This window comes from Streptomyces sp. NPDC017202 (assembly GCF_044331705.1).
Classification (GTDB): domain Bacteria; phylum Actinomycetota; class Actinomycetes; order Streptomycetales; family Streptomycetaceae; genus Streptomyces.
Genome location: NZ_JBIRNP010000002.1, coordinates 438,586 through 479,807, shown reverse-complemented (window position 1 = coordinate 479,807; position 41,222 = coordinate 438,586). Strand labels below are relative to the sequence as shown.

Genomic DNA, 41,222 nt, shown 5'->3' with positions numbered 1-41,222 from the left:
CGGCCAGGTGCGTGGCCAAAGGCGCCCGCCGACAATGTACCGACAAGCGGAGACAAGAAGGCCACACCAACACCCGCACCTCCCGGCGCCTGGCCAACAGTACGACGCCCGGCCCAGAAGGAAGTACCTCAAAGCCTTAAGGCAGTTAGAGAATTTTGGCCGAATATTCTAGAAGCATTGAAGGAGCGCCGACGGTTCGCCTGGATCATAGTAGACCAAAACGCCAAAGTAGCAGATTTTGACGGTGAACGCCTGTCTCTAGAATTTGCAAGCAAAAGAAGTTTGGACACTTTTCATGCAGCGAATTTGAATGAGGCGCTTGAATATGTAGTGCGGGAAGTGTACAAATTTCCTTGGGTGATTGATACGGTCGAGCGGAAATCAAATAATCCTGCTCCGATGGTCGCGCAGAAAAATCACCGGCCAGGTCAGTGGCCCATCACGACGGAGAATTCCGCGAATTCCGTCATGTCGCTCGGTGTTACTGGAACGGAGTCCGCGCAATCCGGAAAGCTTGACGAAGTGCGCAGGCCCGGCGCCTGGCCGACCGTAGCTAGATTCGACCCTGCTTTGGCGCTATCGAATGCCCACCGCTGGCCGGAAGTGTTGGAGGAAATTAGGGTAAGGAGACGCTTCGCCTGGATCCTCCTAAGCCAGAACGCTAAAGTCGTACACTTTGATGATAGTTCGCTACACCTTGAATTCGTCAGCCAGTCCACCGTGAGTAACTATCACTCATCCGGGGTCCATGAAGTACTTGAGTCGACCCTTCGCGATATGTATAAGCGGCCGTACGTTGTTCACGCTATCGCGCAGTCATCCAACAAATAGATTCCTGACTCCTACTCGGCGACGAGGGACTTGGATCAGGTGATCGACAGATGAGACGGTCTGTCACCGAGGGTGGCCAGCCCTCAGCGCCACCCGACCCAGCACGCGGGCCAGTCGCAACAACCCCCTCAGCAAATCTCATTGGCCTTGCACCGAGAGTTTGGAGTGACGAGTCGTGCCAGACGCGTGCCAGATGGTGCGGGGAACTGCGGGGAACACCGGGGAGTCGAGGGAGCCGCCGTCAGGCGTCGACACCATTCCGACGCAGGTCAGCCAGGCACAGGCTCTAGATCACCTCAGCTTCCCAAGCTGAGAGCGCGAGTTCGATTCTCGTCACCCGCTCCAGCAGAAACCCCCAGGTCATCGGCCCGGGGGTTCTTTGTTGTCCAGACCGGTGGGCGGGACGCGCACCACATCCGCACCACAAGGACGCGATCAGCTGCCCGTGGGCTTCTCGTCGTGGCGTACGCCGAGTACCGGCAACGCGGCCTGGTCCACTTCCACGCGGTCGTCCGCTTCGACGGTCCCGGCGGCCACACCACCTTGTCCCCGGCCTGGGCCTCCTTCGACGCCCTCCGCGTCATCGTCGGCCCGGCGGTCGAGCGTGCCCGGCTCACGCTCGAGTCGGACTCGGTCGGCGAACGCGTCATACGGCGGGGCGACCTCTCCAAGGTGGATCGGATCTCCGCCCCGGGCGACGGCGAACTCACGGACGCCAAGGTCGCCGGATACGTGGCCAAGTACGCCACCAAGAACACCCTCGATGCCCCGGCGCATGGCGCATGGCGAGGAGTATCAACCCCGTCTCGGTGAAATCGAGTTGGTCATGTCACGGGACCGTGACGGCGTCGTCCTGGATCAAGGACCGAGGCAACCGCTCGGGTCCTGGTCCCCTCATACTGATCAAGCACGTGCCGAGGAACGCCCGCACCTCAGCCCCAACAAATCGACCAGCAGAGGGAATTGACCAATGATCCGCAACCGCCGCAAGGCCTTCCTCGTCTCGGCCGCACTCCTGGGCGGCACCCTGCTGATGACGGCGTGCAACCAGAGCGACGACGCCGCCGACAGCTCCTCCGGCAAGGCCGACGCGGCTGCGGCGGCGAGCAAGGCCGGCGCCACAGGTGTCAGCGGTGCCTCCGCCTCCCCCTCCGGTTCCGAGAACACGTCCGACGGCGGCACGTCCGGTTCCGGGAAGACGTCCGGCAGTGGCAGTACGTCCGGTTCCGGGAGCACGTCCGGCGGCGGCACGTCCGGCTCCGGGAGCACGTCCGACTCCGGCGAGACCGTCGTGGAGGGCCTCGACAAGGGCAAGGGCGTCAGCGGCACCTGGTACGGCATCGTGCGGTACATGGCGCCCGGCAAGTACCTGGTCGACGGTCCTGCGGCCCAGGGCTCCGGCGGTGAGCAGCAGGCCTTCTTCCTCGCCGAGGACACCGTGATCCTGGGCGGGGGCCAGATCTGCGGCACCGCCGGCTCGAAGGTGGACGCCCCCTGCGAGGAGGCCGACCTGGAGAAGGCCGCCAAGAAGGGTGTGGAAGCCCAGGTCGTAGTCAAGAACGGCATAGCCACTCAGATCACCGACGGTGCGCTTCTCTGATCCGGCAGCTCGCAACGAGCAGAGGCGGTCTGCCGGAAGGCAGCCTGGCCATGGCCGCCCTGGACAACGCCGTGGCCCGGCGTGGAGACGTCGACGGGTGCATTCTGCACAGTGATCGCGGATCGCATTTCCGCTCCCGGAAGTTCGTCCGGGCGCTCGACCGTCACCGGATGGCCGGATCGACAGGGAGGGTCGCAGCTGCCGGCGGCAACGCGGTCGTGGAGTCCTTCTTCAGCCTGCTGCAGAAGAACGTCCCCGACCGCCGGGTCTGGGCCACCCGCAAAGAACTCCGGATCCGCGGCGGTCCGGAACACGCGTGCACGCGGCCACGCGCGCGTGTGCCCGCTGCCGGGTCCGTACCGCCCGCTGTCGGGTCAGAGCCGGGAACCGCCGGTGGCGTCGATGACCTGCCCGGTCACCCATCGGGCGTCGTCGCAGGCGAGGAAGGCGACGACCTCGGCGACGTCCTCGGGGCGGCCCACCCGGCCGAGAGCGGAGAGTGCGGCCGCGGACCGCTCCGCGGCCTCGTCGCCGCTGCACCGGCATCACCGTCCGGGGCATCCGCGACAGCGACTCCTGGCGCACCGGCGAGAACCCCCTGCTGTTCGACAACAACGGCAACAGCAAGGCGGCGTACACCTCCGTGCTCAACACCCTGAACGCCGCTTCCCCGACGACGCCTCCCACCACACCGCCCCCCACCACACCGCCGACGACCCCGCCCGGAACGGGCACCGGTGAGATCAAGGGGGTCGGTTCCGGGCGGTGCCTGGACGCGGTCGGCGGGGGCACCGCCAACGGCACGAAGATCCAGCTGTACGCGTGCGGGAACGCCGGCAACCAGAAGTGGACGTTCGGCGGCGCCGCCACGACGGCTTCGTCCTGACCCGACGTGATCCGGCCCGGCCCGGCCCGACCACGGCGAGTCGGGCCGGGCCGGGCCGGGCCTCAGCGTTCCTCGCGGGCACCGGTGGCGCGGGGCGATGCCGTGGCGCCGGGTGCCTGAACGGCGGCCGAGGGCGTGGCCGTCGACGTCGGCGCGGTCGTCACCGGCAAGGTGTCGCCCAGGCGGACCCGCGTGTGGAACCACTCGGCGTCCTCCGTGCCGAGGCCGATCCAGCCGTCTTCGGTGTCGTCGTCGCTGAGATCCTCGAGCTGCGGGGAGGAGAGGCCGACGTAGTGCGGCAGGCCCTCCCCGTCGCGCAGTTCGACCACGTACCGGACGCTCACCGTGGTGGGGGCTATGGTCGGGCCTTCACGGGGCACGTTGAGGGGCATCTCCTTCGGGTCCTCCTTCGCGACCACCGTCATCGGGCCCGTGGCCCGGAACAGGGCCTCGGATGCCGAGAGGATCCGCATCGCCCGGCCGCCGAACGTGAGGGTGCGCCCGTACAGGTCGAGCGTGCTCCCGACGGGCGTCGGGACGGCCGTGGACGGCGGGACGGAACGGGACGGGGCCACGGCCGCGGGACCGCGTCGGTCCGGGTCGTCGCGGTCCCCGTCCAGGTGCAGGCCCAGCGCGAGGCCCAGCAGCGCGAGGGCCGCGGTTCCCGCGCCGAGGGTCGCGGCGGCCCGGCGGCGGCGTACGCGGCGCATCGCCCGGGCCCGTGTCGCGGGGCCGCCGACGACCGGAGCGGTCGCGTGCTCCGCGGCCAACTCGCGCAGCGCGGCGGAAAGTTCATCGGCCACGGCCGCTCTCCTTCCTGACCGGGGCGCCGGCCTCGTCGGCCCGCCCGTCGGCCTCGTCCGCCGCGAGACGCTTCGCCAGCTCCGCCCGTCCCCGGGACAGCCTCGCCTTGACCGTCCCCACGGGCGCACGGGTCTCGGAGGCTACCTGCTCCACGCTCAGGTCACACAGATGGTGCAGGACGATCGCCATCCGCTGGGCCTCGGGCAGTTCGCGCAGGGCCGCCACGAGCGCGGCGTTCTCGGGGTTCGGCCCCGGGGTGGAGTCGGGCGGCGGAGTGCGCCGCACCAGCTCCAGCCAGCGCTTCGAGCGCCGCCAGCGGCTCACCGCCAGCCGCATGGCCACCGTGCGGATCCACGCCTCGGGAGCGCTGTCGGCGAGGAACCGCTGCCGCCGGGCCCAGGCCCGTACGAACGCTTCCTGGACGACGTCCTGGGCCTCGCCGTGGTCTCCGGTGAAGGCGTAGAGCTGTCCGGTCAGCCGGGGGAACGCGGTCGCGTAGAAGGCGTCGAACTCGTCCTCGGTCATGCCCTCACCGGAATCTTCGTCCTTTTCTTGCAACCCGGCCGCCTCCGCCGTGCGTACAGGTCCCGTGGTCGCGTAGGTCGCACCGAGCGAGGCGCACCCCACCGGGAAGACGGCGCGCAGCGGTTCCGGGCTCCCTCTCCCCGACGGTGACGGCTCGTCGGCTGCCCAACCTACCCGCACGAAAAAGCAGTTGCCTGACCAGGACGGACGCCCGCACGTCCGGCCACGACCGAGTTCCCGAACCTAAGGACCTCCCCGTGCCACCCACCCGCGATGTGCCCCCCGCCGGCCACGACTTCGCCGCGTACGCCCGGACGCACTGGCCCCGGCTGACCGTGACCGCGCGCCTGCTCACCGACGACCCCGGTGCGGCGGAGGAACTGGTGCGGAGAACCCTGGTGCGGATGTGCGCGCGGTGGCGACGCGTCCCGCGCGACGACAGGGACTTCCACGTGCGGCGCTGTCTGGTGCGGGGCCACCTGCGCCGGCTGCGCGGGCGGCGGGCCGCGCGGCGGCGGGCCGTGATGGTGCTGCGGATCTGGGAAGGGCTGGCGGACGCGGAGATCGCCCAGTTGCTGGGCTGCTCGGCGGGCGCGGTGCGCGCCCGTTTCCGGCACGGTCTGAAAGCGGCCGGCGGCGACCCCGGGCGGCTGCGCGAGACGTACGCCCGTGCCGCCCGGGACGTCGTCCCGTCCGAGGTGCCGCTGGCCGGGCTCCGGGCCGGGGGCCGCGCCCTGCGGCGCCGGCGCCGCGCCGTGGCGTCGGCCGCCTGCGCGGCGCTGCTCGTGCCCGTGGCCCTGCTCGCGGCCGACCGTGTCGGGGCCGGCGGGGCGCGGGGCGGGGCGTCCGGCGTCCGGGCGGGGGACGGTGCCGGTTCGGCGACGAGCCCGGTCCGGGTCGTGGCGCCGGGTGAGCGGGTGACCGTCGGGAGAGGGGTACGGGTGTGGCTGACGGCCGACGGCGGGCACTGGTCGGTGCCCACGGACCTCCCGGGGGACAACAGCGACCGCCCGGGCGACGGAGCGGGCGTCTCCGTGCGGGTGGACAGCGTGCCCGACGGGTTCTTCCTGTCGGGCCTCTTCCACGGTCTGCACGGCGAGCCGGGCCGTGTCGAGGTGAGCGCCGGCGGCGGCAGGACCACCGCGAAGGTCCTGGTCCTGGCGGGAAACCCGGGCTGGGGCATCTGGTACGCGAGCGCGCCGCTGCCCGAGAAGAACGTGCGGATGCTCTTCGACGCGGGAGGGGACGAGCGGATCGTCACGGTGTACGACGCCTCGGGCAAGGTCGCCGCACGGTCGGACAGCACCTGGCGGCGGATATGAACGGCGGCGGCGGGACGACCGGGCCGGGAACGGCACGAGCGGGCGGAAGGAGCGGAACCGGCGGAACCGGCGGAACGGCGGAAACAGCCGGAGCGGCGCGAGCGGCACGGCGGCCGGGGAAGGGGAAGCGGCCGGGGAAGGGGAGGCGGTCGGTGCTGCGGCGCGCGGAGCGCACGCCGCTCCGGATCCGGTACCGGCGCACCCGGGGCCGACGGCTCCGGCGGCTGTGCCACATACTCCTCACGCTGGTCGCGTCGCTGTGTGCGGCGGCCGTCGTGGCGTACCACCTGACGACCGTTCCGGAGCCGCACCCCGAGACCGTCACCCAGAGCACCGTGTTCCTCGACGCGGGCGGCGCCTACCTGGGACGGCGCGGACCGGTCGACCGGCAGGACGTCCCGCTGTCCGCGGTCCCCCGGCACGTGCAGGAAGCGGTGATCGCCGCGGAGAACCGCTCCTTCCGTACGGACAGCGGGATCTCGCCGCGGGCCCTCGCGCGGGCCACGCTGGCGACGCTGACGGGCGGCGACCCGCAGGGCGGCTCCACCATCACCCAGCAGTACGTGAAGAACGCGCTGCTGAGCCCGGAGCGATCGCTGTCCCGCAAGGCCCGCGAAGCACTCATCGCGATCAAACTGGACCGCACCCGCACCAAGGACGAGATCCTCGAGGGCTACCTCAACACCGTGTACTTCGGGCGGGGCGCCGCCGGCATCCAGTCCGCCGCGCGCAACTACTTCGGCGTGGACGCGAAGAACCTGACGGTCGCCCAGGGCGCCGCGCTGGCGTCCATCGTCAACATCCCCTCGTACTACGAGAAGGCGGGCTCCGATCCGGAGGTGACCGCGACGCTGGAGAACCGCTGGGAGTGGGTGCTCGACGCGATGGTGGCGGGCGGAAGCATCACGGACGGGCAGCGGGCCGCGGCGCGTTTCCCGGCGTTCCGGTTCTATCCGCCGGGCGAGACCGAGGGGCAGCGGCAGTATCTGATCGACGTCGCCGCCAGGGAGGCGGCCGACCGGCTCGGCATCGCCGAGGACCAGCTCGCGAGCGGCGGTTACAGCGTGACGACCACCTTCGACCTGGCGGCGCAGGACCGCGCCACGCAACTGGTCGAGGAGCATCCCGGGGGCAAGGGCGTCCGGGTGCACACGGCCGTCGTGGGGATGGTGCCCGGCGACGGTGCGGTACGGCTGCTGTACGGGGGCTCGGACTACGCGCGGCAGCCGTTCAACGACGCGGTGAGCGGGGCGGTCGAGGCGGGGACGGCCTTCGAGCCGTTCAGCGGGCTGAGGCGGGCGGACGAGCCGCTGGGCAAACTGCTGAGGACGGCGGCGCCGACTCCGCTGGCCCTGGCGTCGGCGTACGCGGCGGTGGCGGCGGACGGCAGGTACGCCACCCCGTACACCGTCGCGCGCATCACGCGGGAGGGCCGCACCGTCTACCGGGCGCGTCCCGAGGTGCGGCGCGTGCTGGACGAGAGGGCGGCGCGGGAGGCGGACGCGCGGTCGGGGGCCGGGCCGGTGCCCGTCGCCGTCGGGTCGGCGGGGGCGAAGGCGTTCACCACCGGCGGGGCGGGCGGCGGGATCACCCGGCGGACCGTGTGGACCACCGGGTACGACGGCCGGCTCGCCCTGACGGTCGCGCTGTTCGCCGACCGGGCGGGCGGCAGGAAGGGCACGACGGTGCCCGCGCAGCTGCCGAACGAGCCGTCGCCGACCGCGTTCGCCCAGCGGGTGGCGGCGGGGCTCTGGGCGGCCGCCACGCAGGGCGGGCGGAAGGGTGCCGCGGGGGAGGACGGGGAGGGGGGCGCCGGCAAAGACGGTGCCGGGGGAGCGGCTCGGTCCTCCCCTGTACGCCAGCCGGGGTGACCGGCGGGCTGGATGACCGGCGGCCGGGGTGACCGCCGGCCGGGGTGACCGGCGGGCGGGTGCGCCGGAAGGACCCGCCGCAGGAGCCCGCCGGAAGGGCCCGACGCAGGCACCCGCCGCAAGGGCTCGTCCTGCTCCCCGTGCGCGAGCGCCCCGGGCCGCCGGGGCGCTCGCGGTCGGGGTCGGCCGTCACGCCGCCCGTGGTCGCAGGAAGCGTGCCAGCAGGTCGTCCAGGCTCACCATGCCGGTGAGCCGGCCGGAGGCGTCGCGGACCACGGCGAGCGAGGCGCGGCGTCGGCGCAGGAGGTCGATCGCGTCGGCGACGGTGGCGTCCTCGGTCAGCTCGGGCACCGGTCGGGCCAGGGCACGGGCGCTGGTCGTCCGTCCCCGGGCGCGGGCCACCACGGCGTCACGGGCGTGCACCGAGCCGAGGACGGTGTCGTGCTCGCGGACCAGGAGCCGGGTGCGGCCACGGTCCGCGGCCAGGCGCAGGATCTCGTCGAGCCCGGCGCCGCCGTCGACCGAGGTGATCCCGTCGGCCGGCACCCGCAGTTCCCGCACCGGTGTCTGCGGCTCGGTCAGGGAACGGGTCAGCAGTTCCGAGTCCGTCCCGCTGATCAGGCCGAGCCGCTCGGACTCCGCCACCAGGCGGGTGAGCTGCTCCCGGTCGTGGGCGGAGGCCAGTGCGTCGCGCGGGCCGACCCGGCACAGCCGTACCAGGGCGTTGCTGATCGCGTCGAGCCCCCGGATCAGCGGGCGTACGGCCTTCACCAGGGCCCGGAAGGGCGGCGAGAGCAGCATCGCCGAGCGCTCGGGGTGGGCGATGGCCCAGGACTTGGGGGCCATCTCGCCGACCACCATGTGCAGGAACACCACCACGGTCATCGCGACGGCGAACGCGATCCCGTAGCTCAGCGCGCCGGGCAGGCCCAGCTCGCGCAGCAGCGGGTCGAGTTCGTGGGAGATCGCGGGCTTGGACACCGAGCCCAGGCCCAGCGTGCACACGGTGATGCCGAGCTGGGCGCCGGCGAGCATCAGCGAGAGTTCGCGCATGCCGGCCAGGGCCGCCTTCGCGCCCGTCCTGCCCTCGGCGGCGGCCTTCTCCATGCGGTGGCGCTTGGCGGCGACCAGCGCGAACTCGGCGGCCACGAAGAATCCGCTGCCGATCAGCAGCAGGACGGTGACGAGGAGCGCCGTCGGGAAACTCACGCCTGCTCCTCCGTCTCCCGGACCGGTCGCTCGATCCGCACGCGCCCGGGCACGTGCCGGTCGAGGGTGCGTACGTCGATCACCGCGGTGCCGCCCTGCGACAGCTCGACGGTGAGCCGGTCCCCGACGGCCGGGAAGCGGCCCAGCCGGTCGACGATCAGGCCGGCCACGGTGTCGTAGTCCTCCTCCTCGGGCAGCCGGACGCCGGTGGCCCCGGCCACCTCGTCCAGCCGGCGGCCGGCGTCCACCAGCCAGCCGCCGCCGTCCGCGACGGCGATCTCGGTGACGGTGTCGGACTCGTCGGCGATGTCGCCGACCAGTTCCTCGGCGATGTCCTCGTACGTGACGATGCCCGCCACACCGCCGTGCTCGTCCAGGACGACGGCGAACTCGTCGTCCCGTTCCCGCATCCGGGTCACGGCGTCGGGCAGCGGGAGCGTGTCCGGCAGCAGCAGCGGCCGGCGGGCGAGGGCGCCGGCCGTGGTGTCCGCGAGGCGGCCGGCCGGCAGGCGCATCAGCTCGGCCACGCCGAGGACGCCGCCGACGTCGTCGGGGTGGTCGCCGAGCACCGGGTAGTTGGAGTGGCCGTGCTCGGCGATCAGGTCGACGGCTTCGCGGGCGGTGGCGTCCTCGCGGACGAAGACGGCGCCGGACCTGGGCACCATCACCTCGTCCAGCGTGCGTGCGGAGAACTCCAGGGCGTGGTCGAGCAGGGTGGCGGTGTCCTCGGGCAGGGCGCCCTGCTCGTGGGACTCGCCGATCAGGTGGCCCAGCTCCTCCAGGGTGGCGCCGTGGTGCAGTTCCTCCACCGGTTCGATGCCGGCCTTGCGCAGCAGCCTGTTCGCCGCCCCGTCGAAGACGTGCACGACCGGGCCGACGACCCTGAGGTACGCCAGCGTGGAGGCGGCCAGCGACTTCGCGAGCCGCTCCGGCACGGCGATGGCGAGGTTCTTCGGGGCCAGCTCGCCGAGCACCATCTGCACGACCGTGGCCAGCACGAAGGCCAGGACGACCGAGATGCCGCCCACGGCCGCGTCGGGGAGGCCCGCACCCGACAGCGCGGGCCTGAGCAGCGCGGACACCGACGGCTCGGCGACGAAGCCGACGACCAGTCCGGTCACGGTGATGCCGAGCTGCGCGCCGGACAGCATGAACGACAGGCGCTCCAGCACCTTCAGGGCGCGGGCGGCCCTGCGGTCCCCGGACTCGGCCTCACGGGCCAGGGCGAGGCGGTCGGCGGAGACGTAGGCGAATTCCTGGGCGACGAAGTAGCCCGTGCCGGCGGTCAGGACGAAGACGGCCAGCAGGCCCGGGAGGGCGCTCGCGGCACTCATGAAACACCGTCCCACCGCGTGCCGTGCTCAGGGGATGCCTGGCGGGACGGTCGGGGACTGTGCCCCGGGGGGTCCGTCGATCTGGCGGACAACTGACGACTCCTTCGTCTGGGCGTACGTCCGGACAACGATCCTGGCCGAAACCGTGTTCCCGGAGCGCGTCCGGACACCGCGCCGGGCGGGCCTTCCGGCACCGGCGTCCGGGCGTCCCGTGCCGCCTCCGGGCGGCCCGCGGCCACCGGCGGAAACCGTCGGCGGCGGAGCGGTGCGAGCACCGGTTTTCGGCCTTTCCCGGTGGCCCGGCACCGACCGCGCCTTTCCTCACCTGCGGCAGCCCTATGATTCTACGCGTCTGTAGAAGGTCCGCGACAGGGCCGGACCTCACGCACGCGGAAGAGGACACTCATGGCTTCGATCGACCTGGACAAGGTGCTCGACAAGGCGTGGGCGGACAAGAGCCTGCCCGAGATCCTGGCCGCTCCGGTGGGGGCGCTCAAGGGCGTCTCCGACCGTGACGGCGAGCTGCTCCAGGAGGCGTTCGGGGTCGAGACCGTGGCCGACCTGGCCGAGCTGAAGTACGTCCGCTGGGCGCAGGCCCTCGCCGCGCTGGCCGCGGCCGAGTAACCCGCCCCGCGCACAGCCGCGGTGCCGTGCGCCCACCCCCGGCGCGCGGCACCGCACCCGCACGAAACACACGCACACACGCACGCACGCACGCACGCACAAGGAGTGGACGCCACCATGGTGTTCAAACGACTGCTCGGCTCACTCGGTGTGGGCGGACCCACCGTCGACACGGTCCTCGACCCGGGAGCCGCCCGCCCCGGCGGCACGCTGACCGGCCAGGTCCATCTCGATGGCGGGGACGCCGACTTCGACATCGAGCACATCACCCTGGAGCTCGTGGCCCGGGTCGAGGCCGAGCACGACGAGGGCGAGAGCGAGGGCGTCGTCGCCTTCGACCGGTTCACCGTCGGCGGCGGTTTCCGGCTCGGCGCGGGCCGGCGGCACAGTGTCCCGTTCACGGTGACGCTGCCGTGGGAGACACCCGTCACCGAGCTGTACGGGCAGGGCCTGGGCATCGTCCTCGGTGTGCGCACCGAGCTGGCGGTGGCCGGCGCGAAAGACAAGGGCGACCTGGACCGGCTGGACGTCGCCCCGCTGCCCGTGCAGGAGGCGATCCTGGAAGCGCTCGGCCAGTTGGGCTTCGGCTTCAGGTCCGCGGACCTCGAGTACGGGCGCATCGGCGGCACCGGTCAGCAACTGCCCTTCTACCAGGAGATCGAGCTGACCCCGGCGCCGCAGTACGCGCACCGGGTCAACGAGATCGAGGTGACCTTCCTGGCCCACCCGGGCGGTGTCGAGGTCGTCCTGGAGGCCGACAGGCGCGGCGGCCTCCTCTCCGGCGGCGGCGACGCGCTGACCCGTTTCACCGTCGGCCATCACGACTCCCGCGACTGGAACACGGAAGTCGACGGCTGGATCCGCCGGTTGGTCGAGCACCGGGCGCCGCACGGGTCCCAGGGCGCGTACGACGCACACGGTCACGGTGACCCGTACGCGGGGCACGGGCACGACGGACACCACGGGCACGGCGACCACCACGCCGGCCACCACCGTTCCGGCCCCGGCATGGGCACCGTCGTCGCGGCGGGCGCCGCCGGGCTCGCGGTCGGCGTCGTCGGCGGCATGGTCGCGGCCGAGGTCGTCGACGAGGTGGGGGACTTCTTCGAGGGCGACGGGGACGACGAGGGGGACGAAGGGGACGAGGGCTGACAGCGGCCCGGCAGGGGGGCGGACGGACGCGGCTCGCCGCCCCTCGCCAGTAACTTCTACAGTAATGTAGAAGAAACGCTGTCCGGCATCCGGTCCGGGCATCCTCCCGACCCGTACGGAGTTCTCATGGCCCTGTGGGACCGCCTCAAGGAATCCGCGTCGACGATGCAGACCCAGCTCGTGGCGAAGAAGAACGACCTGAGGAGCGGCGCCTTCCGCGACGCGAGCATGGCGGTCTGCGCGCTCGTCGCCGCCGCCGACGGCACCGTCGACCCGTCCGAGCGGCGGCGGGTGGCCCAGCTCGTCGCCACCGACGAGGTGTTGCAGAACTTCGACGCCGACGACCTGCGCCGCCGCTTCGAGGCGAACCTCGACCGGCTCACCGCCGACTTCGACTTCGGCAAGGTGAGCGTCCTGCAGGAGGTCGCCAAGGCCAGGAAGAAGCCCGTCGAAGCACGGGCCGTCATCCAGATCGGCATCGTCATCGGCGGCGCCGACGGCGACTTCGACAAGGACGAGCAGGCCGTGGTCCGCGAGGCGTGCTACGCCCTCGGCCTGCCGCCCCACGAGTTCGACCTCTGATCCGGTCTCCGACCCACCCGGCCGGGCCCGCGGGGCGGGGTCTCCCGCGGCGGCCGCGTCCGGCTCACAGGGGCGTGGCCGCGTGCAGGATGAGGACCATCGTCACGGCGGAGTTCGCCGACGACATCGCCGACACGGCCGCTCCCACCGCGGCACCCCACATCGCCGCACCCACCGACGTGAACAGCGACGGCCAGCTGCGCACCGCCGGGGCGGGTCCGAGCAGGGCCGCCACCCGCCGCGGCACCGGACCGGCCGCGGCGAGGCCCGCCAGGGTCGCCGCCGGAGCGCTGCGGGAGACCAGGGCCGCCTTGCCGATCGCGCACGCCACCGCCCGGCGGCTGCCGACGGCCTGGGCCGCGTCCTCGTCCGCCCACCGCTCCGCCGTGTACACCACCGCCGTCCGCAGGGGCCGCAGGAACGGGTTGGCCCACGCGGCCAGCTGGACCGTGAGGAGGAAACGGTGGTGGCGGGCGGCCAGATGGGCCCGCTCGTGGGCGAACAGCGCCCGGCGCTCGGCCGGTTCGAGGCACTCCAGCAGGGCCGTGGTCACGACCACGCGGTCCCGCCGGCCGCCCGGCAGCGCGTACGCGTAGGGGACGTCGTCCACCAGGACGGCCACCTCCGTCTCCCGCAGGCCGGCCAGCGCCCGGTGGGCACGGCGGCGCACCCGCCCGTGGCGCCACAGCGCCCTGCCGCATGCCACCAGCACCGCGCCGAGGGCGGGAATCGCCGCCTTGCCGACGACCTCGTCGTAGGGGACCGCCGCGCGCACCTCGGGGTCCGACCAGCCGTCCGGCAGCGGGTTGCCGGGCAGCTGGGCGGTGCCGACCACCATCACCAGGCCGAGGCACAGCGTGCTGCACGCGGCCATCAGGGCCGCCACCCCGGTCAGCAACCGGGTCGCGGCCCGCGGATGCAGATGCTGCTCGGCGAGGCGCGCGACCGGCCACGCCGTCAGGGGCAGCACCAGCGGCAGAAAGACGAACACCCCCATGAGGCCTCAGTCTTCCCCTTCGTCCCCCGACCGACCCAGCAGCTCCCGCAGCAGCCGCTCGTCGTCCGGACCCAGGCCGGTCACGAAACTGGCCAGCACCGCCTCCCGGTCGCTCTCGGAGTCCAGCACCTTGCGCATCCGGTGGGCGGCCAGCCCCGCCTGGTCCGACGCGGACGTCCAGGCGAAGGACCGGCCCGTGCGTTCCCGGGTGACCGCCCCCTTGGCCAGCAGCCGGGTCAGGATGGTGATGACGGTCGTGTAGGCGAGGCCGCCGCCGAGGCGCTCCTGCACCCACCCGGCCGTCGCCGGCCCGTCCGCCTCCCTGAGCGCCGACAGGACCAGCGCCTCCAGCTCGCCCTGCCCCCGCCGGGGACCCCGCCGCCGCTCCGTCACGCCCCGTCTCCCTTCCACCGCCGCCCGTTTCCCGCGCGGACATCGTATAGACGCCCCGAGGTCCGGTGGACGGCCCGAGGTCCGGCCCGGCGCCCGACGAACCCCGCGCCTCAGGACGCGTTCTTCCCACACCGACCGCCACGGTGCGCCGTGTGCGGTCCGAGCGCTTCCGGTCCGGGTCCGCCGTCCGGCGGCCCCCTGGCGGGCGGGTCAGAGGGGTTTCGCCGGCCAGTCGAGCAGCCGTGCGCCGATCACCGCGGTCTGGAGGCTGTAGCGGTGCACCGGGTCGGACGGGTCGGCGCCGGTGAGCTTGTGGATGCGCTCCAGGCGGTAGGTGAAGGCGCGCACGCTCAGGGACAGCCGCCGGGCCGCCTCCGCGCGGACGCAGCCGGAGTCGAAGTAGGCGGTGAGGGTGTCCAGGAGCGGCTGGGCGCCGCCGCGGGCCCGGCGCAGGGGGCCGAGGGTGTTCTCCACCAGGTCGGCCATGGCCTGCCGGTCACGGGTGAGGACGGGATAGACGAGGAGATCGGCGGCGCGCAGCACGGGCTCGTCGAGTTCCAGGCGTTCGGCCAGGTCCAGGGCGTTCAGGGCCTCCTCGTACGACTGGACGACGCCCGCCGGGCCGGCGTGCGGGCGGCCGATCGCCACCTGGCCGCCGCCGGTCGCGGCGAACGCCTGCTTGGCGAAGTGCGCGAGGACGTCGCCCTGGTCGCCGGGGGCGACGCACACGAGCCGGCCGTCCTTGGTGGTGAGGAGGACGCTGCGGTCGCCGAACCGGCCTATCAGCGCGCGCTCCACCTCCCGCAGCACCGGGTCGCCCTCGTCGTGGGCGGCCGTGCCACGGGCCACGGCGACCGCGTGCTCGTAGGAGAGCCGCAGGCCGTAGCGTTCCGCGCGCTGGGCCAGCCGTCCCAGGTCGCTGCGGCCGTACAGCAGGTCGTCGATGAACTCCCGCCGGGCGGCCTCCTCCTGCCGTACGGCGTGCCGCTGGGCCCGTTCGTAGCCCTCGGCGAACGCGTCGACGGCCTGCGCGGCGGCGGACAGCACGTCGTCCACGGACGCGCCACTCCCGGTGGGCCAGTGCGCCCGGGTGGCCGCCAGGTGGGCTCCGACCAGGGCGCGCAGTCCGATCCCGGTCTCCGCGGCCTGTTCGCCCAGGGCGCGGCGCGAGGCCAGTTCCTCCCGGGAGAGCCGGCGGCCGGTCGCCGAGGCGTCGGCGAGGACACGGGCGTACCCCTCCAGGTAGGCCTCGCATTCCTCGCGCCCGTCCGACACGTCCCGTCCCGCCATGCCGGTCCCCCAGAATCGAATGCGTCGTCGGTCTGCCGTGCACGCCGGATCCCTCCGGCGACCGCGGCGGAAACGTACCGTACGCGCCGGGTGGCACCTCAGTGCCCCTCGGCGCGGTACACCGGGTGGGCCGCGTGCCGGCCGTTGGGGTGCGTGAGCGGGGTGCGCGGGTCGGCGGCGCGGGAGATGGCCGACTCCACGGCGGCGATCCGGTCGGCCAGCAGGCCCAGGGCGGCGACCGCACGGACGAGAGGGTCGTCCTCCGGGCCGCCGAGGGCCAGGGTGCGGACGTGGGCGGCTTTCACCTCCGCCCAGCGGGCCGCCTGTCCGGGCGTGAGCGTGCCCCGCAGTTCGGCCAGTTTGAGCAGGCCGGCCTCGGCGCCGGTGGTGAGGGTCTGGGCCTCCGCCCGGTAGTGGTCGTCGATCAGGGCCGCCACTTCGGCGGCGTTCATGACGGGCCGGACGCGCTGGGCGATCTTGTTCATGTTGCGGTACGAGCCCTGGAGCCGGAAGGGCGGCTCGGTGCGGGTGGCCTCGGACTGCGCGGCGGAGGCGAGGTACGCGGCGTTCACGGCCAGGACCGTCTCGCGGATCGTGAGCAGGTGGCCCAGGACCGCGAGGACGCGTTCCAGCTCCGCGGGGGCGTACGGGTGGGTGAGCCGGTCGGCGCGGGCCGTGGGGTCGTGCCCGGCGAGCCGGACGAGCAGGTCGAGGTCGTCGCGGCGGCGCCCGGCGAGCGGGGCGAGGACCGGGTCGGCGGTGAGGGCGTTCTCGACGAAGCTGGCGGCGAAGGCGTCCTCCTTGCCGGTCAGGACATCGCCGAGGTTCCACACGTCGGCGCGGTTGGCGAGCATGTCGGGTACCTGGAAGCGGCCGCCGGACTCGGTGTACGGGTTGCCGGCCATGCACACCGCGAAGCGCTTGCCGCGCAGGTCGTACGTGTGCGGCTCGCCGTCCCGCACTCCGTCGACGCGACGGGTGGCGTCGCACAGCGGGATGAACCTCTGCAGCAGTTCGGGCGAGGTGTGCTGGATGTCGTCGAGGTACAGGAGGGTGTTGGTGCCCGCCTCCAGCGCGAAGTTGATCTTCTCGACCTCCCGGCGGGCGGTGGCGTTCGGGGCCTCGGCGGGGTCGAACGAGGTCACCGCGTGGCCGAGGGCGGGGCCGCTGACCTTCACCAGCATCAGGCCGAGGCGGTCGGCGACGTACTCCACGAGGGTCGTCTTGCCGTAGCCGGGCGGGGAGACGAGCAGCAGCAGGCCGCCGGTGCCGGTGCGCCCCGACTCGCCCGTGGTGCCGAGCTGCTTGGCGAGGCTGTCGCCGACGAGCGGCAGGTACACCTCGTCGACGAGCCGGTTGCGGACGAACGCGGACATCACCCGCGGGCGGTGTTCGTCCAGGCGCAGCCGCGCGCGCTCCTCGGCCGCCAGGGCCGTGCGGCGACGCTGGTGGGCCCGGTGGGCGGGCACCTCGTGCGTCCGGAACGCCCTCGTGCGGGCGAGGAGTTCGTCGACCCGGACCGTGAGGGTGCCGCCGGTGAGGCGGGGGTGGGAGCCGCGCAGGCCCTCGACCGTCTCGGTCAGGGGCGCGTCGGACCCGTACCGGGTCAGGTCCGGGCACAGCTCGGCGGCCACCGCCTCCGCCAGGTCACCGGGTGCGACGTCCGTGCCGGTGGCGGTGGCGTACGCCGACAGCCACGCCTCTACCAGCTGCCGGCGCGCGCCCAGGTCCTCCAGGGCGGTGAGGTCCTCGCGGTAGGCCGGTGTGCCCACCGTGCGGTGGAACGCGTCGAGCAGGGCGCGGGCGCCGGCGCCGACGACGAAGCCGTCGGGACCGCCGGTCAGTTCCTCGAGGAGGTAGGCGGAGGCGGCGTCCGCGGTCGCCCCGCCGATCGCCTCCGCCAGCTCCTCCCGCAGGCCGGAGATCGCGGGCGCGGGCCCGAACGCCTCCCGGGCGCGGGCGAGGGACACGGCCCGGCGGGTCCACGCCTCCCGCTCACCGGCCGTCGTGCGGTGCGCCCAGAACAGCTGCGCGGCCGCGCGGGCCACCGGCTCGTGGCGGAGCGGGCCCGCGCCCTCGTACAGGCGGAGCAGCGCGGTGAGGATGAGGACGGTGTCGTGGTCGTGGACTCCGCGCTCGTACCCCTCGTCGTACGCCTCCTGGGCCGCCCGGCGCACGAGGGCGGGCAGGTCGGCCCCGGCGAGCCCGGTCGGGCCGTGCTCGTCGAGCAGCCGGGCGGCGAGGTGTTCGGCGCGGTAGACGCCGGGCGACTCCGACGGCAGCGGGCGGTCCGCGTACGGGCCGGTCGCGTCGAAGCCGGGGTCGGTGACCGGGGAGCGGTAGTCGGTGCCGGTGATCGCGAAGGCCAGTCCGTCGCCGTGCGGGACGAGGGTCAGGTCGAGCGGCTGGGTGTTCACCGCGAAGCGGTGGGTGCCCAGGCGGACGGTGCGGCCGTCGTCGGCGTACAGGTCGGTGCGGTCGCGCAGGGCGCGCCCGGCCTCCTGGCGGGCGGCCTCGAGGCGGCCGTCCAGCTCCTGCGCCCGGATCCGGTCGCCGAGTGCGCGCAGGTCGTCGGCGGTGCGGCGGACCTTGGCGGGCATCGGGTCGGAGCCGAAGTACGTGGCGACGGCGTCCTCGTCGGGGAGCGCGCGGGCCCGGCGGGCGACCGTCCGCAGGACCCGGTCCGCCGAGTCGGCGAGGCGTTCGGCGCGGCGGGCCCGGGTGTCGGCGAGGTTCTGCTTGCGGACGGAGAACGCCTCGTGGATCTCGTCGCGCCGGCCGGCGAGTTCGCCGAGGAGGTCGTCGGACCCGTCGGACCCGTCGAACTCGGCGCACCGCGCCTCCAGGTCCTCCACCTGGAGGAGCAGGCGGGCGAGGTGGTCGTCGCACGCCTCGGGGCTGTCGGCGGACACGAGGGCGCCGGTGACGGCCTGGCCGAGCAGGGCGAACTCGGCGGCGAACCCGGCGCGTCCCTCGCGGCCGCGCAGCTCGCCGCGGCGGCCGTCGAGGACGGCGCGGGCCCGGTTGACGCCGGCCAGGACCTCGGAGATCCGCTCCAGGACGGCCGTGCGGACGGTCGCGTCGTCGATGGCGAGGCCCGCGACGACCTCGGTCACCGTGCCCAGCGCGCCGGCGAGTTCGTCGATGCGGGCGGCGACGGGCGCGGCCCCGGCGACGGTGGTGACGGCGGCGGCGTCCGCGAGGAGCCGTTCGACGTCCGCGTGCTGGTCGGCGAACGCGTCGTCGCGGGCCAGGTGCGCGACCGCCCGCCGCCCGAACGAGGCGAGGTCGGCCTCGACGTCCGCGGCCAGTTCGTCGACGCGGGCCGGGTCGGCGTACCGCAGGTCCTTGAGCGTGAGCAGGTGTCCGTGCGCCTGCCGCAGTTCGGTCAGGCCGGACACCCAGGCGGCGGCGCCCCGCGGGACCTCCCCCCGCAGCCGACGCACCACCCGGGCGGCCCGGTCCGCCGCCTCGTCGAGCGCGTCGGCGGCCTGCCGGGTCAGTGCCCGGACGGTCCCGAACTCGGTCAGCACCTGCTCGGCCGTCGTCCGCACCTTTGTGAGCGGCTCCCGCAGATCGCCGAGTTCGGGGTCCCCCAGCCAGTGGCGTGTGTCGGCCGTCCGGTCGCAGGCCGCGACCAGCGCCTCGTACATCTCGCTCGTCGGGGTGGTCCCGGCGACCGTCCCGGCGATGGACAGGCAGTCGGAGATGCCCCGCACGAGATCGGCGTTGCCGACGCGGGCGAGCGGGCCGTCGCCGACGGGCCGGGCGGCGGCACGGGTGTCGGAGAGGTAGGGGGACCGCCACAGCTGGACGGGGTGGACGCGTTGCGGCTCGTCGCCCTCGCCGCGCAGCAGGACCAGCGTGCCGTCGTCGAGGAGGGCCCAGCCCCGGCAGGTCAGGGGGGCCGCGACCGCCTTGCGGATCACGTTGTACGACAGCAGGAGGCTGCGGCCCGCCACGGGTGCGCGGAACGCGAAGAGGACGTCCTCGCCGTCGGGCGAGCGGACCACCCGCTCGAACTCCGGCGCCGCCGGGTGCGAGGGGCCGGCGATGCCGTCGAAGGTCCTGTGCGTGCCGGTGGCCAGGCAGTAGCCGCCAGGAAAGACGATGCCCTGGTCGTCGGGCAGGCGCCGGCACGCCTGCCCGACGCCGTCGAGGCGGACGACGCTCCTGGTGAGCGTGTTGAACACCAGGTACCGGTGGGCGTCCTCCTTGTAGGGGCGGACCCGCAGCAGGATCAGGGCGCCCACCCGCGCGTACGCGATGTCGGCGTCGGCGAGCGCCTGCAACGGCTCGTCGACGGGTTCGGAGTGGATGCCCTCGCCCGTCTCCGGGTCGTCCTCGGTCCTGACGGTGAGGGCGCCGCCGACGGTGGTGACGAGGAGTTCGCCCGCGACGGACACGTGCGGGTGGCGGCCGAGGACGTGGTCCTCGCGGGTCGTCTCCGTCCAGGTGAAGTCGTGGGCGGGCGGCGGGACGTGGTCACGGTCGCCGCGCGCGTCCAGGAAGGACACCTGCCCGTCGTCGGTGAGCGCCCAGCGCAGGACGCGGAGATCGCCCGCCGCGGCGCCGGTCCGGAACACGGCCAGGAGCCTGCCGTCGACGTGGCTCAGACGCAGCAGACGGGCCTGGCTGTAGTAGCGGTGCAGGGCCGCGAACTCCCGTACGAAGCCGGGGTCGTCGAGCAGGCCGGGCACGGCGTCGTCGGGCAGCCGGTTCAGGTCGCGGTCGTGCAGCGCGAAGACGTCGCCCACGGCCGTGTCGGGCCCCCGGCCGGTGAGCGCGTGGTGGCCGAGGAGCAGCACGTCACCGAGGGCGACGAGGTCGCGGGGCACGCAGGTGTGCTCGGTGCGCAGGTGCTCGGTGCCTGCGAGTTCGAGGCGCGTCGCGCCGAACTCCTCGGCCCGGCGGCTGTCGAGCGCCTCGGCGCGGCGGGCGAGTTCGGCGGCCTGCGCGGTGAGCCGGTCGCGCAGCACCTCGTACGTACCGGTGTCCGGGCCGGTGGTCATGGGGTCCCTCTCGGAGGTTCTCAGAAGTTCTCAGAAGCCGGGAGAGCGGTCCGGAGCTGCCGTCCCCTGTGCGGCAGCTCCGGACCGCGGCCTGTCAGACCTCGGCGCCGCCGTTCAGGGCGGCGAGCGAGGCGTCCGCGACACCCAGCTCACCGGCCCTGTCGAGCAGTTGCCGCAGGGCGCCGGAGTCGGCCCCGCCCGTCTTCATCAGCTTCATCAGCAGCGCGGAGACGGTCAGGTTCCGCACGTCGGCCGTGGAGACCGGGCCGAGGATCCGGCCGAGGTCGTCGGCGAGGTTCGCGGAGCCGTCCAGCCAGGGCCCAGCGAGGGCCTGTGCCGTCTCGGAGTGCTGGACGAACCCGTCGACGCTCCTGCCGAGCGCGATGGAGGAGACCAGGCGGTCGAAGAAGACGGACTCGCCTCCCACAATGTTGATGTCGGCGTTCTCCAGCCCGGTGGCGAGGACGGTGGCCTGCGCCTCGGCGACGTGCTTCTGCGTCTCGAGTCCGGCCAGCCGGATGTCCTTCTCCGCCTGGAGCCGCAGCCGGTACTCCTCGTGGCCGCGGGACGCCTCGTCGAGCGCGGCCATCGCCGCCGCCTTCTCCGTCAGGCCGGCCGCCTCCGCCTTCAGCTTCTCGCCGATGCCCTCGGCCTCGGCGAGCGCCTTCACCCGTACGCCCTCCGCCTCGGCCCGCAGCCGCGCCTCGGCCGCCCCGGCCTCGGCCCGGCCGGTCTTCTCGACGACCTCGGCCTCCTTGTCCCGGACCCGGACGGCCGCCAGGCCCTCCGCGGCGGCCTCCGCCTGGACGCCCTCCGCCAGCCGCAGCCTGGCCCGCGCGTCGAGGTCGGCGCTCTTCAACCGGGCCTCGGCGAGGGTGAGTTCCTCGGCGGCACGGTGCACGGCGGCCTGCTCGGCGGCCTCCGCGGCCTTGATGTCCTTGACCAGCCTCTCCTGCGCCTGCGCCTCGGCGGCGATGACGACGGCCTGCCGCTGCCGCTCCGCCTCCTCCACGGCACGCAGCTTCTTGATCGACTCCTCCTGCTCGGCGACCGTGCGGTCCACGGCGACCCGCTCCCGGATCACCTCGGCGATCTCCCGCTTCTCCGCCTCGACCTCCTTCTCGGCGGCGATCCGCGTCAGCCCCGTCTCCCGCTCGCGGGCGATGACCTCGAGGAGGCGGTCCTTCTCGATCCGCTCGCTCTCGACGGCGATGACCCGCTCGCGGTTCTTCGCGGCGACGGCGACCTCACGGGCCTGGTTCTCGCGCTGCACCCCGAGCTGCTCCTCGGTCCTCAGGAACGCGCTCTGCGCCCGCAGCCGCTCCTCCTCCACCACCCGCGCCGTCTCGGCCTCCTCCCTGGCCCGCACCGTCTCGATCTCCCGCCGCTGCTTGATCTCGGCGTCGGCCTGGCGGCGCTCCAGCTCCAGGACGGCCTCGCGGGCGTCGACGTTCTGCCGGGTGATCTCCTTCTCCTCGTGGCGCCGGAACTCGTTGGTGCGCACGTGCTCGATCGCCGTCAACTCGGTGATCTTGCGGATGCCCTGGGCGTCGAGGACGTTGGCCGGGTCGAGCTGGGTGACCGGCGTCTGCTCCAGGTAGTCGATCGCCGCGTCCTCCAGGTGGTAGCCGTTGAGGTCGACGCCGATGACCTCGATGATCCGGTACCGCAGTTCCTCGCGCTTGGTGTACAGGTCGGTGAAGTCCAGTTGCTTGCCGACGGTCTTCAGGGCCTCGGAGAACTTCGCGTGGAACAGCTCCTGCAGCGTGTTCCGGTCGCTCGCCCGTGCCGTGCCGACGGCCTGGGCGACCTTGACGACGTCCTCGACGGTCTTGTTGACCTTCACGAAGAACGAGATGCGGATGTCGGCGCGGATGTTGTCCCGGCAGATCAGCCCCTCCTTGCCGGCCCGGGTGATCTCGATGGTCTTCACCGAGATGTCCATCACCTCGGCCTTGTGGAGCACGGGCAGCACGACCTGCCCCGTGAAGGTCACGTCGACCTTGCGCAGCTTGGAGACGATCAGGGCCTTGCCCTGCTCGACCTTGCGGAACAGGAGGGAGACGGCGAGGAAGAGGAGGAGCGCGGTGAGCAGGCAGACGCCGACGCCCACGGTGATGGCGGTCATGAGAAGCATCCTTGGCAGGTGAGGTACCCGGGACCGGGAGGGCCCGGACGTCCTCGGGAGTCGGAAGGAGCGGGAGGGAGCGCATGCCGGGGTCCGGAAGCGGACCCGCGCTCCCGTGCTCCCCTGGAGGCCGCTCCCGCAGGCCGGAGCGGTGTGCGGTGATGGCTGTGCCGCGGTGGTGACTGTGCCGGGGTGATGACTGTGCTGCGGTGGTGGCTGTGCTGCGGCCGCGGTGGTGGCCGCGGCTCAGGCGGCCCGACCGGGTGCCCGGTGTGCCGCGTCGGGGCGGTCGCTGCGGAAGAGGCCGTCGTCCGCCCGCTCCGGACGGACCGCGCGGAGCGGCCCGGCGGAGTCCGGCGTGGACGGCCCGGGTTCATCGGGGCGCAGGCGTCGCGGCAGCCGTACCAGCGCCCGGGTCGCGCACCACGAGAGCGCGGGGGCGGCGGCGAGGACGGCGAGCCCCGTCAGCGCACGCGCCGGCCCCGGGGAAGCGAGCGGCTCCAGCAGGACGGCCGCGCCGAGACTCCCGGCCCAGGCGAGGGCCGTCCACAGGGAGACCGCGACCGCGACCGGTACGCCGCCCAGCCCCAGCGCGCCGAGGTCCGCGTCCTCGTCGAACGTGCGGGGGTCGGCGGCCCCCACCGCGACCAGCAGCCAGAAGCCCGCGGCCACCAGCAGGGGGACGGTGAACAGGAAGGTCGGAAACCCGGTGGCGACCATGAAGAACGTCCGCATTCCCAACCCCCCGATCGGACCCGTCCACGACGGCCTCGGCACGCCCGGGCGGCCTGATGCCGGGCACCTGCCGGTGCTCGGCATCGAGACCTTCCCCGTGTGCTCCCCTTGCCCCCATCCTGCCCGCGCCGGCACCTCACCGCATTGCCGGATCCCGGCAGTCTTGGCCGGACCGTCCATGCCGGTGCCCCGCCAAGAAGGCGCCAAGAAGGCGTCAGGAGGGCGTCAGGAGGGCGCCGGGGCCGCCCTCCGGAACCCGGACCACGCGTCCGGCGGGTCACCGGGTTCCGGGACCGGCCGTCAGGCGCGGGGGTCCTTCCCTTCCCGGGCGGGCACGGTGATCATCAGCAGGGTCACGTCGTCGTCGTGGACGGCCGTGTCGGGGATGAGGGTTCCGATCAGGCGGGACGCCGCCCGGTCGAGGCTCTCCGGGTCCGCGAGGGCGTCCTTCGGGACGCCGTCCAGGGCGCGGGTGAGCAGGCCGATCCGGGCCTCGATGTCGGTGCCGGGCCGTTCGACCAGTCCGTCGGTGTAGAGCACCAGGGTGCTGCCCGGCGGCAGCGGCCGGGTCGCCTCCTCGAACGGCATCCCGCCGCCGCAGGCGTCGTTGACGCCCAGCGGCACACCGACCGGTGCCGGCAGCCGGCGGGCGGGCCCGTCGGGGGGCAGGACGATGACGGGCAGGTGCCCGGCCGAGCACAGGGTGACCTCGCACGCGTCCTGGTCGATCACCAGGTAGACGCAGGTGACGAGCTGGTCCGCCAGGTCGCCGACGAACGCGTCCAGCCCGGTCATGAGCCGGCCGGGCGTCGTGCCGGTGCGGGCCAGCGCGTGCGAGGCGGCACGCAGCTGTCCCATGACGGCCGCCGCCTCCAGGCCCCGGCCCATCACGTCGCCGACGACGACGCCGGTACGGCGCCCGTCGAGGGGGATGACGTCGAACCAGTCGCCGCCGACGCCGGGGTCCTGGACGGACGCCAGGTAGCGGTGGGCGCTGGGCAGGTACGGGAGGCGGGGCGGCTCACCCATGAGGCTGTGCTGCAGGGTGTAGGCGATGTGCCGTTGCTGCTCGTAGCGCTCGGCGCGCTCGGCCTCGGCCCGTCTGCGTTCGGTGATGTCCCGCACGGTCAGGAACACCAGGGTCTCCTGCTCGGTGCGCAGGCTGCTGATGCTCACCTCGACGGGGAACTCGCCGCCGTCGCCGCGCAGCCCGTACAGGCCCCGGTCCGTGACCGTCGGCCTCGGGTCGCGCAGGCGCAGGTAGGCGGCGAGGAGGGCGCCGTGCCGCCGGCGGCGCGGACCGGGCGCCAGGTCGACGACCCCGGTCCCGACGAGGTCGCCCGGCGCCCGCCCGAACAGGGGTTCCACCTGTGCGTTGGCCATGACGACGACGCCCCGGCCGTCCGCGATCAGGGTGGCGTCGGGCGCGGACTCCAGCAGCGCGCGGAAGCGCCGGTGGGAGCGCTGGACCTCGCGCTGCGCCGCGGCGCGCTCGGTGACGTCGGTGACCACGCCGCACAGCGCGTAGGGCGTGCCGCTCGGGTCGTTGAGGGGGAACAGGGAGATGAGGAGGTCCCGGGGGCCGCCCGGAAGGGTCATCGACTCCTCGCTCTGCACCGGGACGCCCGCGGCCAGCACGACGCGGTCGGCGGCCCGCACCTGACGCGCCAGCACGGGGGGCAGGACGTCCCGGTCCCGGTGGCCCAGCGCCCGGTCCCGGGGCAGGCCCGTGGTCTCCTCGAACCTCGTGTTGACCGCCAGGTAGCGGCCTTCGAGGTCCTTGATGAACACCGCGGCCGGGGTGTGGTCCATGAAGGCCTGCAGCAGCGCGTTCTGCCGCACCTGCCATTCGGCGCGCGCGTGCGCCACCTCGACCCGGCGGCCCACGGCCAGGGCGGTGAGGACGACCGCGGTGAACACCGCGACGTGGCCGCACACCAGGAGCGCGGTGCCCAGCCGCGCCCCGAACAGCCCCGCGTCCTCGCCCGTCAGGACGGTCCAGCCCAGCAGCGGCGGCACGACCACGACGGTGGCGAACAGCCACCGGCCCAGCGCGCCCGTGGTGCCCGCGTTCGTCAGCAGTCCCGCGGGACCCTCGTCCGGCCGGGCCAGGAAGGCGGCCGTGCCCAGCAGCACCAGGGCGAGCGCGGTGTGCAGGGCCATCCCCGTGTAGGCGCCGAACCGCTCCAGCTCGGGCACCGCGTAGGCGGCCCCGTACAGCCGCAGCATGCCGAGGGCGCCCACGGCCAGGCCCGGGATCTGACTGACCCGGGCGGGGACCCGGGGCGTACTGGCGCACAGTGACGCCAGGGCCCCGAGGGCCAGCGCCGCGGCCGTGTTGGGGGCCATCCGGCCGGGCGTTCCCGTGGCCGTCGCCGCGGTGTCGTCGGTGAAGAGGAGTTCGTCGATGCCGAGGTCCGCCCCGGTCGTGTACTCCAGGACGGTGAGTACGCCGATCAGGGCGGCCAGGGCCGCGGCGGCCCGGGCCACGACGACCCGCGCGCGGACGGGACCGGTGGCCACCAGGTACAGGGAGAGCCCCAGGGCCAGCACGGCCACGGCGGTGTTCGCCTTCATGGCCACCGGGTCGCCGGGCAGCACGCTCTTGAGCGCGTCGACGTCGACGACCCATCCGGCCAGGCTCACCGCGCCGAGCAGGGCGGCCGTCAGGGCGGCGGCACGGGCCACCGCGCGAGCGGCGGCCAGGACCGACGGCCGGAACGGCAGACCGTCCGCCTGCGCCGCTCCCCGTGGGCCGGGCGGCTCGGGCGGCTCGGGCGCCTGCTGCTCTGTCGTCACCGCGTTCCTTGTGAGGAAGGACCGATTAACGGTCGGCATTCTTCAGGTTAGAAGCGACAAAGGAGAAATGTGCGGTGATGCACCGCTCTGGCACCGCTCCTGCTCCCGCCCCCGCCGTCGGCGTCGCCCGTCCGGACCCGACGCGCGGTCCCGGGCGGAGAACGGTGGAGCCCGCCCCGCCGCCCGTCGGGAGGACGGACGGCGGGGCGGGCTCGGTGGGGGTGCCGGTTCGGGCCGGGTGCCGGTTCGGGCCGGGTGTCAGTTCGGGGCGGGCGCCGGCGGGCGGGTCCCCGGGACCGCTCCGTAGCCCATCTGTTCGGGGACGTCGCCGTCCTGGCCGTAGACCTGCACCCGGTAGTGGGACGTGGCCCCGGCCGGTGCGGCCGTGTCCAGGTAGGACACGGCGGTGCCGGGCAGGGTCGAGGTCAGCTCGTCCCACACCTGGGTGGCGGGGTTCCAGCGCTGGACCGCGACCGAGGAGGGTGCCGGGCACCACTCGTTCTGGCAGGACCACTTCCAGGTGAGCAGCACGCCGTCCGCCGAGCCGCTCGCGGCCAGGCTCATGGAGGCGCCGTAGCCGTCGCCCGTCCACGGCAGCACCGCGGCCTCGGAGCGCACGCCGTCGGCGGCCACGGCGACCACCGCGTAGTAGGCGTTGGAGGACGGGGAGGGGGCCGCGGTGTCGGTCACGGTGGCGGCGGTCACCGGCTGGTCCTGGACCGGGGTGCCGGGGTGGGCGGCGTCGCCCCAGTACCGGTACACGAGGTAGCCGGTGGCGCCGGGCACCGGCTGCCAGGACAGCACCGCCCGGTCGCCGTCCGGCCGGGCGGCGAGCCCCGCGGGCCGGTCGGGGCGCGCGGTGCCCTCGGGGTACGGGCGCAGCGCGCAGGTGTCCTCGGACAGGCCCGAGCGGCCGCCCGTCGCGTTCACGGCGACGGTCCGGTAGCAGGAGGGCACGCCGGCGGGTGCGCCGGTGTCGGTCCACTCCGGGGAGGCCGTCGCGGGGATGCCGGCCTGCTGGAGGTACTCGGGGGCGGTCTCGGTGCGGCGCCAGATCTCGTAGCGGGCCGCGGCGGGGTCGTTGACGGGCCAGGTCAGCCGGATGCCGTCGGCGGCGCCCGTCGCGGTCGGCATCTCGGGCGCCTGCGGGGCGGGGGCGGGCTCGTCGCTGACGTCGATCCAGACCGGGTCGCTGTAGTTGCCCTGGAAGCCGCGCACCGTCAGGCAGTACCGGGCCATGCGCCAGGGGCTGGTGTCGACGTAGGACGAGTCGGCCGTGTGGAAGGTGTCGGCGCTCGCGCAGGGGCTGCCGTAGGTCGTGCGGTACAGGTAGTAGAGGTAGACCTCCGACGCGGGCGAGTCGTCCCAGTCGAGGAGGATGCCGGCGTCGACGCGGGTGGCGGTCAGGCCGGTGGGCGTGGGCGGCTTGGGCGCCGGCGGGAGCGGCCGCTTGAGCCGGACCACGGTGCCGGAGGAGCGGTTGCCCGCCCGGTCGACCGCGACGACCCGGTAGTACGGGGTGGCGTCGGCGGCGATCGGGCCGTCGGTGAGGGTGCAGCGGACCCGTTCCTCGGTGTCCGGCACGGCGGCGCACTGCGGGGTGCGGAGGGCGCCGACGTCGGTGAACGGGCCGTCGGGGGACGTGCCGCGGGTGACCTGGTAGCCGGCGAAGTCCTCGTCGTAGCCCGGCCAGCCGTTGGTGGTCCAGGCCAGGGTGACGGTGGTGCCCCCCTCGGGAGCGGTGACCTCGGGCGTGCCGGGCGCGGCCGGCGCGGTGGTGTCCGGCGGCAGCGGGCGGCTGACCGCGACCGGCTCGGTCCAGGCCGAGTACGCGGGCGGGGTGTCGGCGTCGACGGCCTTGCCGACGGCGCGCACCCGGTAGTGGCGGGTGCCGCCCTCGGGCAGGGTGGTGTCGGTGAACCGCGAGGCGGTCAGCGGTGCGTCGCCGCCGCGCGGGGTCCAGGGGCCGGAGGCGGAGGCGGCGGACTGCACCTGGTAGCCGGCGGTCGGGCCGTGCACGGGGCTGCCGACCGGGTTGTCGGCCCAGTCCAGCACGGCGTCGCCGCCGTTCGGCCCGCCGGTGAGACCGGTGGGCCGCTGCGGCGGGTAGAGCCCGGTGTCGGGGCGGAGCGCGGAGGCGACGGCCGGGGCGTACTCACCGGGCTCGGTGGTGGCCGGGGCGGACTCGTTGCCCGCGGTGTCGACGGCCGTCACCCGGTAGTACGCGGTGATGCCGATCGGGGCGTCCTTGTCGGCGTAGGCGTTGTCCTGGACGACCCGGGCGTCGGCGCTGCGGATCCTCGTCCACGGGCCGCCGGGGGCGGTGGCGCGGTAGACGTGGTAGCCGGCGAACGCGTCCCGCGTGCTGTAGTCGTCGTCCCAACTGGGGCCCCAGCTCAGGTGGTTCTCGCCGAGGTCGTCGTCGGGGTCGGGCAGGCCGTTGCCGTTGAGGTCGATGTCGCCGTAGCCGTCGGCCCCCAGGATGTCGGGAGCCCTCGGCGGGGTGGTGTCGGCCGGGACGGCCGAGACGCCGGCCGAGGCGCGGGACTGGTTGCCGGAGCGGTCGACGGCGGTGACGGCGAACCAGTACGCGGTGCCGTTGCGCAGCCCGGTCGAGGTGAACGAACTGCCGGTGAGCAGGCCGGAACCGCTGATCCGGTGGGCGCTGTCGATCGCCACGGGGGTGCTGGTGGAACGGTAGACCCGGTAACCGGCCAGATCCGCCTCGGCGTTGCGGGCCCAGCCGATGGTGGCGCGGCCGTCACCGCGCGCCGCCTTCACGGAGGCGGGGGCCAGCGGGGCGGTCCGGTCCGGCGTGGTCGGGGTGAGGCCGACGGAGACGTCGGCCGGGCCCGTGAGCGCCACGTAGTCGACGCGCACGGTGTGCGGGCCGGCGGGCACGGTCACCTTGACGCTCGTGCGCTGGGTGGAGGTGTAGTCGCGCCACAGGTTGACGTGGCGCTTGCCGTCGATCCAGACCCGGACGCCGTCCTGGGCCGCGGTCTTCAGCAGGAAGGGGCCGCCTCCGCCGAAGTTGCGGCGCATCGTCCAGCGGACGCCGAAACGGTCGTCGGGCAGCGCTGTGCCGGCGGGGTGGCCCCGGCCCCAGCTCTCGTTGACGGAGGTGTCGCACAGGGACTTGCGGGGCGTTCCGGTGAGAGTGGTGTTGGCGTAGTAGTCGGCCTTCCACACCCCGGCGGAGCAGGTCACGGACGCGACCGGCGTCGCGTCCGGCGGTGCCTGGGGCGGGAGTTGCACGGTGGCGGCGACGAGCGCGGCTCCGGCGGCGGCCGTGACGGGCCACAGCAGCCGGTGCGGCGCGCGGACACGGGATTGCGGGGGAACGGGTCTGCCCATCCGGGGCGTCATCCTTCCTCGGGCCCGGCGCACCGCCTCGGACGTGACGGCTCGGGTGGTCCACCGGGTGATCAATCGCTGTCTCGCGATGATGGCATGCGAACAACAGTTCGCGTGCGACATCGTGCGGAACACCCGCACAAATCGCCTCTTATCGACAGGAGTTCACCGCATGAGGCAAAAGGAGCCGTTAAATCCGTTTGTGGGAAGGAAAACTGACGACACGTCACCCGCTCCGGTACGACGTCGGCCGGAGCGGGTTCGGTGCCACGGTCAGTTGGTGAAGGCGAAGTACTTCCAGGCGCCGTGGGTGGTGGAGTTGACGGAGTCGCCGGAGGATCCGTTGACGTACGACGAGCGCATCCGGGCCCGGATGCCGGAGTCGCCGGGCGCCTCCAGGCGTACGGCGGACTTGCCGTTGGTGGCCAGGGCGAAGTACTGGGACCCGGAGTCGTACCAGGAGCCCTGGTAGTAGACCTGGAGCTGGAACCGCTGCTGGCGGCCCGCGTAGTAGTTCATCGTCGTGGTGAACACCGGGTCGGTGTTCTTGCGGAAGTAGTAGTACGTCGTGGAGCCGATCTTGCCCGTCTTGTAGTGCCGGGAGACGGCGGTGGAGATCTTCACCTGGGCGTACGCCGTCGACTTCACGGTCTTGGAGGCGTACCGTGCGTCGCCGTCGAAGACGGCGGTGACGGTGGTGTCACGGGTCATGTCGACGACCGCCGACAGGTTGCCGCCGGAGTTGACCCTGGCCTTCTTCAGCAGCCTCTTCGGCTTGTCGGAGCCGAAGGGGTCCGCGTAGATCGCGACGGTGCGGTTCTTGTACGTCGTGCCGAGGTGCGCGGTGAACGTGACGTCCTTGCCGTACGCGTACAGCTTGCCGTTGTTGTTCAGGGTCAGCGCGGTCGCCTTGCGCGAGACCTGCACCGCGTCGTGGCCGGCGGCGGGGGCGTGCGTGGCGTCGCCCGCGTAGGACACCTTGTAGGTGACCTTGCCGCCGGCGGGCGGGGTGTCCGTGAAGGAGAAACCGCCGTCGGCCCTCGTCCTGACGGCGGCCAGGGCCTTGCCGCTCGGGGACTCCACGTCGGTGCGGATCACCCTCAGGGCGGTGCCCGCGGGAAGGGGCGTCCTCGAGGTCAGCCGGCCGGTGACGGTGAGCTTCCTGGCCCGCTCCGCCGTCGTGGGGGCCGACACCGTGAGGGCGGGCAGCTCCTTGGTCGGGTCGGTCAGGGCGCGCAGGGTGTACGTGCCGTAGGTGTTCACGGAGACGGCGAAGACGCGGCTCGCGTCCGGCGCCCAGGCCAGCGCCCCGTCCACGAGGGTGTCGGCGCCGCTGCTGTTGCCGGTGTTGGGGAAGTCGTACTCCCGCGTCGGCTCCGGGTCACCGGGCCGGTGGATGTGCACGTCGGGTTCGTACCAGGAGAAGCTGCCGCCCGCGACGCTGCCGTCGGGCGCGACCCGTACGGCGTTCGGGTACGCGTCGATGGGGTAACCCGCCGCCTTCGTGAGGTCGGTGGTCGAGTAGGCGCCGATGCCGTAGCCGTACTCGGGGCTGCCCCACGAGGTGAGCACCTGGCTGCCGTCCGGCGTCAGGTCCAGCTGCTTCACGGCGGTGTCCATGTCGCCCTTGCTCCGCAGCGTGGCTCCGTCGGCCGTGACGTCGTACACGGCGAGCGTGCCGCCGTTGCCCGCCACCAGGACGCCCGGGACGGCCGGGTCGGCCGCCAGGAACATCCCGAACGCGCCGTGGAAGCCGACGTCGCCCCGCTCGGCGAGGTGGACGACGGGTTCGGCGCCGGAGACGTCCAGCGAACCGAAGTCGGTGTCGTGGGCGAACCAGATCCGGCCGTCCACCACCTCCAGGTCGCCCGGAGCGGCGCCGACCGGATAGCTCGCGGTCTGCGCGTACGTCGCCGTGTCCACCGAGACGATCCGGTCGCCGTTCGTCACGGCGGCGTACACCTGTCCGGAGTCGGCGGACAGGGCGAGGCCGGACACGCCGGAGAGCCCGGTCAGCGTGGCCTTCACGGCGCCCGTGTAGTCGGTGACGACGATCTTGCCGCCGGTCGGGTCGGAGACGTAGACGCGCTGGTGGGCGCCGTCCACGACGAGGTCGCCGACCGACTTCACCGGAAGCGTCCTGGCGGAGTCGGCCACGGCCGTCCCCGCGGTGCCCACGGCGAGGACCGCGGAGCTGAAGACGACCGCGAGGGCGGTCGCGGTCGAAAGGGTGCGCATGCGCACGATGATGTGAACCCCCACAGAAGCAGCCCGGTCGGTCGCCCGGGCGAAGACGAAAAGGCCGCGCGTCCCCCCTCACACCGACGAACGGGTGTGTGGACGCCGCCGAGGAGAGCAGCGTATGGCATGCCAGTGACAATCAAGGACGGAAATATCGCCGGCCGGCGGACGGCCGGGACGGTCGACGGCCGGTACGGCGGACGGCCGGTACGGTCGACGGCCGGTACGGTCGACGGCCGGTACGGCGGACGGCCGGGCCCGGTGCCCGCCGCGGGCGGCCGGACGGAGTCCGTTCAGACGCGGTCGCTCCCCGCCGCGGGCGAACGTGACGGGACGGTGGGCGTGGTCAGGGGGACGGGTCCGCTCCCCGCACCACCGCGACCGGGCAGTGGGCGTGGTGCAGCAGGGCCTGGCTGACGGAGCCGAGTAGCAGCCCGGTGAAACCGCCGCGGCCCCGCGCGGCGGCCACGACCAGTTGCGCGGACCGGCTCGCCTCGATCAGCGCCTCCCGTGCGCCGCCGTGCACCACCTCGTGGTCCACCACCACACCGGGATACCGCTCGCGGAAGCCGGCGAGCGCCTCGGACAGCAGGCGCTCCTCCTCGGCGGCGAGGGCGCCCGGCGGGTTCGCGTACGGCTCCGAGGCGTCCTGCGGGGCGGGCAGCGGCGCGTTCCACGTGGTCCAGGCGTGCAGCGCCACCAGCGGCACCTTCCGCAGCTCCGCCTCGGCGAACGCGAAGTCCACCGCCCGGCGGCCCGCCGCCGAGCCGTCGACGCCCACGACGACCGGGCCGTCGGCACGGGCCGGCTCGCGCACCACCAGCACCGGACACCGGCCGTGCGCCGCCAGGTGCACGGCGGTCGACCCGACCAGGAGGCCGACGAACCCGCCCATCCCCCGCGACCCGACGACCACCAGCTCCGCCTCGCGCGACTGCGCCTCAAGGACCGTCAGCGGTTCACCGGTCACCACCGCGTGCCGGACGTCGACGTCCGGCGCCGCCGCCCGCGCGCGCTCGACCGCCTCGGCCGTCAGACGGTCGACCATGGCGCGGATCCCGCCCTCGGGCGGCCCCAGCGGCGAGGGACCCGTGGGCACGTGCATCGCGGGCCAGACGAACGCGTGCACGATCCGCAGGCCCGCGCCACGGGCCCGTGCCTCCCGCGCGGCCTCCTCCACCGCGGCGAGACTCGACTCCGCCCCGTCCACACCGACGACCACCAGACCGCTCATCGCGCCTCCCGTCACATGCCCGGCTCCTGGGGAACGCGTTCGCTCCCCCTCCAGGGTGGCCCCGTCGCCGCCCTTCGGCACGGGGCCGGACGGTGCCGTCGCCCCGGGCCGGCCGGCACCTCCCCGCGGCGGCGACGCGTCGCACGCCGGACCCGGGCCCGCGCCCGTGCCCGTCCGGCCCTGGGCGGGGGACCGTACGGCCCTTCTGCGCGCGGTGACGCCCGTGGTGTCCTGTGGGTGACGGGGAGGGCCCGTACAGGGACGCGGAGGAGCAGCCGGGAGCTGCGCACCGCGTGATCAGGATCCGCGAGAAGCGGGTGGACCCTCCCCGTCGAACCCGTGCCCGCGGGGCCGCGCCCCACCCATCGGCGCCGTCAGCGGGTCCGCAGCCATACCGCCACGAGACCGGCCACGGCCGTGCCGGCGCCGTAGCAGGCGCCCCGCAGGAACTGGTCGGCCGCTGCGCGGCGGCGCCGGGAGAGCCACCGGGTGAGGTCGCACGCCGTACGGCGGCAGCGCGCGGCCGTGGTGGACAGCCGGCGTCGGACGGCTTCCCGCCGGGGCGGCTCCGTGGGGCGCCCCGAGCGGGCGCGCCGTACGTTCATGGCTGCTGCACCTGCCTTTCTGCGGAGAACCGGTCATCGCTCCGCGAGGACCGCGACGGCGGGAACGGCGTGGTCGGCGGTCGGGGCGGGGCGGAGCGGGCGGAAGGTGACGCGGCCGTCGGCGTCGACCCGGGCGCCGTGGACGGCGGGCTCGGGCAGGCTGTTGTAGTGGAACGGCGTGGAGAAGTAGTAGGCGCCGGTGTCCGGTACGACGACGAGGTCGCCGGCGTCGAGGAGGGGCAGCTCGCGGTCGCGGGCCAGCAGGTCGCCGGCGAAGCAGCACGGGCCCGCGACGTCCTGGGCGACGGGCCGGCCGTGCTTGGCGGTGCCGTCGGGGTCGTGGGCCTCGATCCGCAGGGGCCAGGCGTCGGGGGCGAACACGGTGCGGGTGGCGACCTGGGCGCCGGCGTGGGTGATGGCGATGGGGCGGCCGCCGACGGTCTTGGTGTACTCGACGTACGCGGCCATGAACCCGTTCTTGGCCAGGACGGAGCGGCCGAACTCGGTGACGATCTCGTAGGCGCCGGAGAACAGGGCCGGGGCGTGTTCGCGCAGGCGGTCCACGTAGGTGTCGAAGCCGGGCGTCGTCTCGTCGTCGGCGAAGTTGACGGGCAGTCCTCCCCCGATGTCGATGCCGGTGACCTGCCGGCGGCCGAGGTGGGCGTTGATCTCCTCGGCGAACGCCACCGCCTGCGCGATGCCCTCGGCGATCAGGTCCAGGGGGCAGCCCTGCGAGCCGACGTGCGTGTGCACCCAGGTGAGCCAGGGGCGGTCGCGGTACGCCCGCAGCAGACGCCGCCGGTTGCCCTCGTCCGTCAGCGGGATGCCGAACTTGGAGGTCGCGGTGGCCGTGCTCATGGCGCTGATCGAGCCGCCGCCGACCTGGGGGTTGACCCGCACGCCGATCCGGGAGCCGGTGTCGCGGGTGGCGAGGATGTCGTCGATGCGCGCCAGTTCCTGGAAGCTGTCCGCGTTCACGGCGACGCCGAGGCTCAGGGCACGGGCCAGTTCCGCCCGGGTCTTGGCCGGGGAGTCGAACACGATGTGCGCGGGGTCGAAGCCGGCTTCGAGCGCCCGGGCCAGTTCGCCGGCGCTGGCCACCTCGCAGCCCATGCCGCCCCGGCGCAGTTCCTCCAGGACGGGGACCAGGCAGTTCGCCTTGGCCGCGAACGCGTGCAGGACCTGGAGGGAGTCGGGGAACGCGTTCCGCAGGGAGGTGACGGTCCCCTCGACGCCGTCGAGGTCGACGAACCCGGCCAGCAGCGCGGTGTCGGGGTCCAGGAGTCCCTGCCCGACGGCCGCCCGCAGGATGCGCTCGCGCCGGGCCGCCCCGGTCTCGCCCTCGTACCCGCTGTTCCTGGCAGAAACGCTCATTCCGCACCTTCCCGGAGCCTTGGAGTCCCGACCGCCGCACGCCTGCCGTGCGGCGGGACCATCAGGTTCCCCGCGCGGCGGTGCGGGTGTCCTCGTCGGGAGTTCCGGTGTCGCGCACCGCGGTTCTCGCCGTGGAGCGAAACCGCGGGCGGGGGACGGTCGTCCTGGTGCGCGGGCACGAAGGAACCGCTCCTTCCTCGTGGCGGCGCCCGACGCGACCCTCCGCCTCAGTCCTGCCCGCCCTCGCGCTCCAGCAGCCGCAGTTGCAGCTGCGCGAGGAGCCGGGCGTCCGGGCTGCCGAGGTCGAGCCCGGACACCTCGGTGAGCCGGCCGATCCGGTGCCGCAGGCTGTTGGCGTGCACGCCCAACGCCCGCGCGGTGTCCGGCACGTGACCGAAGTGGTCGAGGTAGGCGCGCAGGGTCCGCACCATCGTGCCGCCGCCGTGCCCGGCGTCGTACGCCAGCAGTCGCGCCACCGGCGTGTCCGGGGCCGGCTCCGTCCCCGTCTCTGTCCCCGTCCCCGTCAGCGTGTCCAGCATCTGGTTCAGGGCGATGGTCTCGGCCACCTCGCTCGCGAAGGCGACGGTGCGGTGTTCTCCCGGCGAGAGCAGGGCCCGCAGCGCCAGGTCCGCCGACCGGCGGGACCCGGGCAGGTCCGCCAGGGTCTCGACCACGGTGCCCAGGCCGATCCTCGCGTCGGGTCCGAACGTGTCGGCCACCTGCCGCACCAGGGCCGCCCCCGTCCGCGCCACCTGCTCGCCGGCCCGGCGCACGTCCTGGTGCAGCGCGCCGAGCAGGACCAGGGCGCCCCGGTCGACCGGCAGCACCACCGGGGTGACGTCGTACGCGCCGCACCGCACCGCCAGCAGCGCGCACAGCTTCGCGGTCTCCTCGGCCCTGCCGGACGCGCCGGTGCGCACCGCCAGCACGGCGCAGTGCCCCCGCGCCGGTATCCCGGTGCGTTCGGTCAGGACGGCGGCGGATCCGCGTCCGTCGAGCAGCGCGCGGGCCGCGTCCTCGGCCAGGCGGGCGTGCGACCGGTGGGACCGGTGGTGCAGCAGGTGCGTGGCGGCCACCCGTGCCGCCGACCGCAGGGTGTCGAAGGCGTGCGGCGGGAGGTCGCCGCCCGCGGCCGCCACCCAGATCGAGCCGAGGACCTCGCCGCCCGCCCGGACGGCCACCACCAGGCGTTCGGGGTTGTCCCCGTGCGCCGGCCGGTGGATGACGTCCCCCGAACCCCACAGGGCCCGGAAGAACCCGGCCTCCCGCATGGCGGAGACCCGCCACTCGGGCACCCGGCGGCCGAGGATCGTCAGCCGGCGCAGCTCGTCCACCTCCTCCTTCGTGGACGAGTACGCCAGGACGCGGGACTCCAGGTCCTCGATCGTCACCGCGCCGCCGACCAGGACCGCGACCGCGTCGGCCAGCCCGTTCAGGTCGCCCGGCGGCACGGCGGACACCGCCGGATCGGCGGGCGACCCGGACAGGACCAGACCGGCCCGCAGCGCCCCGACCAGCTCGGTCCAGCCGCACCACGCCGTCCGCAACAGCAGCGCCGTCCCGCCGTCCTCGGCCGCCGCCCGCAGCGCCCCGGGGAGCGGCCCCGACCCGCCCTGCCCGAAGACGACCGCGACGGCGCCCGATCCGGCGGCTTCGCGCACGGCGTCGACGGCGGCGGCCGACCGCGGGTCGACGCCCACCGCCAGCAGCACCTGCCCCCGCGCAGGCCCCCGGTCCAGCGGGTCCAGCACCGTGACCCCCTCGACCACGACCTCGAGGCCGCGCGGAGCCACGCACAGCTCCAGCGCACCGGCCCCCATGACCGACAGCAGCCGGTTCAGTGTCGGGCCCGGCACCGCGTCGCCCCCCGGCCCGGCCATCGCGTCCGGCACCATCCGGCCCCCTTCCGTCGGCACGGTGTGTGACGGCGAGTGTAGGAGGAGTCACCCGAACAGGTCACCGGAACCGAGCGGGGCACCGTGACCGGGCGCGTCACGGGGCCGAACGCGTCGCGGGGTCGAACGCGTCGCGGGGTCGAACGCGTCGCGGGGTCGAACGCGTCGCGGGGTCGAACGGGTCACCGGAACCGAGTGCGTCACGGGGCCGGGCCGGTCACGAGGCCGGTGTTCCGCGCGCCGCCCGTCAGGCCGGCGTCCCCACCGGGGCCGCCGTGCGCGCCGCCTTCCCCGCGACCCGGCGGCGGCGGGTCGGCAGGCCCATGGTGGGGTTGGCCACCCCCCAGGCCGCGCCCTTGCAGATCAGCTCCTTGTAGAGGGCGGCGGTGCGTCCGGTCAGGGCCGCGCGGACGGCCCGGTCGTCGGCGGTGACGTACTGGATCAGGCCCTGCCTGCGGCCCAGGGAGACGCACTGGTTGAAGTAGCGGATGGACACCTCCGGGATCTTCCGGCCGGTCAGGCGGGCCGCGATGGCGTCGGCGGCCTGCCAGGCGGTGGGCACGCCCGAGGCGCACGACATGCGCAGCGGCTTGCCGGCGGGACCCGCGACCTCGGCCGCGTCGCCGACGGCGTACACGTCCGGGTGGGAGACCGAGCGCATGGTCCGGTCGACGACGATCCGGCCGGTGCCGGTGACCTCCAGGGTGGTGGCCCGCGCGACCGGGTGGACGGCGAAGCCGGTGGTCCACACGGTGACGGCGGCCGGTACGGACGTGCCGTCGGCGGTGGTGACGCGGTCGGCGTCCACGGCGGTGACGGCGGCGTGCTCGTGCACGGTGATGCCGAGGCCGTCGAAGACCTTGCGCAGGTGCCCGCGGCCCTTGGGCGAGAGCCAGTCGCCGAGGCCGCCGCGGACGGCGAGGGCGACGTCGAGGTCGGGGCGGGCCTCGGCGATCTCGGTCGCGGCCTCCACGCCGGTGAGGCCGCCGCCGACCACGACCACCGGCTGTCCGGCGTCCAGGCGGGCCAGGCGCTCGCGCAGCCGGAGGGCTCCGGGGCGGCTCGCGATCTCGTGGGCGTGCTCGGCGGTGCCGGGGACGCCCTGGTCGTTCCAGGCGCTGCCGAGGGCGTACACGAGGGTGTCGTACTCCAGCTCCTCCTCCTCGGCGGCCTCCGTGCCGGCGTCGGTGCCGGTGACGGTGACCGTCCGGCGGTCGGCGTCCACGGCGGTGACCCTCGCGAGCCTCAGCTCCACGCCGGTGCCCGCGAACATCTCGGCGAACGGCCGGGGCCTGAGGTCCTGGCCGACCGCGAGCTGGTGCATCCGCACGCGCTCGACGAAGTCGGGCTCGGCGTTGACGAGGGTGATGGCGACGTCTTCGCGGTGCAGCCGCCTGGCGAGGCGCCCGGCGGCGACGGCTCCGGAGTATCCGGCTCCGAGGACGATGATGCGGTGCTGCATCTCCATGCTCCTGTCTTGAGCGGGTTCGCCCCTTGAACCGGGCGGCCCCGCGTTTCCTGACAGGAACACGGTGTGAAGCAGGTCACATCCGCGTCAGAACGTGACGCGGACGGGCTCGCCGTGGCCGGTGGCCGCCCAGTGCCGCGTCGCGCGTTCGAGCTTGTCGGGGTTGACCTGGTTGCGGAGCCCGGCGATGCCCTCCGGGGTGACCTCCAGGGTCATGACGCCGATGACGCGGCCGTCGACGACCACGACGACCGCGGGGTCGCCGTTGGCGAGCGTGGCGTACATCTCGGCCGAGTCGCCGACCAGGGCGCGCTTGGCCTTGCCGGGCCTGAACAGGCCGCGCAGGAACGTCGCGACCGCGAGCGCGCCCTCGAACGCCTTGGCGCGGGCCGGGACCTTGCCGCCGCCGTCACCGATCGAGACGGCGTCCTGGGTGAGCAGCCGCACGAGCGGCTCGGTCCGGCCACTGGTGGCGGCCGCGAGGAACTCGTCGACGATCCGCCGGGCGGCGGCCTCGTCGATCTCGGTACGGGCCCTGCCGTCGGCGACGTGCTTCCTGGCGCGGTGGAGCAGCTGCTGGCTGGCGGCCTCGGTGATGTCGAGGATCTCGGCGATCTCCCGGTGCGGGTAGTCGAAGGCCTCCCGCAGCACGTACACCGCCCGCTCGGCGGGCGACAGCCGCTCCAGCAGCGTGAGGACCGCGTACGACACCGACTCGCGCTGTTCGGCGGTGTCGGCGGGGCCGAGCATCGGGTCCCCGGCGAGCAGCGGCTCGGGGAGCCACTCGCCGACGTAGGTCTCGCGCCGGGCGCGGGCCGAGGTGAGCTGGTTGAGGCACAGGTTGGTGAGGACCTTCGTCAGCCAGGCCTCGGGAACCTCGACGCGCGCGACGTCGGCGGCCTGCCAGCGCAGGAACGTCTCCTGCACGGCGTCCTCGGCCTCGCTCGCCGAGCCGAGGAGGCGATAGGCGATGACCTCCAGGCGGGACCTGGAGGCCTCGAACCGTTCCACGTCGTTCACGGTCAGGGCCATGGCCCGGATCCTAGCCCTCGCGGCCCCCGGGACGGCGGCCGCGTTCCCCGGACCCACCCCCGCCGGCGGCCGCACCGTGACCGGCCGTGCTGCCGGTGCGGCAGGGGCAGCAGGTGCGGCCGGGGCGCCGGGCACCGGCGCGCGGGCATTAGGCTTCGAGGGGCGGGCCGTACGTCGTCAGCGCGCCGGCACACATGTACGGGAGGCCTGAGTGGATCAAGAGCCGTTGCCCTCGGAGGGGTACGCGGAGGTCCGCGTCGTCGCGGCGACGCCGGATGTCGCGCGCCGGGTCGCCGAGGTGCTGCGCCGCTGTTTCGCCTCGGCCGAACAGCGCAGTTACCCGGCCGGCCAGGAGGGCGGGACCCGGCTGCACCTCACCATCGACACCACGCGGGCCGCCGGGCCCGCACAGTCCTGGCTGTCGGCCAGCGAGTCCTCCTCGAAGGACCCCTCGCACACCGACGAGGTCTGACCGCCCGCCCCCACCCGCCCTCAGGCGTCGAGGACCAGGACGTGCCAGGGCGAGGCGGGCAGCGGCTCGCCGCCGGTGTCCGCCTCGGCCTCCCGCCATCCCCAGGACCGCAGCGCCTTCAGCAGCGCGGCGTCGGTACGGCTCACCAGCGTGATCCCGGCCGTCGCGTCGTGGTCGGCGAGCAGCCGCCGCTGGAGACGCCGGGCGAGGTTCCCGTCACGCCCCTGGTGCCGCGTCCGCACGGGAGGCTGGACGACGATCCGGGAGATCGCGAAGAGCCGTTCGGAGGCGGCCGGGCGGAGCGGGTCCGCCGACGGGTTCCCGTCCGGACGCAGCCCCCGCCACCAGGCCCCGCGGTCGTCCACGGGAAAGCCGTAGGCGCACCCGGTGACCACGGTGGTCTCGGCGATCAGCAGCGCGAACCCCGGCCGTCGCAGGTCGACGGCGAGCCCCCGCAGGAAGGCGTCCCGGTCCCGCTCCCTCGCCCACGGCTTGCCGCCGGCGGTGTCCGCGTACAGGTCGCCCAACTGCCCGAGCCGGTCCTCGACCTGACTCCGGCTCAGCGCGCGGACGCGGTCGGCGTCCCGGGAGGACGGGTCCTGGTCGCGGGGGGCGGGAACCGGTCCGCGGTCGCGTGCGGGTTCGAGGGTCCACCGGGGGACACCGGGCCGCGCGGGCTCCCGGGTCGTGGGCCGGCCGGGCACGTTCACGGTCATGGGGCGAGCCCTGCTCCGGGCGCGGACGAATCCGGTCCGGCGTCGTCGGTCACCGGGAACGGCAGCGGCGGGGGGCCGGTGCACGAGACACTCCCGGCTCCTCCACGGTACTCCAGCAGGTGCGGGCCACAGCGATGATCGAACCTTTGTTCGGAAATCGTGGCCGGGCACCCCCGGTGGCGTACCGTGGGGGGTATCGGGAGTTCTCCGTACGTCACCTCAGCGTCGGCGTCGTTCCCGACGCACCACGGCACCGGACCACCGCGACGGCGGCCCGGGGACAGGGAACGCGACATGCACGCGCCCACCGACCACACCGTTGCGGACGGCCATCTCCGCCGCCCGCTTCCCCGCCACGCTCCCGTTCCTCCCGCGCGGTCCCGAGCCACCCGGCCCGGCCCTCTGCTCAGACTCCGGCTCGCGCCCGACGGTCAGGTGCCGCGCCGCCTCGACGGGGTCTGGTGGCCACGCTCCGACGACCTCCTCGCGGAGCTTCCCGAGCTGCTCGCCGGACTTCCGCGCGCCTGGGGGGACATCGCCAGCGTCATGGTCGACGGCACGGCGTGGGCCGGGTCGCCGGGCCGGATGCTCGTGTGCAACCAGGTCGTACGGCTGCGCAGGTCCACGGCGGCGCACGCGCCCGGCACCGTCGTCCTCATGGCACCCGGCCGGGGACGCCGGGACCTGCGGGTCGTACCGCCCGGCACGACGGAGGAAGCGGCCCGGCCGCTCAT

30 protein-coding genes and 3 pseudogenes (1 of these 33 running past the window's edge) are annotated in these 41,222 nt (G+C 74.1%); 12 read left to right on the top strand and 21 right to left on the bottom strand.

Annotation, left to right across the window (positions count from 1 at the left end; genetic code table 11):
• The 4 genes and pseudogenes from ACH4N1_RS06370 to ACH4N1_RS06355 form a co-directional block, all read left to right on the top strand.
• Nucleotides 1-831, top strand: a pseudogene (locus tag ACH4N1_RS06370) (hypothetical protein); the annotation flags it as partial.
• 459 nt (nucleotides 832-1,290) lie between these two features.
• Entirely contained in the window at nucleotides 1,291-1,644 is a 354-nt protein-coding gene (locus ACH4N1_RS06365; RefSeq protein WP_398094899.1) for a replication initiator, read from the top strand.
• Between the two features lie 157 nt (nucleotides 1,645-1,801).
• Entirely contained in the window at nucleotides 1,802-2,431 is a 630-nt protein-coding gene (locus ACH4N1_RS06360; protein WP_398094898.1) for a hypothetical protein, read from the top strand.
• Nucleotides 2,432-2,466: 35 nt separating this feature from the next.
• A pseudogene (locus ACH4N1_RS06355) lies at nucleotides 2,467-2,727 on the top strand (IS3 family transposase); the annotation flags it as partial.
• A 78-nt stretch (nucleotides 2,728-2,805) separates the two neighbouring features.
• Here ACH4N1_RS06355 and ACH4N1_RS06350 read toward each other — a convergent pair.
• A pseudogene (locus ACH4N1_RS06350) lies at nucleotides 2,806-2,940 on the bottom strand (SDR family oxidoreductase); the annotation flags it as partial.
• Here ACH4N1_RS06350 and ACH4N1_RS06345 point away from each other — a divergent pair.
• The gene (locus ACH4N1_RS06345; RefSeq protein WP_398094897.1) at nucleotides 2,931-3,317 is read left to right on the top strand and encodes an endo-1,4-beta-xylanase; all 387 of its coding nucleotides are present in this window, start codon (nucleotides 2,931-2,933) and stop codon (nucleotides 3,315-3,317) included. The pseudogene ACH4N1_RS06350 and the gene ACH4N1_RS06345 overlap by 10 nt on opposite strands.
• A gap of 62 nt (nucleotides 3,318-3,379) precedes the next feature.
• On the opposite strand, the gene ACH4N1_RS06340 is transcribed toward ACH4N1_RS06345, so the two are convergent.
• Nucleotides 3,380-4,120 (bottom strand): hypothetical protein, encoded by a 741-nt coding sequence (locus ACH4N1_RS06340; protein ID WP_398094895.1) that lies wholly within the window; start codon nucleotides 4,118-4,120, stop codon nucleotides 3,380-3,382.
• A complete protein-coding gene (locus ACH4N1_RS06335; RefSeq protein WP_398094893.1) occupies nucleotides 4,110-4,646 on the bottom strand; it encodes a SigE family RNA polymerase sigma factor in 537 nt (178 codons plus the stop codon). Before ACH4N1_RS06335 ends, ACH4N1_RS06340 begins: the two co-directional genes overlap by 11 nt.
• 257 nt (nucleotides 4,647-4,903) lie before the next feature.
• Here ACH4N1_RS06335 and ACH4N1_RS06330 point away from each other — a divergent pair, with 257 nt between their 5' ends.
• Both ACH4N1_RS06330 and ACH4N1_RS06325 read left to right on the top strand, forming a co-directional pair.
• Entirely contained in the window at nucleotides 4,904-5,968 is a 1,065-nt protein-coding gene (locus ACH4N1_RS06330) for a sigma factor-like helix-turn-helix DNA-binding protein (RefSeq protein ID WP_398094892.1), read from the top strand.
• Nucleotides 5,965-7,839, top strand: a complete 1,875-nt coding sequence (locus ACH4N1_RS06325) for a transglycosylase domain-containing protein (RefSeq protein ID WP_398094890.1) — start codon at nucleotides 5,965-5,967, stop codon at nucleotides 7,837-7,839. Before ACH4N1_RS06330 ends, ACH4N1_RS06325 begins: the two co-directional genes overlap by 4 nt.
• A 189-nt stretch (nucleotides 7,840-8,028) precedes the next feature.
• Here ACH4N1_RS06325 and ACH4N1_RS06320 read toward each other — a convergent pair whose 3' ends face one another.
• Nucleotides 8,029-9,048 carry a hemolysin family protein gene (locus ACH4N1_RS06320; RefSeq protein ID WP_398094888.1) on the bottom strand — a complete coding sequence of 340 codons (1,020 nt, stop codon included), beginning with the start codon at nucleotides 9,046-9,048 and terminating at the stop codon, nucleotides 8,029-8,031.
• Nucleotides 9,045-10,382, bottom strand: coding sequence for a hemolysin family protein (locus ACH4N1_RS06315; RefSeq protein WP_398094886.1), 1,338 nt, complete (start codon nucleotides 10,380-10,382; stop codon nucleotides 9,045-9,047). The genes ACH4N1_RS06320 and ACH4N1_RS06315 overlap by 4 nt, the downstream gene beginning before the upstream one ends.
• A gap of 405 nt (nucleotides 10,383-10,787) precedes the next feature.
• On the opposite strand from ACH4N1_RS06315, the gene ACH4N1_RS06310 reads away from it, so the two are divergent.
• The 3 genes from ACH4N1_RS06310 (at nucleotide 10,788) to ACH4N1_RS06300 (ending at nucleotide 12,740) form a co-directional block, all read left to right on the top strand.
• Nucleotides 10,788-11,006: a hypothetical protein gene (locus ACH4N1_RS06310; protein ID WP_398094885.1), complete on the top strand. Its 219-nt coding sequence runs from the start codon at nucleotides 10,788-10,790 to the stop codon at nucleotides 11,004-11,006.
• 117 nt (nucleotides 11,007-11,123) lie between these two features.
• Nucleotides 11,124-12,158: a sporulation protein gene (locus ACH4N1_RS06305; protein WP_398094884.1), complete on the top strand. Its 1,035-nt coding sequence runs from the start codon at nucleotides 11,124-11,126 to the stop codon at nucleotides 12,156-12,158.
• Nucleotides 12,159-12,284: 126 nt separating this feature from the next.
• The gene (locus ACH4N1_RS06300; protein ID WP_398094883.1) at nucleotides 12,285-12,740 is read left to right on the top strand and encodes a tellurite resistance TerB family protein; all 456 of its coding nucleotides are present in this window, start codon (nucleotides 12,285-12,287) and stop codon (nucleotides 12,738-12,740) included.
• Between the two features lie 64 nt (nucleotides 12,741-12,804).
• On the opposite strand, the gene ACH4N1_RS06295 is transcribed toward ACH4N1_RS06300, so the two are convergent.
• From ACH4N1_RS06295 to sigJ, 15 genes are all read right to left on the bottom strand, one after another.
• The gene (locus ACH4N1_RS06295; RefSeq protein WP_398094881.1) at nucleotides 12,805-13,737 is read right to left on the bottom strand and encodes a M56 family metallopeptidase; all 933 of its coding nucleotides are present in this window, start codon (nucleotides 13,735-13,737) and stop codon (nucleotides 12,805-12,807) included.
• Between the two features lie 6 nt (nucleotides 13,738-13,743).
• A complete protein-coding gene (locus ACH4N1_RS06290; RefSeq protein ID WP_398094879.1) occupies nucleotides 13,744-14,130 on the bottom strand; it encodes a BlaI/MecI/CopY family transcriptional regulator in 387 nt (128 codons plus the stop codon).
• Nucleotides 14,131-14,340: 210 nt separating this feature from the next.
• On the bottom strand, nucleotides 14,341-15,420 hold the full coding sequence (locus ACH4N1_RS06285; protein ID WP_398094877.1) for a PucR family transcriptional regulator: 1,080 nt from the start codon (nucleotides 15,418-15,420) through the stop codon (nucleotides 14,341-14,343).
• Nucleotides 15,421-15,518: 98 nt separating this feature from the next.
• A complete protein-coding gene (locus ACH4N1_RS06280; RefSeq protein ID WP_398094876.1) occupies nucleotides 15,519-20,432 on the bottom strand; it encodes a DNA repair ATPase in 4,914 nt (1,637 codons plus the stop codon).
• Between the two features lie 94 nt (nucleotides 20,433-20,526).
• Nucleotides 20,527-22,560: a flotillin family protein gene (locus ACH4N1_RS06275; protein ID WP_398094874.1), complete on the bottom strand. Its 2,034-nt coding sequence runs from the start codon at nucleotides 22,558-22,560 to the stop codon at nucleotides 20,527-20,529.
• A gap of 246 nt (nucleotides 22,561-22,806) precedes the next feature.
• Nucleotides 22,807-23,295: a hypothetical protein gene (locus tag ACH4N1_RS06270; RefSeq protein ID WP_398094873.1), complete on the bottom strand. Its 489-nt coding sequence runs from the start codon at nucleotides 23,293-23,295 to the stop codon at nucleotides 22,807-22,809.
• Between the two features lie 300 nt (nucleotides 23,296-23,595).
• On the bottom strand, nucleotides 23,596-26,094 hold the full coding sequence (locus ACH4N1_RS06265; protein WP_398094872.1) for a SpoIIE family protein phosphatase: 2,499 nt from the start codon (nucleotides 26,092-26,094) through the stop codon (nucleotides 23,596-23,598).
• Nucleotides 26,095-26,352: 258 nt separating this feature from the next.
• A complete protein-coding gene (locus tag ACH4N1_RS06260) occupies nucleotides 26,353-29,451 on the bottom strand; it encodes a PA14 domain-containing protein (RefSeq protein ID WP_398094870.1) in 3,099 nt (1,032 codons plus the stop codon).
• Between the two features lie 273 nt (nucleotides 29,452-29,724).
• Nucleotides 29,725-31,689 carry a YncE family protein gene (locus ACH4N1_RS06255; protein ID WP_398094869.1) on the bottom strand — a complete coding sequence of 655 codons (1,965 nt, stop codon included), beginning with the start codon at nucleotides 31,687-31,689 and terminating at the stop codon, nucleotides 29,725-29,727.
• Between the two features lie 349 nt (nucleotides 31,690-32,038).
• The gene (locus ACH4N1_RS06250; RefSeq protein ID WP_398094868.1) at nucleotides 32,039-32,926 is read right to left on the bottom strand and encodes a universal stress protein; all 888 of its coding nucleotides are present in this window, start codon (nucleotides 32,924-32,926) and stop codon (nucleotides 32,039-32,041) included.
• Nucleotides 32,927-33,300: 374 nt separating this feature from the next.
• Nucleotides 33,301-33,531, bottom strand: a complete 231-nt coding sequence (locus ACH4N1_RS06245; RefSeq protein WP_398094866.1) for a hypothetical protein — start codon at nucleotides 33,529-33,531, stop codon at nucleotides 33,301-33,303.
• Nucleotides 33,532-33,564: 33 nt separating this feature from the next.
• Nucleotides 33,565-34,905, bottom strand: coding sequence for a diaminopimelate decarboxylase (locus ACH4N1_RS06240; protein WP_398094864.1), 1,341 nt, complete (start codon nucleotides 34,903-34,905; stop codon nucleotides 33,565-33,567).
• A gap of 227 nt (nucleotides 34,906-35,132) precedes the next feature.
• Nucleotides 35,133-36,821 carry a PucR family transcriptional regulator gene (locus ACH4N1_RS06235; RefSeq protein WP_398094863.1) on the bottom strand — a complete coding sequence of 563 codons (1,689 nt, stop codon included), beginning with the start codon at nucleotides 36,819-36,821 and terminating at the stop codon, nucleotides 35,133-35,135.
• A 226-nt stretch (nucleotides 36,822-37,047) separates the two neighbouring features.
• Nucleotides 37,048-38,262 carry an NAD(P)/FAD-dependent oxidoreductase gene (locus tag ACH4N1_RS06230; protein ID WP_398094861.1) on the bottom strand — a complete coding sequence of 405 codons (1,215 nt, stop codon included), beginning with the start codon at nucleotides 38,260-38,262 and terminating at the stop codon, nucleotides 37,048-37,050.
• A 93-nt stretch (nucleotides 38,263-38,355) separates the two neighbouring features.
• On the bottom strand, nucleotides 38,356-39,300 hold the full coding sequence (gene sigJ, locus ACH4N1_RS06225) for an RNA polymerase sigma factor SigJ (RefSeq protein WP_398094860.1): 945 nt from the start codon (nucleotides 39,298-39,300) through the stop codon (nucleotides 38,356-38,358).
• Between the two features lie 211 nt (nucleotides 39,301-39,511).
• Between sigJ and ACH4N1_RS06220 the strand changes: the two genes are divergently transcribed.
• A complete protein-coding gene (locus ACH4N1_RS06220; RefSeq protein ID WP_398094859.1) occupies nucleotides 39,512-39,772 on the top strand; it encodes a hypothetical protein in 261 nt (86 codons plus the stop codon).
• A gap of 20 nt (nucleotides 39,773-39,792) precedes the next feature.
• Here ACH4N1_RS06220 and ACH4N1_RS06215 read toward each other — a convergent pair whose 3' ends face one another.
• Nucleotides 39,793-40,488, bottom strand: coding sequence for a hypothetical protein (locus tag ACH4N1_RS06215; RefSeq protein WP_398094857.1), 696 nt, complete (start codon nucleotides 40,486-40,488; stop codon nucleotides 39,793-39,795).
• Nucleotides 40,489-40,782: 294 nt separating this feature from the next.
• Here ACH4N1_RS06215 and ACH4N1_RS06210 point away from each other — a divergent pair, with 294 nt between their 5' ends.
• Nucleotides 40,783-41,222, top strand: the 5' portion of a protein-coding gene (locus tag ACH4N1_RS06210; RefSeq protein WP_398094855.1) for a DUF5994 family protein. It continues 28 nt past the right edge of the window; 440 of the gene's 468 nt are visible here — the first part of the coding sequence; the start codon lies at nucleotides 40,783-40,785; its stop codon lies beyond the right edge, outside the window.

Excerpts from the sequence above, each read along its gene's own strand:
- ACH4N1_RS06270 (WP_398094873.1), bottom strand. The coding sequence starts at position 23,295 with ATGCGGACGTTCTTCATGGTCGCCACCGGGTTTCCGACCTTCCTGTTC.
- ACH4N1_RS06275 (WP_398094874.1), bottom strand. The coding sequence starts at position 22,560 with ATGACCGCCATCACCGTGGGCGTCGGCGTCTGCCTGCTCACCGCGCTC.
- ACH4N1_RS06280 (WP_398094876.1), bottom strand. The coding sequence starts at position 20,432 with ATGACCACCGGCCCGGACACCGGTACGTACGAGGTGCTGCGCGACCGG.
- ACH4N1_RS06300 (WP_398094883.1), top strand. The coding sequence starts at position 12,285 with ATGGCCCTGTGGGACCGCCTCAAGGAATCCGCGTCGACGATGCAGACC.
- ACH4N1_RS06295 (WP_398094881.1), bottom strand. The coding sequence starts at position 13,737 with ATGGGGGTGTTCGTCTTTCTGCCGCTGGTGCTGCCCCTGACGGCGTGG.
- ACH4N1_RS06315 (WP_398094886.1), bottom strand. The coding sequence starts at position 10,382 with ATGAGTGCCGCGAGCGCCCTCCCGGGCCTGCTGGCCGTCTTCGTCCTG.
- ACH4N1_RS06325 (WP_398094890.1), top strand. The coding sequence starts at position 5,965 with ATGAACGGCGGCGGCGGGACGACCGGGCCGGGAACGGCACGAGCGGGC.
- ACH4N1_RS06285 (WP_398094877.1), bottom strand. The coding sequence starts at position 15,420 with ATGGCGGGACGGGACGTGTCGGACGGGCGCGAGGAATGCGAGGCCTAC.
- ACH4N1_RS06255 (WP_398094869.1), bottom strand. The coding sequence starts at position 31,689 with ATGCGCACCCTTTCGACCGCGACCGCCCTCGCGGTCGTCTTCAGCTCC.
- ACH4N1_RS06240 (WP_398094864.1), bottom strand. The coding sequence starts at position 34,905 with ATGAGCGTTTCTGCCAGGAACAGCGGGTACGAGGGCGAGACCGGGGCG.
- ACH4N1_RS06230 (WP_398094861.1), bottom strand. The coding sequence starts at position 38,262 with ATGCAGCACCGCATCATCGTCCTCGGAGCCGGATACTCCGGAGCCGTC.
- ACH4N1_RS06305 (WP_398094884.1), top strand. The coding sequence starts at position 11,124 with ATGGTGTTCAAACGACTGCTCGGCTCACTCGGTGTGGGCGGACCCACC.
- sigJ (WP_398094860.1), bottom strand. The coding sequence starts at position 39,300 with ATGGCCCTGACCGTGAACGACGTGGAACGGTTCGAGGCCTCCAGGTCC.
- ACH4N1_RS06250 (WP_398094868.1), bottom strand. The coding sequence starts at position 32,926 with ATGAGCGGTCTGGTGGTCGTCGGTGTGGACGGGGCGGAGTCGAGTCTC.
- ACH4N1_RS06245 (WP_398094866.1), bottom strand. The coding sequence starts at position 33,531 with ATGAACGTACGGCGCGCCCGCTCGGGGCGCCCCACGGAGCCGCCCCGG.
- ACH4N1_RS06260 (WP_398094870.1), bottom strand. The coding sequence starts at position 29,451 with ATGGGCAGACCCGTTCCCCCGCAATCCCGTGTCCGCGCGCCGCACCGG.
- ACH4N1_RS06360 (WP_398094898.1), top strand. The coding sequence starts at position 1,802 with ATGATCCGCAACCGCCGCAAGGCCTTCCTCGTCTCGGCCGCACTCCTG.
- ACH4N1_RS06215 (WP_398094857.1), bottom strand. The coding sequence starts at position 40,488 with ATGACCGTGAACGTGCCCGGCCGGCCCACGACCCGGGAGCCCGCGCGG.
- ACH4N1_RS06335 (WP_398094893.1), bottom strand. The coding sequence starts at position 4,646 with ATGACCGAGGACGAGTTCGACGCCTTCTACGCGACCGCGTTCCCCCGG.
- ACH4N1_RS06310 (WP_398094885.1), top strand. The coding sequence starts at position 10,788 with ATGGCTTCGATCGACCTGGACAAGGTGCTCGACAAGGCGTGGGCGGAC.